Annotated in this window: 60 protein-coding genes (2 of these 60 cut by a window edge); 36 read left to right on the plus strand and 24 right to left on the minus strand. The window is 59.9% G+C overall.

Annotated features, from left to right (window positions below; all coding sequences use genetic code 11):
- From TRM7557_RS14245 to TRM7557_RS14380, 29 genes are all read left to right on the plus strand, one after another.
- Positions 1–612: the 3' end of an AMP-binding protein gene (locus TRM7557_RS14245; RefSeq protein WP_058290895.1), read on the plus strand. Its footprint begins 945 nt before the window's first position; the window shows 612 of its 1,557 coding nt (coding positions 946–1,557); its start codon lies beyond the left edge, outside the window; it ends in the stop codon at positions 610–612.
- 128 nt (positions 613–740) lie between these two features.
- Positions 741–911 (plus strand): hypothetical protein, encoded by a 171-nt coding sequence (locus TRM7557_RS20075; protein WP_165592465.1) that lies wholly within the window; start codon positions 741–743, stop codon positions 909–911.
- Entirely contained in the window at positions 908–2,512 is a 1,605-nt protein-coding gene (locus TRM7557_RS14250) for a carboxyl transferase domain-containing protein (protein WP_058290896.1), read from the plus strand. The genes TRM7557_RS20075 and TRM7557_RS14250 overlap by 4 nt, the downstream gene beginning before the upstream one ends.
- Positions 2,513–2,593: 81 nt before the next feature.
- Positions 2,594–4,528, plus strand: coding sequence for an acetyl/propionyl/methylcrotonyl-CoA carboxylase subunit alpha (locus tag TRM7557_RS14255; RefSeq protein ID WP_058290897.1), 1,935 nt, complete (start codon positions 2,594–2,596; stop codon positions 4,526–4,528).
- 24 nt (positions 4,529–4,552) lie between these two features.
- Positions 4,553–5,404 (plus strand): hydroxymethylglutaryl-CoA lyase, encoded by an 852-nt coding sequence (locus tag TRM7557_RS14260; protein ID WP_058290898.1) that lies wholly within the window; start codon positions 4,553–4,555, stop codon positions 5,402–5,404.
- Between the two features lie 8 nt (positions 5,405–5,412).
- Positions 5,413–5,928 (plus strand): P-loop nucleotide/nucleoside kinase family protein, encoded by a 516-nt coding sequence (locus TRM7557_RS14265; protein ID WP_074941888.1) that lies wholly within the window; start codon positions 5,413–5,415, stop codon positions 5,926–5,928.
- Positions 5,929–5,940: 12 nt separating this feature from the next.
- Positions 5,941–6,726 carry a crotonase/enoyl-CoA hydratase family protein gene (locus tag TRM7557_RS14270; RefSeq protein ID WP_058290899.1) on the plus strand — a complete coding sequence of 262 codons (786 nt, stop codon included), beginning with the start codon at positions 5,941–5,943 and terminating at the stop codon, positions 6,724–6,726.
- Positions 6,727–6,989: 263 nt separating this feature from the next.
- Entirely contained in the window at positions 6,990–7,355 is a 366-nt protein-coding gene (locus TRM7557_RS14275; protein ID WP_058290900.1) for an NADH-quinone oxidoreductase subunit A, read from the plus strand.
- A complete protein-coding gene (locus TRM7557_RS14280; RefSeq protein WP_074941890.1) occupies positions 7,346–7,879 on the plus strand; it encodes a NuoB/complex I 20 kDa subunit family protein in 534 nt (177 codons plus the stop codon). The genes TRM7557_RS14275 and TRM7557_RS14280 overlap by 10 nt, the downstream gene beginning before the upstream one ends.
- A 19-nt stretch (positions 7,880–7,898) precedes the next feature.
- Complete coding sequence (locus tag TRM7557_RS14285) at positions 7,899–8,504, plus strand: NADH-quinone oxidoreductase subunit C (RefSeq protein WP_058290902.1); 606 nt, start codon at positions 7,899–7,901, stop codon at positions 8,502–8,504.
- The gene (locus TRM7557_RS14290) at positions 8,504–9,715 is read left to right on the plus strand and encodes an NADH-quinone oxidoreductase subunit D (RefSeq protein WP_058291058.1); all 1,212 of its coding nucleotides are present in this window, start codon (positions 8,504–8,506) and stop codon (positions 9,713–9,715) included. Before TRM7557_RS14285 ends, TRM7557_RS14290 begins: the two co-directional genes overlap by 1 nt.
- An 85-nt stretch (positions 9,716–9,800) precedes the next feature.
- Positions 9,801–11,021 carry an NADH-quinone oxidoreductase subunit E gene (locus tag TRM7557_RS14295; RefSeq protein WP_058290903.1) on the plus strand — a complete coding sequence of 407 codons (1,221 nt, stop codon included), beginning with the start codon at positions 9,801–9,803 and terminating at the stop codon, positions 11,019–11,021.
- A gap of 45 nt (positions 11,022–11,066) precedes the next feature.
- Positions 11,067–11,285 carry a DUF5337 domain-containing protein gene (locus TRM7557_RS14300; RefSeq protein WP_058290904.1) on the plus strand — a complete coding sequence of 73 codons (219 nt, stop codon included), beginning with the start codon at positions 11,067–11,069 and terminating at the stop codon, positions 11,283–11,285.
- A 12-nt stretch (positions 11,286–11,297) separates the two neighbouring features.
- On the plus strand, positions 11,298–12,596 hold the full coding sequence (gene nuoF, locus TRM7557_RS14305; RefSeq protein WP_058290905.1) for an NADH-quinone oxidoreductase subunit NuoF: 1,299 nt from the start codon (positions 11,298–11,300) through the stop codon (positions 12,594–12,596).
- A 21-nt stretch (positions 12,597–12,617) separates the two neighbouring features.
- Complete coding sequence (locus TRM7557_RS14310) at positions 12,618–12,968, plus strand: hypothetical protein (RefSeq protein ID WP_058290906.1); 351 nt, start codon at positions 12,618–12,620, stop codon at positions 12,966–12,968.
- Positions 12,969–13,063: 95 nt separating this feature from the next.
- Positions 13,064–13,477: a DUF5333 domain-containing protein gene (locus TRM7557_RS14315; protein ID WP_058291059.1), complete on the plus strand. Its 414-nt coding sequence runs from the start codon at positions 13,064–13,066 to the stop codon at positions 13,475–13,477.
- A gap of 3 nt (positions 13,478–13,480) precedes the next feature.
- Positions 13,481–15,463: an NADH-quinone oxidoreductase subunit NuoG gene (nuoG, locus tag TRM7557_RS14320; RefSeq protein WP_058290907.1), complete on the plus strand. Its 1,983-nt coding sequence runs from the start codon at positions 13,481–13,483 to the stop codon at positions 15,461–15,463.
- On the plus strand, positions 15,460–15,852 hold the full coding sequence (locus tag TRM7557_RS14325) for a hypothetical protein (RefSeq protein ID WP_058290908.1): 393 nt from the start codon (positions 15,460–15,462) through the stop codon (positions 15,850–15,852). Before nuoG ends, TRM7557_RS14325 begins: the two co-directional genes overlap by 4 nt.
- Positions 15,853–15,858: 6 nt before the next feature.
- Positions 15,859–16,896: an NADH-quinone oxidoreductase subunit NuoH gene (nuoH, locus tag TRM7557_RS14330; protein ID WP_058290909.1), complete on the plus strand. Its 1,038-nt coding sequence runs from the start codon at positions 15,859–15,861 to the stop codon at positions 16,894–16,896.
- A gap of 2 nt (positions 16,897–16,898) precedes the next feature.
- Positions 16,899–17,393: an NADH-quinone oxidoreductase subunit NuoI gene (gene nuoI, locus TRM7557_RS14335; protein ID WP_058290910.1), complete on the plus strand. Its 495-nt coding sequence runs from the start codon at positions 16,899–16,901 to the stop codon at positions 17,391–17,393.
- Positions 17,394–17,403: 10 nt separating this feature from the next.
- A complete protein-coding gene (locus TRM7557_RS14340) occupies positions 17,404–17,826 on the plus strand; it encodes a carboxymuconolactone decarboxylase family protein (protein WP_058290911.1) in 423 nt (140 codons plus the stop codon).
- On the plus strand, positions 17,823–18,425 hold the full coding sequence (locus tag TRM7557_RS14345; RefSeq protein ID WP_058290912.1) for an NADH-quinone oxidoreductase subunit J: 603 nt from the start codon (positions 17,823–17,825) through the stop codon (positions 18,423–18,425). Before TRM7557_RS14340 ends, TRM7557_RS14345 begins: the two co-directional genes overlap by 4 nt.
- Before the next feature lie 14 nt (positions 18,426–18,439).
- On the plus strand, positions 18,440–18,745 hold the full coding sequence (nuoK, locus tag TRM7557_RS14350; RefSeq protein WP_005624625.1) for an NADH-quinone oxidoreductase subunit NuoK: 306 nt from the start codon (positions 18,440–18,442) through the stop codon (positions 18,743–18,745).
- A gap of 6 nt (positions 18,746–18,751) precedes the next feature.
- Positions 18,752–20,890, plus strand: a complete 2,139-nt coding sequence (nuoL, locus tag TRM7557_RS14355) for an NADH-quinone oxidoreductase subunit L (protein ID WP_058290913.1) — start codon at positions 18,752–18,754, stop codon at positions 20,888–20,890.
- Complete coding sequence (locus tag TRM7557_RS14360) at positions 20,890–22,446, plus strand: NADH-quinone oxidoreductase subunit M (RefSeq protein ID WP_058290914.1); 1,557 nt, start codon at positions 20,890–20,892, stop codon at positions 22,444–22,446. The genes nuoL and TRM7557_RS14360 overlap by 1 nt, the downstream gene beginning before the upstream one ends.
- A gap of 13 nt (positions 22,447–22,459) precedes the next feature.
- Positions 22,460–23,896: an NADH-quinone oxidoreductase subunit NuoN gene (gene nuoN, locus TRM7557_RS14365; protein ID WP_058290915.1), complete on the plus strand. Its 1,437-nt coding sequence runs from the start codon at positions 22,460–22,462 to the stop codon at positions 23,894–23,896.
- Positions 23,897–23,979: 83 nt separating this feature from the next.
- On the plus strand, positions 23,980–24,729 hold the full coding sequence (locus TRM7557_RS14370; protein ID WP_058290916.1) for a biotin--[acetyl-CoA-carboxylase] ligase: 750 nt from the start codon (positions 23,980–23,982) through the stop codon (positions 24,727–24,729).
- Between the two features lie 11 nt (positions 24,730–24,740).
- Positions 24,741–25,523 (plus strand): type III pantothenate kinase, encoded by a 783-nt coding sequence (locus tag TRM7557_RS14375; RefSeq protein ID WP_058290917.1) that lies wholly within the window; start codon positions 24,741–24,743, stop codon positions 25,521–25,523.
- Positions 25,520–27,187: a ribonuclease J gene (locus TRM7557_RS14380; protein WP_058290918.1), complete on the plus strand. Its 1,668-nt coding sequence runs from the start codon at positions 25,520–25,522 to the stop codon at positions 27,185–27,187. Before TRM7557_RS14375 ends, TRM7557_RS14380 begins: the two co-directional genes overlap by 4 nt.
- A gap of 131 nt (positions 27,188–27,318) precedes the next feature.
- Here TRM7557_RS14380 and TRM7557_RS20080 read toward each other — a convergent pair whose 3' ends face one another.
- From TRM7557_RS20080 to TRM7557_RS14405, 6 genes are all read right to left on the minus strand, one after another.
- The gene (locus TRM7557_RS20080; protein WP_165592466.1) at positions 27,319–27,483 is read right to left on the minus strand and encodes an RSP_7527 family protein; all 165 of its coding nucleotides are present in this window, start codon (positions 27,481–27,483) and stop codon (positions 27,319–27,321) included.
- Positions 27,484–27,655: 172 nt separating this feature from the next.
- Positions 27,656–29,089, minus strand: coding sequence for a DEAD/DEAH box helicase (locus TRM7557_RS14385; RefSeq protein ID WP_058290919.1), 1,434 nt, complete (start codon positions 29,087–29,089; stop codon positions 27,656–27,658).
- A 162-nt stretch (positions 29,090–29,251) separates the two neighbouring features.
- Complete coding sequence (locus tag TRM7557_RS14390; protein ID WP_058290920.1) at positions 29,252–30,193, minus strand: glycosyltransferase family 2 protein; 942 nt, start codon at positions 30,191–30,193, stop codon at positions 29,252–29,254.
- 40 nt (positions 30,194–30,233) lie between these two features.
- Positions 30,234–31,841 carry a peptide chain release factor 3 gene (locus TRM7557_RS14395; protein WP_058290921.1) on the minus strand — a complete coding sequence of 536 codons (1,608 nt, stop codon included), beginning with the start codon at positions 31,839–31,841 and terminating at the stop codon, positions 30,234–30,236.
- Between the two features lie 59 nt (positions 31,842–31,900).
- Positions 31,901–32,866, minus strand: a complete 966-nt coding sequence (locus tag TRM7557_RS14400) for a glycosyltransferase family 2 protein (protein ID WP_165592467.1) — start codon at positions 32,864–32,866, stop codon at positions 31,901–31,903.
- Positions 32,867–33,021: 155 nt separating this feature from the next.
- Positions 33,022–33,975 carry a Hint domain-containing protein gene (locus tag TRM7557_RS14405; protein ID WP_082626623.1) on the minus strand — a complete coding sequence of 318 codons (954 nt, stop codon included), beginning with the start codon at positions 33,973–33,975 and terminating at the stop codon, positions 33,022–33,024.
- A 302-nt stretch (positions 33,976–34,277) separates the two neighbouring features.
- Between TRM7557_RS14405 and TRM7557_RS14410 the strand changes: the two genes are divergently transcribed.
- The 3 genes from TRM7557_RS14410 to TRM7557_RS14420 all read left to right on the plus strand — a co-directional run bounded on the left by TRM7557_RS14410 (position 34,278) and on the right by TRM7557_RS14420 (position 37,423).
- Positions 34,278–35,057: an SDR family oxidoreductase gene (locus TRM7557_RS14410; protein ID WP_058290923.1), complete on the plus strand. Its 780-nt coding sequence runs from the start codon at positions 34,278–34,280 to the stop codon at positions 35,055–35,057.
- A gap of 28 nt (positions 35,058–35,085) precedes the next feature.
- A complete protein-coding gene (locus TRM7557_RS14415) occupies positions 35,086–36,210 on the plus strand; it encodes a hypothetical protein (protein WP_058291061.1) in 1,125 nt (374 codons plus the stop codon).
- 106 nt (positions 36,211–36,316) lie between these two features.
- The gene (locus tag TRM7557_RS14420) at positions 36,317–37,423 is read left to right on the plus strand and encodes an ABC transporter ATP-binding protein (protein ID WP_058290924.1); all 1,107 of its coding nucleotides are present in this window, start codon (positions 36,317–36,319) and stop codon (positions 37,421–37,423) included.
- A 180-nt stretch (positions 37,424–37,603) separates the two neighbouring features.
- Here the strand turns inward: TRM7557_RS14420 and TRM7557_RS14425 are convergent, their stop codons facing one another.
- Both TRM7557_RS14425 and TRM7557_RS14430 read right to left on the minus strand, forming a co-directional pair.
- A complete protein-coding gene (locus tag TRM7557_RS14425; protein WP_058290925.1) occupies positions 37,604–38,275 on the minus strand; it encodes a helix-turn-helix transcriptional regulator in 672 nt (223 codons plus the stop codon).
- 53 nt (positions 38,276–38,328) lie between these two features.
- The gene (locus TRM7557_RS14430) at positions 38,329–38,637 is read right to left on the minus strand and encodes an antibiotic biosynthesis monooxygenase family protein (RefSeq protein ID WP_058290926.1); all 309 of its coding nucleotides are present in this window, start codon (positions 38,635–38,637) and stop codon (positions 38,329–38,331) included.
- Between the two features lie 243 nt (positions 38,638–38,880).
- Here TRM7557_RS14430 and tatA point away from each other — a divergent pair, with 243 nt between their 5' ends.
- Genes tatA through tatC form a run of 3 tightly spaced genes read left to right on the plus strand, consistent with a single transcriptional unit; the run spans position 38,881 to position 40,505 of the window.
- Positions 38,881–39,096 (plus strand): twin-arginine translocase TatA/TatE family subunit, encoded by a 216-nt coding sequence (tatA, locus tag TRM7557_RS14435; protein WP_058290927.1) that lies wholly within the window; start codon positions 38,881–38,883, stop codon positions 39,094–39,096.
- 6 nt (positions 39,097–39,102) lie between these two features.
- A complete protein-coding gene (gene tatB, locus TRM7557_RS14440; RefSeq protein WP_058290928.1) occupies positions 39,103–39,621 on the plus strand; it encodes a Sec-independent protein translocase protein TatB in 519 nt (172 codons plus the stop codon).
- A complete protein-coding gene (gene tatC / locus TRM7557_RS14445; protein WP_058290929.1) occupies positions 39,618–40,505 on the plus strand; it encodes a twin-arginine translocase subunit TatC in 888 nt (295 codons plus the stop codon). The genes tatB and tatC overlap by 4 nt, the downstream gene beginning before the upstream one ends.
- Positions 40,506–40,587: 82 nt before the next feature.
- Here the strand turns inward: tatC and TRM7557_RS14450 are convergent, their stop codons facing one another.
- A complete protein-coding gene (locus TRM7557_RS14450; protein WP_058290930.1) occupies positions 40,588–40,785 on the minus strand; it encodes a hypothetical protein in 198 nt (65 codons plus the stop codon).
- 165 nt (positions 40,786–40,950) lie between these two features.
- Between TRM7557_RS14450 and TRM7557_RS14455 the strand changes: the two genes are divergently transcribed.
- On the plus strand, positions 40,951–41,805 hold the full coding sequence (locus TRM7557_RS14455; protein ID WP_058290931.1) for an ATP-binding protein: 855 nt from the start codon (positions 40,951–40,953) through the stop codon (positions 41,803–41,805).
- 131 nt (positions 41,806–41,936) lie between these two features.
- On the opposite strand, the gene TRM7557_RS14460 is transcribed toward TRM7557_RS14455, so the two are convergent.
- The 15 genes from TRM7557_RS14460 to alr all read right to left on the minus strand — a co-directional run.
- Positions 41,937–43,214, minus strand: a complete 1,278-nt coding sequence (locus TRM7557_RS14460) for a peptidoglycan DD-metalloendopeptidase family protein (protein WP_110590812.1) — start codon at positions 43,212–43,214, stop codon at positions 41,937–41,939.
- Positions 43,215–43,377: 163 nt separating this feature from the next.
- Positions 43,378–44,025, minus strand: coding sequence for a protein-L-isoaspartate(D-aspartate) O-methyltransferase (locus TRM7557_RS14465; protein WP_058290932.1), 648 nt, complete (start codon positions 44,023–44,025; stop codon positions 43,378–43,380).
- Positions 44,022–44,804 carry a 5'/3'-nucleotidase SurE gene (gene surE / locus TRM7557_RS14470; protein WP_058290933.1) on the minus strand — a complete coding sequence of 261 codons (783 nt, stop codon included), beginning with the start codon at positions 44,802–44,804 and terminating at the stop codon, positions 44,022–44,024. The genes TRM7557_RS14465 and surE overlap by 4 nt, the downstream gene beginning before the upstream one ends.
- Positions 44,805–45,096: 292 nt before the next feature.
- Positions 45,097–45,744 carry an SDR family NAD(P)-dependent oxidoreductase gene (locus TRM7557_RS14475; RefSeq protein ID WP_058290934.1) on the minus strand — a complete coding sequence of 216 codons (648 nt, stop codon included), beginning with the start codon at positions 45,742–45,744 and terminating at the stop codon, positions 45,097–45,099.
- Positions 45,745–45,818: 74 nt separating this feature from the next.
- On the minus strand, positions 45,819–46,076 hold the full coding sequence (locus TRM7557_RS14480; protein WP_058290935.1) for a hypothetical protein: 258 nt from the start codon (positions 46,074–46,076) through the stop codon (positions 45,819–45,821).
- A gap of 134 nt (positions 46,077–46,210) precedes the next feature.
- Positions 46,211–46,774, minus strand: a complete 564-nt coding sequence (locus tag TRM7557_RS14485) for a DUF2199 domain-containing protein (protein WP_082626619.1) — start codon at positions 46,772–46,774, stop codon at positions 46,211–46,213.
- 219 nt (positions 46,775–46,993) lie between these two features.
- Positions 46,994–48,514: an amidophosphoribosyltransferase gene (purF, locus tag TRM7557_RS14490; protein WP_058290936.1), complete on the minus strand. Its 1,521-nt coding sequence runs from the start codon at positions 48,512–48,514 to the stop codon at positions 46,994–46,996.
- A gap of 358 nt (positions 48,515–48,872) precedes the next feature.
- Entirely contained in the window at positions 48,873–49,649 is a 777-nt protein-coding gene (locus tag TRM7557_RS14495) for a Hint domain-containing protein (RefSeq protein WP_058290937.1), read from the minus strand.
- 390 nt (positions 49,650–50,039) lie between these two features.
- Positions 50,040–50,594, minus strand: coding sequence for a CvpA family protein (locus TRM7557_RS14500; RefSeq protein ID WP_058290938.1), 555 nt, complete (start codon positions 50,592–50,594; stop codon positions 50,040–50,042).
- Positions 50,595–50,641: 47 nt separating this feature from the next.
- Positions 50,642–52,006 carry a DNA repair protein RadA gene (gene radA / locus TRM7557_RS14505; RefSeq protein ID WP_058290939.1) on the minus strand — a complete coding sequence of 455 codons (1,365 nt, stop codon included), beginning with the start codon at positions 52,004–52,006 and terminating at the stop codon, positions 50,642–50,644.
- Positions 52,007–52,061: 55 nt separating this feature from the next.
- A complete protein-coding gene (locus TRM7557_RS14510) occupies positions 52,062–52,499 on the minus strand; it encodes a paraquat-inducible protein A (RefSeq protein ID WP_058290940.1) in 438 nt (145 codons plus the stop codon).
- 25 nt (positions 52,500–52,524) lie between these two features.
- Complete coding sequence (locus TRM7557_RS14515) at positions 52,525–53,247, minus strand: hypothetical protein (protein ID WP_058290941.1); 723 nt, start codon at positions 53,245–53,247, stop codon at positions 52,525–52,527.
- A gap of 209 nt (positions 53,248–53,456) precedes the next feature.
- A complete protein-coding gene (locus TRM7557_RS14520) occupies positions 53,457–54,215 on the minus strand; it encodes an ABC transporter ATP-binding protein (protein ID WP_058291064.1) in 759 nt (252 codons plus the stop codon).
- Between the two features lie 20 nt (positions 54,216–54,235).
- On the minus strand, positions 54,236–55,018 hold the full coding sequence (locus tag TRM7557_RS14525; protein WP_058290942.1) for an MlaE family ABC transporter permease: 783 nt from the start codon (positions 55,016–55,018) through the stop codon (positions 54,236–54,238).
- A protein-coding gene (gene alr / locus TRM7557_RS14530; RefSeq protein WP_058290943.1) for an alanine racemase crosses the window boundary here: on the minus strand, positions 55,015–55,544 show its 3' portion. It continues 508 nt past the right edge of the window; 530 of the gene's 1,038 nt are visible here — the last part of the coding sequence; its start codon lies off the right edge, out of view; it ends in the stop codon at positions 55,015–55,017. The genes TRM7557_RS14525 and alr overlap by 4 nt, the downstream gene beginning before the upstream one ends.

Raw genomic sequence — 55,544 nt, forward strand, 5'->3', positions numbered from 1 at the left:
GGCCAGACCGAGTGCAATATGGTGGTCAGTTCTTGTGGGGCAGTGTTCCCGGTTCGACCGGGTGCAATTGGAAAGCCAGTTCCGGGGCATGACGTTGCGGTGATCGATGCGGCTGGCAATCCCACTGACGGAGAGGGCGATGTTGCGATCCGCCGGGGCTCGGCTGCCATGATGCTGGAATACTGGAACCGCCCGGACGCCACAGCCGAGAAATTTCGGGGTGACTGGCTGGTGACCGGAGATCGGGGTGTTTTGGAAGATGGCTATGTCCGGTTTCTGGGGCGCGAGGACGATGTCATTACATCTGGCGGTTATCGCATCGGCCCGGCTGAAATCGAAGATTGCCTGCTCACACATCCGGCCGTTGCCACGGTCGGCGTGGTGGGAAAACCAGACCCGTTGCGGACGGAAATAGTCAAAGCCTATGTGGTTTTGAAACCCGGCGTGGAAACATCTGGCGCCGAGCTGCAGGCCTATGTCAAAACGCGGCTCGCCAGCTATTCCTATCCGCGCGAGGTGGAGTTTCTGGACGCGCTGCCGATGACGGTCACCGGTAAGGTGATCCGCAAAGACCTCAAACGCCGCGCAGCAGCGGAAAGGGCCGGCGCGTGACACAGCCCCTGATTTCAAAGTTGACTACCCAGCAGCACCCGCAGTTGCGTGGGCGACAGGGCTTCTGGGACTCTCGCCTGTTGAGCCAGCCATGGTCTTGTACACTGCGGAGTAGGACTTGTCTTAGCGTGCAGCGTGAAGACACGCTGATGTGGGTGATCTGGCCTGCAATTGTGTTCAACTGCAGCGAGCTGTTCTTACACCAACCGTTCTGGGGGCTGCCGTTGTTTGGGGTTGCCGGACTCATTGCCCATGGCGCGCTTTGCCGGGCCATATTTTACGTGGAGGAAATTCAGTGAAACTCACATCCAAGGCTATGCCCTCCTCGGAAGCGTTCAAACAGAACCGCACCGCGCATCTCGAGGCTTTGGCAGAGGTCTCGGCCGCTGCTGAAGCCGCGCGTCTGGGCGGTGGAGAGGCGTCGCGTGCCCGTCACGAAAGTCGCGGCAAAATGCTGCCGCGCAGGCGGGTGGCGAACCTGTTGGATCCAGGGTCCCCTTTTCTTGAGGTTGGCGCAACCGCAGCCCATGGCCTCTATGATGGGGCGGCGCCCTGTGCAGGCGTGGTTGCTGGAATTGGTCGGGTCGAAGGCCAGGACGTCATGGTCGTCTGCAATGACGCCACCGTGAAAGGCGGCACCTATTATCCGATGACGGTCAAAAAGCACCTCCGCGCCCAGGAAATCGCCGAGGAAAACAACCTCCCCTGTATCTATCTGGTCGACAGCGGTGGGGCGAACCTGCCCAATCAGGACGAAGTCTTCCCGGATCGCGATCACTTTGGCCGGATCTTCTACAATCAGGCGCGCATGTCGGCCAAGGGCATTGCCCAGATCGCGGTGGTCATGGGGTCCTGCACAGCAGGTGGCGCCTATGTGCCGGCGATGTCGGATGTGACCATCATCGTGAAGGATCAGGGCACCATCTTTCTGGCAGGCCCTCCGTTGGTGAAGGCCGCCACAGGCGAAGTTGTCTCGACCGAGGATCTGGGCGGCGGCGACGTGCACACACGCCTGTCCGGCGTGGCGGATTATCTGGCCGAAGACGACGCCCATGCGCTGGCGCTGGCGCGGCGCGCGGTCCGCCACCTGAACCGCCGCAAACCGCAAACCGTGGATTGGCAGAGTGCGGAAGACCCGGCTTATGACCCCGAAGAGATCCTCGGCGTGGTGCCTGCCGACCTGCGCACGCCTTATGACATTCGCGAGGTGATCGCGCGGCTGGTGGATGGCTCTCGTTTTGACGAGTTCAAAGCCCGTTATGGCGAAACATTGGTCACCGGCTTTGCCCATGTAAAAGGCTGCCCTGTGGGGATCATTGCCAACAATGGCGTATTGTTTTCTGAGGCCGCCCAAAAAGGCGCACATTTCATAGAACTCTGCTCGCAGCGCAAAACCCCGCTGGTGTTCCTGCAGAACATCACCGGTTTCATGGTGGGGCGCAAATACGAAAACGAAGGCATTGCGCGCCATGGGGCCAAGATGGTGACCGCGGTGGCGTCGACGAATGTGCCCAAGATCACCATGCTGGTCGGCGGCTCTTTCGGGGCAGGCAACTACGGCATGGCCGGGCGCGCCTATAGTCCACGGTTCCTGTGGAGCTGGCCGAACTCCCGGATCTCCGTGATGGGCGGCGAACAGGCAGCGGGTGTGCTTGCGACCGTGAAACGGGATGCCATTGAACGCAAAGGTGGCAGCTGGTCGGCGCAGGAAGAAGCCGCTTTCAAACAGCCCACAATCGATATGTTCGAAGCACAAAGCCACCCGCTCTATGCCTCGGCGCGGCTTTGGGATGACGGCATTATCGATCCGCGCAAAAGCCGCGATGTGCTGTCGCTGTCGCTGTCTGCGGCACTCAATGCCCCCATCGAAGAGACACACTTTGGCCTGTTCCGGATGTGATGGTTTTCATCTTTTTCCAAATATCCCGGGGGTCCGGGGGCTGGCCCCCGGTGTGCACCCTTTTCAAGAAGGACAACCCAAATGTTTGAGAAAATCCTGATAGCCAACCGCGGTGAGATTGCCTGCCGTGTCATGGAAACGGCGCGCGCTTTGGGCGTAAGAACCGTCGCGGTCTATTCGGACGCGGATGCGGCCTCAAAACACGTGGCGCTTGCGGATGAGGCTGTGCACATCGGTGGCGCGGCCCCGCAGACCTCTTATCTGCTGGGCGACCGGATCATTGGGGCCGCGCAGGCCGCCGGGGCGCAAGCGATCCACCCGGGCTATGGGTTTCTTTCGGAAAACCCTGATTTTGTTGAGGCCGTGGAAGAGGCAGGTCTTATCTTCATTGGCCCTTCTGCATCCGCCATCCGATCGATGGGGCTGAAAGACGCCGCCAAAGCGCTGATGGAAAAAGCAGGCGTGCCGGTTGTTCCTGGGTATCACGGCGACAACCAAAACCCCGCGTTTCTGGCCGCCAAGGCCAAGGAGATCACCTATCCGGTCCTGATCAAAGCCGTTGCCGGTGGCGGTGGCAAGGGCATGCGGCTGGTCGAACAACCCGAGGATTTCGCGGATGCGCTGGTCAGCGCACAGGGCGAGGCAACCACGGCTTTTGGCAACCCTGATGTTCTGATCGAAAAATACATCCAAAAGCCACGTCATATTGAGGTGCAGGTCTTTGGTGACGGCAAAACCGCCGTGCATCTGTTCGAGCGCGACTGTTCTCTGCAGCGCCGACACCAAAAGGTGATCGAGGAAGCGCCAGCCCCCGGCATGACGGCTGAAATGCGGGCGGCCATGGGGCAGGCCGCCGTGCGCGCGGCCGAAGCGATTGGCTACAAAGGCGCGGGTACGGTTGAATTCATCGTGGATGGCTCGGACGGGCTGCGACCAGATGGGTTCTGGTTCATGGAGATGAACACCCGCCTGCAGGTCGAACATCCGGTGACCGAAGCCATCACGGGCGTCGATCTGGTGGAATGGCAGCTGCGGGTTGCCGCGGGCGAAACCCTGCCAATGCGGCAAGAAGACCTGACCATTTCCGGCCATGCCTTTGAGGCGCGGCTTTATGCCGAAGATGTGCCCAAAGGGTTCTTGCCCGCGACCGGCACACTGACCCATCTGACCTTCCCCGACAATGTGCGGGCTGACAGCGGTGTGCGGGCGGGGGACACCATCAGCCCTTGGTATGATCCGATGATCTCCAAGGTGATCACACACGGTCCGACGCGGGCCGCCGCCCTGTCGCAGCTGGCGCGCGCTTTGGAGCAGACACGGGTTGCCGGCACCACCACCAACCTCGGCTTTCTCGGCGCTTTGGCGCGGCACAAAGGGTTTGCCGCAGGAGAAGTCGACACAGGTCTGATTGCGCGGGATCTCGAAACTCTTGTGCAAACACCAGAGGTCACACCCGCTGCCCGTATTGCAGCAGCGCAGGTCGCATTGGATCTGCAGCAGGCCGCTGACAGTGAGTTTGGCTTCTCCCTCTGGGCGCCGCTGCAGCGGTCCGTGCATCTGGAGTTGGAAGGGAACGCCTTTGAGGCCACCGTCGCCGTAGACGGGGCAGATCGACAGATCTGGACGCTGGACGGGGCAGAGCATCTTGTATCGCGTCAGGCGGGGCATTGGTTGCTGGCGGGGCAACGTCTGCCGGACTGCCTGCGGGCAGGCGAGGTGATAACCGTGTTCAGCCCCTTTGGCGTCAGCTTTACCCTACTTGATCCGCTGGATCGCGCGGTCAGTGCGGGTGGGGATGCAGCCCTTATTGAGGCGCCGATGCCGGGTTTGGTCAAAGCCATTTTCGCCGAACCAGGGGCCGAGGTGCGCGAAGGCGACCGCCTCGCTGTGCTGGAGGCGATGAAAATGGAACATGCGCTTCTGGCTGCGCGTGACGGCATCGTTGCGGAAATCCTTGCGGCAGCCGGCGATCAGGTGGAAGCTGGTGCGGCGCTGGTGCGGCTGGAGGAGGCCTGAGGCGCATCTTCAGGGAGGAAGAACATGAGCGAACGCGTTGAGATTTTCGAAGTGGGCCCGCGCGACGGCCTGCAGAACGAAAAGCGGGACATTCCTGTGGCCGAGAAGGTGGCGCTGGTCGACTGCCTCAGCCGGGCGGGGTTTTCGCGGATCGAGGTTGCGAGTTTTGTCTCTCCCAAATGGGTGCCGCAAATGGCAGGCAGCGGCGGGGTTCTGGCGGGGATTACCAAGGCCAAGGGCGTGCGCTATGCGGCGCTGACTCCAAACATGCAGGGCTATGAGGCCGCGCTGGGCGCGCGGGCAGATGAGATTGCGATTTTTGCGTCGGCCTCGGAAGCGTTTTCCAAAGCCAATGTGAATGCGACCATCGCGGAAAGTCTCGAACGGTTTGCACCTATTCTGGAGGCCGCGCGCCATATTGACCTGCCGGTGCGGGGCTATGTCTCCTGCGTGACCGACTGCCCCTTTGAGGGCGCGGTTGCCCCTGAGCAGGTGGCCAAGGTCGCCGACCAGCTGTTTGCGATGGGGTGCTATGAGATCTCGCTTGGCGACACGATCGGACAGGGGAGGCCGGACAGCATTGCCAAGATGTTGCTCGCGGTGAAGGAGCATGTGCCTGTGACACGGATTGCGGGCCACTACCACGACACCGCTGGACGGGCGATTGACAATATCGATGCCTCGCTGGCGCTGGGCGTGCGGGTGTTTGATGCCTCGGTCGGCGGGCTGGGCGGTTGCCCCTATGCGCCGGGCGCGGCGGGCAATGTCGCCACGGAGGCGGTCGAGGCGCATCTGGCGCGGCTGGGGTATGAAACCGGTCTGGACGCTGCAGTTCTGGCTAAGGCCGCTGCCATGGCCAAGGCCATGCGGTCCTGACGAGAGGGATGGGTGTGGCGGTTCTGATCTGTTTTTCTGGTCTGCCAGCAGTTGGAAAGTCGACCGTAGCGCGGTTGCTGTCGGAGAAGACCGGAGCGATCAGGCTCAGGCTGGATGAGATCGAGGCTGCCATGCGGCTGTCCCATATGAAGTATGAAGACCTGGCTGATGGCGGATACGCGGCTGCACAGGTGATGGCAAAATCTGCGCTCGCGCAGGGCCACAGTGTGATTGCGGATTGCGTCAACCCGATTGCCCTGACGCGGGCCGGGTGGCAGGCCGCCTCCCATGCGGTTGGTGCAGCACATCTGGATGTGGAGTTGACCTGTTCCGATACCCAGTTGCACCGCGTCCGGGCAGAGACCCGCGATACGGATCTGGAAGACGTGGCAATGCCGGGCTGGGATGTGATCCGTCTCCGCCAGTATGAGCCGTTTGAAACGGCGGACCTGCGTCTGGACACCTGCGCTTTGTCGCCCGAGGGGGCTGTGCAGGCCATGCTCGAACTTCTCGAAACACTCTGAAAGGTACAGCTGATGTTTAACACGCTCCTTCTGTCTAAGGATGATCGCGGTGTCGCTACGCTAACCCTGAACCGGCCGGACAAGCACAACGCCATGTCCGGCGAAATGCTTCTAGAGTTGCAGGCGGCCGCGCGGCAGCTGGCAGAGGACAAGAGTATTCGGGTGGTGGTGCTGGCGGCCAACGGTAAGAGCTTTTGTGCCGGTGGCGACCTGGCCTGGATGCAGGCACAGATGGCCGCCGACGGCGAAACCCGCGCCCGAGAGGCTCGGGTACTGGCCGAGATGCTGGGAATGCTGAATACCCTGCCCAAACCGTTGATTGGCGCCCTGCAGGGCAATGCCTTTGGCGGCGGGGTGGGGGTGGCGTCGGTCTGCGATGTGGCCATTGGTGTGGACCATCTGAAAATGGGCCTGACCGAAACGAAACTGGGCCTGATCCCGGCCACTATTGGCCCCTATGTCATTGCCCGCATGGGCGAAGCCCGCGCGCGGCGCGTGTTTATGTCGGCGCGGCTCTTTGACGCGGCGGAAGCGGTCGATCTGGGTCTGCTGGCGCGCGCGGTGCCGTCCGACTCACTTGCGGATGCGGTGGAGGCAGAAGTGGCCCCCTATCTGGCCTGTGCGCCGGGGGCTGTGGCCTCTGCCAAGGCTTTGGCCCGCACATTGGGGCCGAAAATCGACAAAACTGTTGTTGATTTGTCGATTTCCGCGCTTGTCACCCAATGGGAAACGGCGGAAGCAAAAGAAGGTGTTTCAGCGTTTTTTGAAAAACGCCGCCCGGCATGGCGCGCGGAATAGACAGCTGAGGCGGTCAAATTTGCCTCTTTCCTATGCAAAATTGCGCCCCGCTTGCGGAAGAGCTTAATCTGCGTGAAACCTGATGGGAATAATGGGTTATTAAACCCTTGTGGCTTTGATGCAGGGGCTTGCCGGGAAAGACCCGTGCATTAACTTTGCCTTGGTTGACGGGTAGCTAGCAGCGGTTTAAGACCGGCCCAAGTCAACACGCCAATTGACGGCGCCTGAGCAGAATGTGCCGGGTGCGCGGAAAGGAGCCACTCGTGGAAGAGATGTTGCGGGAATACCTCCCGATCCTCGTGTTTTTGGCCGTAGCTATCGGTCTCGGTCTTGTTCTAGTACTTGCAGCGGTCATTATTGCGGTCCGCAACCCCGATCCCGAAAAGGTCAGCGCCTACGAATGTGGCTTCAATGCCTTCGATGATGCGCGGATGAAATTTGATGTCCGGTTTTATCTGGTGTCGATTCTCTTCATCATTTTCGACCTTGAGATCGCTTTTCTGTTTCCCTGGGCCGTCGGCTTTAAGGACATTAGCGACATCGGTTTCTGGTCGATGATGGTTTTCCTGGGCGTGCTTACCATTGGCTTTGCCTATGAATGGAAGAAGGGGGCCCTGGAATGGGAGTGATGACCGGAGCCAACACCGCAGGCGTCGACAAAGAAGTCGTGACCCAAGCGATCAATGCTGAACTGCAGGACAAGGGTTTCCTGCTGACCTCGGCCGAAGACATCATCAATTGGGCCCGCACCGGCTCCCTGCACTGGATGACCTTTGGTCTGGCCTGCTGCGCGGTTGAGATGATGCACACCTCTATGCCGCGTTATGACGCGGAACGTTTCGGCATCGCCCCGCGCGCCTCTCCGCGTCAGTCTGACGTGATGATTGTGGCCGGCACGCTGACCAACAAGATGGCACCCGCGCTGCGCAAGGTCTACGACCAGATGCCCGAGCCGCGCTATGTGATCTCCATGGGCTCCTGTGCCAATGGCGGCGGCTATTACCACTATTCCTACTCGGTTGTGCGTGGCTGTGACCGCATTGTGCCCGTAGACGTCTATGTGCCCGGCTGCCCGCCGACGGCCGAGGCGCTGCTTTACGGTCTGATGCAGCTGCAACGCAAAATCCGCCGCACCGGCACCCTGGTGCGCTGAGCCTTTAGGGGAGAAAGACATGAGCGAAGCCCTCAAAGAACTTGGCGCCCTGATCGAGGCCAAGCGCCCCGATTGCGTGCTGTCCTGGGATGTGACCCACGGCGAACTGAACCTCGATGTGGCAGCTGCCAATATCGCAGGTCTGGTGGAATTTCTGACCAATGACAGCAACTGCCGCTTCTCCACCTTGGTGGATATCACCGCCGTCGACTATCCCGAGCGGGTGAAGCGCTTTGACGTCGTCTACCATTTCCTGTCGATGTACCAGAACCAGCGCATCCGCCTGCGGGTTGCGGTGCGCGACGATGAAATGTTGCCTTCGATTGCAGAGGTGCACCCCTCGGCCAATTGGTTCGAGCGTGAAGTCTTTGACATGTTTGGCATCCTGTTCACCGGCCACCCGGACCTGCGCCGCCTGCTGACGGACTATGGCTTTCGCGGCCACCCGCTGCGCAAGGATTTCCCGACCACCGGTTACACCGAAGTTCGTTATGACGAAGCCGAAAAGCGCGTGGTATACGAGCCGGTGAAGCTGGTTCAGGAATACCGCCAGTTCGATTTCATGAGCCCCTGGGAAGGTGCGGAATACATCCTTCCGGGTGACGAGAAGGAGGCTGCAAAATGATGGACGGCTCCAAATTCGACGACGCCCAGACGGGCGAACAGAAAATCCGTAACTTCAACATCAACTTCGGCCCGCAGCACCCTGCGGCACACGGGGTGCTTCGTCTGGTGCTGGAACTGGATGGCGAGATCGTGGAACGCTGCGACCCGCACATCGGTCTTCTGCACCGTGGCACCGAAAAGCTGATGGAAAGCCGCACTTACCTGCAGAACCTGCCGTATTTCGACCGCCTCGACTACGTGGCGCCGATGAACCAGGAGCATGCATGGTGTCTGGCGATTGAAAAACTGACCGGTGTTGAAGTGCCGCGCCGTGGCCAGCTGATCCGGGTTCTCTACTCGGAAATCGGCCGCATTCTGAACCACCTGCTGAACGTGACCACGCAGGCGATGGACGTCGGCGCGCTGACCCCGCCGCTCTGGGGCTTTGAAGAACGCGAAAAGCTGATGATCTTCTACGAACGGGCTTGCGGTGCGCGTCTTCACGCGGCCTACTTCCGTCCGGGTGGGGTGCATCAGGATCTGCCCGACGCGCTCTTGGATGATATCGAAGAATGGGCGATTGAATTCCCCAATGTTCTTGCGGACATCGATGGTCTGCTGACGGAAAACCGCATCTTCAAACAGCGCAACTGCGACATTGGTGTGATCACCGAAGATGACATTCTGAAGTATGGCTTCTCGGGTGTCATGGTGCGCGGGTCCGGCATGGCCTGGGACCTGCGTCGTGCGCAGCCCTATGAATGCTATGATGAGTTCGACTTCCAGATCCCCGTTGGCAAAAACGGCGACTGCTATGACCGCTACCTCTGCCGTATGGAAGAGATGCGCCAGTCGCTGTCGATCATCCGTCAGGCCATCCACAAGCTGCGCGAAGCCACCGGCGACGTGATGGCCCGGGGCAAGCTGTCCCCGCCGAAACGCGGCGATATGAAAACCTCGATGGAGAGCCTGATCCACCACTTCAAGCTCTATACCGAAGGCTTCCACGTTCCCGAGGGCGAGGTCTATGCCGCGGTCGAGGCCCCAAAGGGCGAGTTTGGCGTTTATCTGGTGGCAGATGGCTCCAATAAACCCTACCGCGCCAAGCTGCGCGCGCCGGGCTTCTTGCACTTGCAGGCCATGGACCATGTGGCCAAAGGCCACCAGCTGGCCGACGTCGCCGCCATTATCGGCACCATGGACATCGTATTCGGGGAGATCGACCGGTAATGCGCCAGACCGCCTGCTTTCATCTTTTTAAAAATATCCCCGCCGGAGGCATCCGCCGGGGCAACCGCCACGGACAGGTGATCTGATGCTGCGTCGTCTCCACTCAGAACAACCCGACAGCTTTGCCTTCACGCCTGCGAACCAGGCCTGGGCCGAAGCGCAAATGACAAAATTCCCCGAAGGTCGTCAGGCCTCGGCTGTGATCCCGCTGTTGTGGCGCGCGCAGGAACAGGAAGGCTGGGTCTCCAAGCCCGCGATTGAATATATCGCGGAAATGCTGGACATGGCCTATATTCGCGTTCTGGAAGTGGCCTCTTTCTACTTCATGTTCCAGCTGCAACCCACCGGTTCTGTGGCGCATGTGCAGATCTGCGGCACCACCTCCTGCATGATCTGCGGCGCGGAAGATCTGGTTGCGATCTGCAAGGAAAAGATCAACCCGAAACCCTTTGAGCTTTCTGCCGATGGCAAGTTCACCTGGGAAGAGGTCGAGTGCCTTGGCTCTTGCACGAACGCGCCGATGGCGCAGATCGGCAAGGATTACTACGAGGATCTGACCGCTGAAGGCTTTTCTAAGATGCTGGATGATATGGCGGCTGGCAAAGCGGTTGTGCCGGGCCCGCAGAATGGTCGCTATGCGGCCGAGCCAAAGTCCGGCCTGACCTCGCTGACCGAATATGAAGCGGGCAAGCCGCAATACAATGCATCCGCCGAACTGGCGACCACCATCGGTGATGGTGTGAAGCGTATTCAAGGTGATGAGGTCCCGCTGCTGACCCCGTGGATTGGCAAGGATGGGACCGTCGCAGGGCGTGTCGCAGCAGATCCGACACCGGCTGCACCGGCGGCACCGAAGCCCGCCGTAAAACAGGCGGCTGAGGCCAAGAAAGACACCAAGAAGGCGGAAAAGCCGGCAAAGGCTGACACGCCTGCAAAGGCCGACGCCGAGACGCCTGCTAAGGCTGCGAAAAAAACAGAGGCCAAAGATGCCATGGCCGAGGCCACCTGGGTGCAGGAAGAAAAGCCTGTAACGCTGGACGGCCCGCGTGACGGCAAGGCGGATGATCTGAAGATGCTCAAGGGCGTTGGCCCCAAGTTGGAGCAGACCCTGCACGAGCTGGGCTTTTTCCACTTTGATCAGGTTGCTGCCTGGACCGAGGCCGAAGTGGCCTGGGTTGACACGCGCCTGAAATTCAAAGGCCGCATCGAACGCGACAACTGGATCGAGCAGGCCAAGAAACTGGCCGCAGGCGAAGAGACGGATTTTGCCAAAAAGGCAAAGAAGTCTGGCCTTTACGACGAATAAACCGCTCCGCCCTCACAAAGGGCGGGCACAACAGAATTGGACCACATGAGCTCAGAACGAGATCAGGCGTTTGCCCGAAAGGGCCGGATCACCGCGCTGGTGATCGCAGCAGGTGGGATCGCCGCCATGCTGGCCCCTTGGATCGTTCAGGTTCTTGGCCTCGAACCCCGCTTTGAGATGCTGATCTATTTCAGCGCGCTGGCGGCTTTTGTTTGGGCCATGGTCAATATTTTTCAACTCTGGCGCATGCGTCAGGACAGCTGAAGGTAGGCAGACATGCTGAAGGACCAGGACCGGATCTTTACCAACCTATACGGCATGCACGAGCGCACGCTGGCGGGCGCTCAGAAGCGTGGTCATTGGGATGGAACCGCAGGCCTTATTGAAAAGGGTCGCGACTGGATCATCCAGACCATGAAAGACAGTGGCCTGCGCGGACGCGGTGGCGCGGGCTTCCCGACCGGTCTGAAGTGGTCCTTCATGCCGAAGGAAAGCGACGGTCGCCCGGCCTATCTGGTCATCAACGCCGATGAATCCGAGCCCGGCACCTGCAAAGACCGCGAGATCATGCGCCATGATCCGCACACGCTGATCGAAGGCGCGCTGATCGCGAGCTTCGCGATGAATGCGCACACTTGCTACATCTACTTGCGCGGCGAATACATCCGCGAGCGCGAGGCGCTGCAGGCCGCGATTGACGAATGTTATGACAAGGGTCTCTTGGGCAAGAACGCTGCGGGGTCGGGTTGGGATTTCGACGTCTTCCTGCACCACGGGGCTGGGGCCTATATCTGCGGGGAAGAAACCGCGCTGATCGAAAGCCTCGAGGGCAAAAAAGGCATGCCGCGCATGAAGCCGCCGTTTCCGGCGGGCGCGGGTCTTTATGGCTGCCCGACCACAGTGAACAATGTGGAATCCATTGCTGTTGTGCCGACGATCCTGCGTCGCGGCGCCGAATGGTTTGCAGGCTTTGGCCGCCCCAACAATGCGGGCACCAAACTGTTTGCGATCTCGGGCCACGTCAACAACCCCTGTGTTGTCGAAGAAGCGATGTCCATCAGCTTTGAAGAACTCATCGAAAAACACTGCGGTGGCATTCGCGGCGGCTGGGACAACCTGCTGGCGGTGATCCCCGGTGGATCGTCTGTGCCTTGTGTGCGCGGCGAGAAAATGAAAGACGCGATCATGGACTTTGATTACCTGCGCGGCGAGCTGGGCTCTGGCCTCGGCACGGCAGCAGTCATTGTCATGGACAAACAGACCGACATTATCAAAGCGATCTGGCGTCTGTCCAAATTCTACAAACATGAAAGCTGTGGCCAATGTACGCCGTGTCGCGAAGGCACAGGCTGGATGATGCGTGTCATGGATCGTCTGGTCAAAGGCGAGGCAGAGCTGGAAGAAATCGACATGCTGTGGGACGTCACCAAACAGGTCGAAGGCCACACCATCTGTGCATTGGGCGATGCGGCGGCTTGGCCGATCCAGGGTCTGATCCGCAACTTCCGCGAAGAAATCGAAGACCGCATTAAAGCGCAGAAATCGGGCCGCATGGGCGCGATGGCTGCGGAATAAAAGACAACGGGACGGGACGTGATGAAACTGGGGACGGTCATATTGCTGGCAGCGACGGCGCTTGGGATAAGCGCCTGTGCAAGCGTGAATGAGACACGTTTTCCGGCCTATGATGGTGTGCATTTCCGTGTGACCGCCAAGGCCGAAAGCCGTCGTGGCAACCGGGCACCGTTTCAGGTGCATGTGGACCGTGCTGCGCGGTCGACCCAAGGGGCGCTGGAAGCGGCGCATCACGCGTCTACACGCTATTGCATCGCAAACTTTGGCAGCTCTCGCTTTGACTGGACCAATGTTCAGACCGACGCAGAGGGCCTTGCGGTTCTGCCCTTGGTGAAGGGCGACGCTGTGATCAAAGGGATCTGCAAAACGTGATCCAATCCGCCGCATATCCCGGGAAAATGGCGCTGCTATTGCATAGCAGCGCCCTGAACGCCTTTGGTTTTCTGTCGAAAACCAAAGGAGGTTCCATGACCCGATTTATTGCGGCTGCGGTGCTCGCAGTGTTCACCCCTCTGTCCGGCTTGACCGCTGAGGAGGCAAAGCCTTCGCTGCGGGATGTGGCGGCGATTGAAAACCCGCTGTTTGCGGTGGCTGTGGCCCAGGAAGTGGCGGAGCAATGCGACACGATCGCCGCGCGCACCTTCAAGGGCCTGCGGCTTTTGTATTCGCTGCGGTCCACGGCCAATGGCCTTGGCTACAGCGACCGGGAAATCCGGGCGTATATCGATAGCGACCAGGAAAAGGCCCGTATGCGCGCCAAGGGCGAACGGCTCTTGCGGCAAAACGGCGTGAACCTGGACGATCCAGAAACTTTCTGTGCGTATGGTCGCGCGGAAATCCAGAAAAACAGCGCGATCGGCGTATTACTGAGGGCGAAATAGACCATGTCTGACCTCCGCAAGATCAATATTGACGGAACCGAGATCGAAGTAGATGGGGCACTGACCCTGATCCAGGCCTGTGAAGAGGCGGGCGTGGAAATTCCGCGATTCTGTTATCACGAACGTCTGTCGATCGCAGGCAACTGCCGCATGTGCCTTGTGGAGGTCGTTGGCGGCCCGCCGAAACCCGCCGCGTCCTGCGCCATGCAGGTCCGCGATCTGCGCCCGGGCCCCGAAGGTCAGGCGCCGCAGGTGAAGACCAATTCTCCGATGGTCAAGAAGGCCCGCGAAGGTGTGATGGAGTTCCTCCTGATCAACCACCCGCTGGATTGCCCGATATGTGACCAGGGCGGCGAGTGCGATCTGCAGGATCAGGCCATGGCCTACGGCGTTGCCGGATCTCGGTTTAAGGAAAACAAGCGCGCGGTGGACGATCTGAACCTCGGCCCGCTTGTGGCCACCACCATGACCCGCTGCATCAGCTGCACACGTTGTGTGCGTTTTACGACCGAAGTTGCAGGCATCACACAGATGGGCCAGACCGGTCGCGGCGAAGATTCCGAGATCACCTCGTACCTGAACCAGACGCTGGATTCGAACCTGCAGGGTAACATAATCGACCTCTGCCCGGTTGGCGCGCTGACCTCCAAGCCCTATGCGTTCACCGCGCGCCCTTGGGAGCTGACCAAGACCGAAACCATCGACGTGATGGACGCGCTTGGGTCGAACATCCGTGTCGACACCAAAGGCCGCGAAGTGATGCGCATCCTGCCGCGCAACCACGATGGCGTGAACGAAGAGTGGATTTCGGATAAAACCCGCTTTGTCTGGGACGGCCTGCGTCGTCAGCGTCTGGACAAGCCTTATGTGCGTGAAAACGGCAAGCTGCGTCCGGCCAGCTGGCCCGAGGCGCTGGCGATGGTTGCTGAAAACGTCAAAGGCAAGAAAATCGCTGGCCTGATCGGGGATCTGGTGTCGGTTGAAGCCGCATTCGCGCTGAAACAGCTGATCGAAGGACTGGGCGGCAAGGTTGAGGCCCGCCTGAACAATGCACGCCTGCCGATCGGCAACCGCGCCGGTTATGTTGGCACCGCGGCCATAGAAGACGTGGACACCGCCAAGGAAATCATCCTGATCGGTTCCAACCCGCGCGTGGAAGCCCCGGTTCTGAACGCCCGTATCCGCAAAGCCTGGAGCAAGGGCGCAAATGTCAAACTGGTCGGCCCGGCTGCGGATCTGACCTATGACTACGACCACGTGGGCACCGACCGCGCGGCGCTGGAAACCCTGAGTGCTGGCGAAGACACGCTGGTGATTGTGGGGCAGGGCGCCATCAATGAAGCTGACGGTCTGGCGGTTATCGCAAAGGCGCAGTCGCTGGGTAAGATGTTGATCCTGCACACCGCCGCGTCGCGCGTTGGAGCCATGGACATTGGTGCGGTGACCGAAGGTGGTCTGGCAGCGGCCGTCGATGGTGTTGAGGTGATCTACAACCTCGGTGCGGATGAGGTCGATATCGATCCGGGTGCCTTTGTGATTTATCAGGGCTCTCACGGGGATCGTGGTGCCATGCGCGCGGATGTGATTCTGCCGGGTGCGGCCTACACCGAAGAAAACGGCCTGTTTGTGAACACTGAAGGTCGCCCCCAGCTGGCCATGCGCGCGGGCTTTGCCCCCGGCGAGGCCAAGGAAAACTGGGCGATCCTGCGGGCGCTTTCGGCAGAACTGGGCGCGAAGCTTGGCTATGACAGCCTCGCGCAGCTGCGCACCGCGCTGATCAAAGAAGTCCCGCATCTGAAAAAGATCGACGCGGTCATTGCAAACGAAGGCGACGCGCTGGAAGCAGCACCGCTGGGCAAGGCAGACTTCCTGCCGGCGATCCGCGACTTCTACCTGACCAACCCGATTGCCCGCGCATCAGAGCTGATGGCGGACCTGTCTGCTCAGGCAAAAGCGCGCGCTGAGACCCCGGTTGCAGCAGAGTGATCCGCGCTGCCGCCATATCCTGTCTGGCTGTACTGGCCTTGGGCGCGTGTCAGACGACAGGCGCTGAGGTCAGCCGTGCCGCGCCCGAGTATCTGGGCGTGGACACGTTTTTGCTGGATGGGGATCTGGTGCAGTTCGAAGTGGCCATGAAGGGCGTACAGAACCCTCAAGAGCTTGATAAATATGCCAATTGCGCGGCGGCCCAATACACGCTGATCCGCGGATACGGTTATGCACGTCATGTGCGCACAAAATTGAAACAAGAGGGTGGCATATGGGCGGCAGATGCTGTCTACACCATCTCGCCCTCCCTCCCGCGCGGTCTGCGCACCATCGACGCCACTGTCGAGGTCGCGGATTGCGAGGCTAACGGAATACCTACGGTGTGAGGACCTATGGCTGATTTCTTTAACACCCCAGGCGGCATTGCCCTGATTATCCTGGCGCAAACTCTGGCCGTTGTGGCCTTTGTGATGATTTCGCTCCTGTTTTTGGTCTATGGCGACCGCAAAATCTGGGCTGCGGTGCAGATGCGCCGGGGCCCAAACGTTGTGGGCGCCTATGGCCTGCTGCAAACCGTGGCGGACGCGCTGAAATATGTCGTCAAAGAGGTGGTGATCCCCGCCGGTTCCGACCGCGCCGTGTTCATCCTTGCGCCGCTGACGTCCTTTGTTCTGGCGATGATCGCCTGGGCGGTGATCCCGTTCAATGACACATGGGTCCTGTCGGACATCAATGTCGCGATCCTCTATGTCTTTGCGGTATCTTCGCTGGAAGTCTACGGCGTGATCATGGGCGGCTGGGCGTCGAACTCCAAATACCCGTTCCTCGGTTCGCTTCGCTCTGCTGCGCAGATGATCTCTTACGAGGTCTCCATCGGCCTGATCATCATTGGTGTGATCCTGTCCACCGGTTCCATGAACTTTGGTGACATTGTTCGCGCCCAAGACGGCAGTGCGGGTCTGTTCAACTGGTACTGGCTGCCGCATTTCCCGATGGTCTTTCTGTTCTTTATCAGCTGCCTGGCGGAAACCAACCGCCCGCCGTTCGACCTCCCGGAAGCGGAATCGGAACTGGTGGCGGGCTATCAGGTGGAATATTCCTCCACCCCGTTCCTGCTGTTTATGGCGGGCGAATACATCGCCATCTTCCTGATGTGCGCGCTGACCACGCTGCTGTTCTTCGGCGGTTGGCTGTCGCCAATCCCGTTCCTGCCGGACAGCCCGCTGTGGATGGTCGCCAAGATGGCGTTCTTCTTCTTCCTCTTCGCAATGGTGAAGGCGATCACCCCGCGCTACCGCTATGACCAGCTGATGCGCCTTGGTTGGAAAGTGTTCCTGCCGTTCTCGCTGGTGTGGGTGGTCTTTGTCGCCTTTGCTGCAAAATTCGACTGGTTCTGGGGGGCGTTTGCCCGCTGGACCACTGGAGGCTGATCATGACGCAGATTGATTACACCCGCGCCGCCAAATACTTCCTGCTGCAGGACGTCTGGCAGGGCTTCAAACTGGGGATGAAGTATTTCTTTGCCCCCAAGGCGACGCTGAACTACCCGCATGAAAAGGGCCCGCTGTCCCCGCGTTTCCGCGGTGAGCACGCGCTGCGCCGCTACCCCAATGGGGAAGAGCGTTGCATTGCCTGTAAACTGTGCGAGGCGGTCTGCCCGGCGCAGGCGATCACCATTGACGCGGAACCCCGCGAAGATGGCTCTCGCCGCACCACACGCTATGACATCGACATGACAAAGTGCATCTACTGCGGCTTCTGCCAAGAAGCCTGCCCGGTGGATGCAATTGTCGAGGGTCCGAATTTCGAGTTCGCCACGGAGACCCGCGAAGAGCTGTTCTATGACAAGGACAAGTTGCTGGCGAACGGCGAACGCTGGGAAGCCGAGATCGCGCGCAACCTCGAACTGGACGCGCCATACAGATAAGGACGGGCCAATGACAGACAAGCCGCAGAACCCTTTCGAAGCGATGATGCAACAGGCGCAGGAGATGGCCAAGGCCCTCAACCCGGCGCTGGAGCAGTTCTCCTCCAAGGATGCCTTCAAAGAGTTCGAGGCGCTCTGGCCCACAATGCCCAAAGAGATGATGGATATGCTCTTTGGGAACGCCATCAACAAAGATGGCCTTGATGCCAAGACCCGCCTGCTTCTGACCTTGGCGGGTCTGACAATGCAGGGTGCACAGGCCGACACGGCCCTGCGCCAGACCGTGCGTCATGCTCTCGAGGCGGGCGCGAAGAAACAAGAGATCGTGGAAACGATCGGATTGATGTCCGGCTTTGCCGGCATCCCGGCCATGAACCGGGCGCTTGAACTGGCGCGCGAGGTCATGGACCACAAAGGGGACGATGAGACATGATGGTTTTTGCCTTTTACCTCTTCGCCATCAGCGCCATAACCGGCGGGCTGTTCACGGTGATCAGCCGTCAGCCGGTTCATTCGGTGCTGTGGCTGATCCTGGCCTTTATTTCCTCGGCCGGGCTGTTTGTGCTGTTGGGGGCTGAATTTGTCGCCATGCTTCTGGTCATCGTCTACGTGGGGGCGGTCGCCGTATTGTTCCTGTTTGTGGTGATGATGCTGGACGTGGACTTTGCCGAGCTGAAAGCAGAGATGGCGCGCTATATGCCGCTGGCGATGCTGATTGGCCTCGTGATCCTGATGCAGTTCGTCATGGCCTTTGGCGCATGGGAAAGCGCGCATAGTGCAGCCGAAAATCTGGCGCAACCGATCCCGGCGGACCGCCACAACACCGAGGCCCTGGGCCTTATTATCTACGACCAATATTTCCTTCTGTTCCAGCTGGCGGGCCTGATCCTGTTGGTCGCCATGATTGGCGCCATCGTTCTGACGCTCCGCCACCGCACCGACGTTAAACGTCAGGACGTGATCGCGCAGATGATGCGTGATCCGGCGGCTGCGATGGAGCTCAAGGACATCAAACCGGGCCAAGGGCTTTGAAGGGGCTTTGAGCAATGATCGGACTTGAACATTATCTGACCGTCGCGGCGACACTGTTCGTCATCGGCATCTTCGGGCTCTTCCTGAACCGTAAGAACGTCATCATCCTGCTGATGAGCATCGAACTGATGCTCTTGGCGGTGAACATCAACCTTGTGGCGTTCTCCAGCTTCCTTGGGGATCTGGTCGGGCAGGTCTTCACGCTGTTCGTGCTGACCGTCGCCGCCGCCGAGGCCGCCATTGGCCTTGCGATCCTTGTCTGCTTCTTCCGCAACCGCGGCACCATTGCCGTGGAAGACATCAACGTGATGAAGGGCTAAGTGTTTATGGAAACCATCCTCCTCTTTGCCCCGCTTGTGGGCGCGATAATTTGTGGCTTTGGCCACAAGTTCATCGGTGAAAAAGCCGCGATGATCACGGCGACAGGGCTGCTGTTTTTCACGGCGCTTCTGTCCTGGATCGTCTTCCTGACCTTTGACCCAAGCGCGCATGAAAACGGCACTTACACGGTCAATATCCTGACCTGGATCCAGTCCGGCGCGCTTGATACGTCGTGGCAGTTCCGCGTGGACCGGCTGACCGCGATCATGCTGATCGTGATCACCACCGTGTCTTCGCTGGTTCACCTCTATTCCTTTGGGTACATGGATCATGACCCGCAGTGGAAAGACGGCGAAAGCTACAAGCCGCGCTTCTTTGCCTATCTGTCCTTCTTTACCTTCGCCATGCTGATGCTGGTGACCGCCGATAACCTCGTTCAGATGTTCTTTGGCTGGGAAGGCGTCGGCGTCGCGTCCTACCTGCTGATTGGTTTCTATTACCGCAAGCCATCCGCCGGTGCGGCGGCGATGAAGGCTTTCATCGTCAACCGTGTGGGTGACTTTGGCTTTGCGCTGGGGATCTTTGGTCTGTTCTTCCTGACCGACAGTATCAACTTCAACGAAATCTTCGCGGCTGCCCCGCAGCTGGCGGAAACAGAGATCTCCTTCCTGTGGCGCGACTGGAACGCGGCCAATGTGCTGGCCTTCCTGCTGTTTGTCGGTGCGATGGGTAAATCGGCGCAGTTGATCCTGCACACCTGGCTGCCGGATGCGATGGAAGGCCCGACGCCTGTATCGGCGCTGATCCACGCGGCAACCATGGTGACCGCGGGCGTGTTCCTCGTTTGCCGCATGTCGCCATTGATGGAGTTCGCACCGGAAGCCACCGCCTTCATCACCGTACTGGGCGCGACCACCGCGTTTTTCGCAGCCACCGTGGGTCTGGTGCAAACCGACATCAAACGCGTGATTGCATATTCGACCTGTTCGCAGCTGGGCTACATGTTTGTGGCCGCTGGCGTTGGTATGTACTCCGCTGCCATGTTCCACCTGTTCACCCACGCCTTCTTTAAGGCGATGCTGTTCCTTGGCGCGGGCTCCGTCATTCACGCGATGCACCACGAGCAGGACATGATGAACTATGGCGGTCTGCGCAAAAAGATCCCCTATACCTTCTGGGCCATGATGATCGGTACGCTGGCCATCACCGGTGTGGGTATTCCGCTCACCACCTTTGGCTTTGCGGGCTTCCTGTCCAAAGACGCCATTATCGAGAGCGCCTATGCGGGCGGATCGATGTATGGCTTCTGGATGCTGGTGATCGCCGCGGCGATGACGTCGTTCTATAGCTGGCGCCTGATCTTCCTGACCTTCTACGGCACGCCGCGCGGCGACAAGCACACGCATGAACACGCGCATGAAAGCCCGATGGTCATGCTGGTGCCGCTGGGTGTTCTGGCACTGGGCGCCGTGTTCTCGGGCATGCTGTGGTACAACTCTTTCTTCGGTCACGAAGACAAGGTCGGCAAATTCTATGGTGTGCCTTACGCTGAGGCTGCGCATGATGACCATGCGAAGGCCGACGGTCACGACGACCATGACCATGATGACCATGCCCATGACGAAGGTCACGGTGAAGAAGGCCATGACAAAGGTCATGACGATCACCACTATGTCTTTGCGGGCAAACCGGGAGAGGGCGCGCTTTATATGGGGCCGGACAACCATGTCCTGACCGATGCGCACAACGCGCCGAAATGGGTCAAGGTTGCCCCATTCATCGCCATGCTTTTGGGCTTTGGTCTGTCCTTCCTGTTCTACATCGTGAAGCCTGACCTGCCCAAGCGTTTGGCCGAACAACAGCGTCCACTGTACCTGTTCCTCAAAAACAAGTGGTACTTTGACGAGCTGTACGATGTGGTCTTTGTGAAGCCTGCGCTCGCGATTGGTCGCTTCTTCTGGAAGAAGGGCGATGGCAAGACCATCGACGGCTTCCTTAATGGTGTTGCTATGGGCATTGTGCCTTTCTTCACCCGTCTCGCTGGCCGGGCGCAGTCCGGTTACATCTTCACTTACGCCTTCTGGATGGTGCTGGGCATTGCCGCCTTGGTCACCTGGATGTCGATCGGCGGAGGATCGCACTGATGGACAATATTCTTTCCATCGTAACCTTCATCCCCGCGCTGGCGGCGGCCGTTATGGCCCTGTTCCTGCGTGGTGAGGACGCGGCGGCACAGCAGAACGCGAAATGGGTCGCACTGCTGGCCACCACAATCACCTTTCTGGTGAGCGTCATTATCTTTGTACAGTTCGACCCGGCCAACACCGGCTTCCAGTTTGTGGAAGAACGCGACTGGATATTTGGCCTGAAATACAAGCTGGGCGTTGACGGCATCTCTGTCCTCTTCGTCATGCTGACCACCTTCGTGATGCCGCTGACCATTCTGGCCAGCTGGGGCGTCAGCACCCGCGTCAAGGAATACATGATTGCCTTCCTGCTCTTGGAAACGCTGATGCTCGGCGTGTTCATGGCGCTGGATCTGGTGCTGTTCTATGTATTCTTTGAGGCCGGCCTGATCCCGATGTTCCTGATCATCGGCATCTGGGGCGGTGCGAACCGCATCTATGCGTCGTTCAAATTCTTCCTCTACACCTTCCTTGGCTCTGTGCTGATGCTGGTGGCGATGGTTGCGATGTTCCTTGATGCGGGCACCACCGACATTCCGACGCTGATGGCGCATCAGTTCTCTTACGAGAGCTTCTCGGTGATGGGCATTCACGTGCTGGGCGGCATGCAGACGCTGCTGTTCATTGCCTTCTTTGCCTCTTTTGCGGTGAAGATGCCGATGTGGCCGGTGCACACCTGGCTGCCGGACGCGCACGTTCAGGCGCCCACCGCAGGGTCTGTGGTGCTGGCGGCGATCCTCTTGAAAATGGGCGGCTACGGCTTCCTGCGCTTCAGCCTGCCGATGTTCCCGGTCGGGTCCGAGGTCATGGCAGATGTCATCCTCTGGATGTCGGCGATCGCGATTGTTTACACCTCGCTTGTGGCGATGGTGCAGGATGATATGAAAAAGCTGATTGCTTATTCGTCCGTTGCGCATATGGGCTTTGTGACCATGGGTATCTTTGCGGGCAACCAGCAGGGCATTGACGGCGCGATCTTCCAGATGCTGAGCCACGGTTTCATTTCTGCTGCACTGTTCCTGTGTGTCGGCGTGATCTATGACCGGATGCACACACGTGACATTGACGCCTATGGCGGTCTGGTCATTCGTATGCCTGCCTACGCGCTGGTTTTCATGTTCTTCACCATGGGCAACGTGGGCCTGCCGGGCACCTCTGGTTTCATTGGTGAATTCCTGACCCTGATGGGCGTGTTCCAGGTGAACACCTGGGTGGCCTTTGTGGCGACCTCTGGTGTGATCTTCTCGGCGGGTTATGCCCTTTGGCTCTACCGCCGCGTGGTGTTTGGTGACCTGATCAAGGAAAGCCTGAAGACCATCCAAGACATGAACGCGCGCGAGAAATGGATCTTTGCGCCGCTGGTGGCCATGACCCTTTTGCTGGGTGTTTACCCGGCGCTCGTCACCGATGTGATCAGCCCGTCGACAACGGCGCTGGTCGAGACCCTCAATACCGCAGTGGCAGCAGCCGACCTTGGGTCGTCTGCCGATGTCACCGTGGCCGCATCGCATTAAGGAGCCGCTCGAGATGCAAGCTGATCTCTCCGTCGTTCTCCCCGAGATCGTCCTGTCCCTTTATGTGATGGCTGCCCTTCTGGGCGCGGTCTACACGGTCAAAGACAAGCTGGGACCGATCCTGATCTGGTCCACCTCGGCCCTGATGGTGGTTCTTGCCATTTGGATCGGCACCTCTGGTGCTGGCACCGAAGAAGCTTTCAATGGCATGATCGTCAATGACGCCTTCTCGCGGTTTGCCAAAGTGGCAATTCTGCTGTCCGCCGCTGCTGTGATGATCATGGGGCAGGAATACATGAGCCGCCGCGATATGCTGCGGTTCGAATATCCGCTGCTGGTTGCGCTGTCTGCCGTGGGCATGATGGTCATGGTTTCGGCCGGTGACCTGATGGCGCTTTACATGGGGCTCGAGCTGCAGTCGCTGGCGCTTTATGTTGTGGCGGCCCTGCGTCGTGACAGTGTGAAATCCACCGAGGCAGGCTTGAAGTACTTTGTCCTTGGGGCGCTGTCCTCTGGCCTGCTGCTGTATGGTGCATCGCTGGTTTATGGCTTTGCAGGCACCACCAAGTTTTCGGGCATTATTCAGGCGGCGGAACACGGTCACCTGACCTTGGGTCTGCTGTTTGGTCTGGTTTTCCTGATGTCTGGCATGGCGTTCAAGGTTTCGGCCGCGCCGTTCCACATGTGGACGCCAGATGTCTACGAAGGCGCGCCGACCCCGGTTACGGCGTTCTTTGCCTCTGCCCCAAAGGTTGCAGCGATGGGCCTGTTTGCCCGCGTGATGCACGATGCCTTTGGTCTGGCGATCGCCGACTGGAGCCAGATTGTCGCGCTTCTGTCTGTGGCGTCCATGTTCCTTGGCGCAGTGGCTGCGATTGGTCAGACGGACATCAAACGCCTGATGGCCTATTCGTCGATTGCCCATATGGGCTATGCGCTGATGGGTCTGGCCGCTGGCACCCAACTGGGTGTTGAGGCGCTGCTGGTCTATATGTCCATCTATGTGGCGATGAACATCGGCACCTTTGCCTTCATCCTGATGCTGGAGCGTGACGGTAAACCCGTGACCGACATCAATGCCCTGAACCAATACGCCAAACGCGAACCGGGCCGGGCGCTGGGGATGCTGATCCTCTTGTTCTCGCTCGCGGGTGTGCCGCCGATGCTGGGCTTCTTTGGCAAGTTCATGGTGCTGCAGGCGGCCTTTGACGCTGGCCTTGCGTGGCTCGCGATCCTTGGTGTGGTCGCATCTGTGATCGGTGCCTTCTACTACCTGCGCATTGTCTACTACATGTACTTTGGCGAAGAGGTCGAAGGGGTAGAGACCAACCGCTCTCCGGTTCTGCTGGCGTTCTTTGTTGTCGGGGCGGGCCTGATGGTTGTTGGCACCTTGACCACATTGGGTGTTGAAGGCGCGGCTGAGGCCGCGGCGGCCACACTTGTCAAATAAGACGCAAGATCATTTCGTAAAAGGCCCGGTCCAAGTGACCGGGCCTTTTGCCTTTTGCTCACACGGCTGATAAAGGGGCGGTTATGATTGATTGGCCAACAGGATACGGACGCCGGGTTCTTGCAGAGGTGGATAGCACCTTGGACGAAGCCGCCCGTATTGCCCCCACACTTTCCGGTCCCGAATGGATCCTTGCGCTGCGCCAGACCAAAGGCCGTGGTCGGCGGGGGCGTGATTGGAAAGATCCCAAAGGCAATTTCGCGGGCACGCTGGTGTACCGTCCCGAAGGCAGTCCGGATCAGATCGCGCTGCGCAGCTTTGTGGCCGCCCTCGCGCTCTATGATGCGGTTGAGGCTGTTACAGGCCGCACTGATGGGCTGGCGCTGAAGTGGCCGAATGACGTTTTGCTCAATGGTGGCAAGCTCGCCGGGATCCTGTTGGAAAGCGCGGGTCAGCTAGGCGGGGTAAGCTACCTGTCCATTGGGATTGGCGTGAACCTTCGCGAAACCCCGATGAAAGAATGGCTGGAGCCCGGCGCGGTCTGGCCGGTGTCGCTGCTGTCCGAGCGCGGTGTGCAGGTCGACCCGGAAACATTCCTTGACGTGCTGGCCGCTGCCTATGCGCGCCATGAACACAGTTTTGTGACTTATGGCTTTGCCCCGATCCGTGCCGCCTGGTTGCAACGGGCAGCCAAGCTGGGCGAGGTGATCACCGCGCGCACGGCACGGGATGAGCACAGCGGCACCTTTGAAACCATAGACGAGACAGGCAATCTTGTCCTCAAAACCGCCAAGGGTGAGATCACAATCCCCGCTGGCGATATCTTCTTCTAAGGGGCGCGCTTATGCTTTTGGCAGTGGACTGCGGCAACACAAACACGGTTTTTGCGATCTATGACGGCAATACGCAGATCGCGCACTGGCGCACGTCTACCGAATGGCAGCGCACGGCGGATCAGTACTATGTCTGGTTGTCGACGCTGATGAACATGCGCGGGATCAAGGCAGATATCACCGATGTGATCATCTCTTCGACGGTGCCGCGGGTTGTGTTCAACCTGCGTGTCCTGGCCGATCGCTATTTCAATACACGTCCCCTTGTGGTGGGCAAACCTGAATGCCTGCTGCCGGTAGACACCCGTGTCGACAGCGGCACCACGGTGGGCCCTGACCGTCTGGTCAACACCGTGGCGGGTCACGCGAAATACGGCGGTAACCTTATCGTTGTGGATTTCGGCACCGCGACCACGTTTGACGTCGTGGCGGATGATGGGGCCTATGTGGGCGGCGTGATTGCCCCCGGCGTGAACCTCAGCCTCGAGGCGCTGCACCACGCGGCGGCGGCGCTGCCGCACGTGGACATCTCAAAACCCCAGAAGGTCATTGGAACCAACACCGTGACCTGCATGCAATCCGGCGTGTTCTGGGGCTATGTCGGTCTGGTGCGCGAGATCTGCGACCGGATCAAAGGCGAGCACGGCGCGCCCATGCAAGTGATTTCAACCGGCGGGCTGGCGCCTCTCTTCCAGCAAACAGCAGAACTTTTTGACGCCTTCGAGGAGGATCTGACCATGCAAGGGCTTCGGATCATCCACGAATACAACAAGGAAAACGGTACCACCTTATGAGCACCGAACGTTTGATCTACCTCCCCCTCGGTGGGGCAGGTGAAATTGGCATGAACGCCTATGTCTATGGCTATGGTGAGCCGGGCAAAGAGCGCCTGATCCTCGTGGATCTGGGCGTGGCCTTCCCGGATATGGACACCACGCCGGGCGTGGATCTGATCATGCCCGACATCAGCTGGTTGGCCGAACGCGCCGACCAGCTAGAGGCCATTTTCATCACGCATGGCCACGAAGACCACATTGGCGCGGTGGCGCATCTCTATGACCGCCTGAATGTGCCGGTCTATGCCCGTGCTTTCACCGCGAACCTCGCCCGTCGGAAGATGGAAGAGCGTGGCCATGATCCGGAAAAGATCATCACCGTCTCTCCGTATCCAGAAAAGCTGGAGCTGGGTCCGTTCACCGTGTCGGCTGTGCCGATCTCGCACTCTATCCCGGAAAGCGGTGGTCTGCTGATCGACTGCCCGGCGGGCCGTGTGATCCACACCGGCGACTTCAAGATCGACCACAACCCGATTGTGGGTGAGCCGTTCGACCCCGAGCTTTGGGCGGAAATCTCCAAACCCGGCGTCAAAGCCCTGGTCTGTGACTCCACCAATGTGTTCTCGCAGCACGAAGGACGTTCCGAATCCGAACTGGCCCCGGCGATCACCAAACTGATCTCGGAAGCACCCGGCATGGTGGCGGCAACCACCTTTGCGTCGAACGTTGCGCGGGTGAAGACATTGGCGGAGGCTGGTGAGCGGGCAGGGCGGTCTATTGTACTGCTGGGTCGCGCCATGCGCCGGATGATCGAGGCCTCCTTGGAGACCGGTGTTCTGACCGATTTCCCCAAGGTGATCCAAGTCGAAGAAGCGCAGGAAATCCCGCGCGAGAACCTGATGTTGATCACCACGGGTTCGCAAGGCGAACGCCGGGCCGCCACCGCACAGCTGGCCCGCGGCAAATACCGCGGTATGGAGCTGAAAGAGGGCGATCTGTTCCTGTTCTCCTCCAAGACCATTCCGGGCAATGAGAAGGGCGTGATTTGGATCATGAACCAGTTCTCCGAGAAGGGCGTGGATGTGGTCGATGACAGCTCGGGCCTCTATCACGTGTCGGGCCATGCCAATGGTCCGGATCTGGAAAAGATGCACGAGATCGTGAAACCGCAGATGGTGATCCCGATGCACGGCGAACACCGCCATCTCCGTCAGCACGCGCGTCTGGCCGAAAAGAAGGGCATGGCGTCCGCGATCGCTGTCAACGGCATGATGATGGATCTGACCGGGGATGCACCTAAAGTGGCTGATTACATTGACACCGGTCGTACCTATCTGGATGGGTCCGTCAAAATTGGTGCCATGGACGGCGTGGTACGTGACCGTATTCGCATGGCGCTCAATGGTCATGTGGTGGTCACCGTCATTATGGACGAAGATGACGAGCCGCTGGGCGAGCCCTGGGTTGATCTGAAGGGTGTTGCTGAAACCGGGGCTTCTGACGCGGCTCTGGTGGAAATCATGGAAGCGGATCTGCACCAGTTCGTTATGCGTGCAGGGGCCAAGACCCTGAAAGATGACGACAAGCTGGAGCAGGAGCTGCGCCGGATTGCACGCAATACCGCCAATCAGGAGATTGGCAAGAAACCGGAAGCCACCATCATCGTCAGCCGTATGCGCTGAGCTGATTCCGGGCTAGGGGGCGCTGCCCCCTTTGACCCCCGGAGTATTTCTGGCCAAAAGAAAAACGCCCTGACCGCGAGGCCGGGGCGTTTTTGTGTTCGGGGACCTTTGAAGGGCAATCCCTTCGGTGTTCAGGCAGTTTGCTGATGCGCAAAAGGGGATTTGATCAGGCGCAGTACAAATGCAAATAGGGAGCGAGCCATATCCCGTGCCGCTTCTCCGCGCAGGCGATGGACTTCGGCTTCGACAGCTTTGAGTTCAGCCAGAGTCGGGTAGTGCATTTCGGTCTGTGTCATGTCTTTTCCCTCTCGGTTCATCTGCGTTTGTATATAGCGCTAACACGGCGCTTTGAGATCCGGTTGATCCCTCATTGCCGTTATGCGGCACGCGCAAATCGAAATTTGAGATAAAAGAAAACCGCCCGCGGCAAGGCCGGGGCGGTTCGCTGTGTTTATGGGGGCGCGGGGCTTAACCTGCGCGGCGCTCCGCGAAGCTGAGCGCGATGAAGCTGGGCAGGTGATCGCCCATGCCGACCACAACCTTGTCGTCGCGGCGGTCATTGCGGCCTTTGCCACCTCGACCACGCTGGGGTTTTTGTTCGGTTTGGGTCGACGTATTTGTGTTTGCCGCTGCCTCGACCTTTTCTTCGGTCTTCTTCTCCGGCTTGTCCGCCGTTTTACGGCTACGGGTTCTCTTTTCTTCTTTCGGCGCGTCGGTGTCGGCTGCGGTTTTGCGCGGTTTGCGCGGTTCAACCTTTACCGGGTTCTCCAGCCGGGTGATTTCCTTCTGAACGAGGCTTTCTACGGCTTCGAGCAGTTTTTCATCACGGGTGGAGCAGATGGTAATTGCCTTACCGTCACGGCCTGCACGGCCTGTGCGACCAATCCGGTGGACGTAGTCTTCGGCGTGGCCGGGGACATCAAAGTTGAACACATGGCTCACGGAGGGCACGTCCAGACCACGGGCGGCCACATCAGAGGCCACAAGGATCTTAAGCGCCCCATCACGGAAGCCATCAAGGGTCTTCGTCCGCTGGCTCTGGTCCAGGTCACCGTGGATCGGAGCGGCGTCATAGCCGTATTTCTTCAGCGATTTTGCGACGATATCCACATCCATCTTGCGGTTGCAGAAGATCACCGCGTTTTGCACGCTTTCGCCTTCCTGGTCGATCAGAGCGCGCAGAACGCGGCGCTTCTCGGTGGCTTCGCGATCTTTGCGCGACGCCTTGAACAGGACCACAGCCTGTTCGATGTTTTCGGATGTGGTCGCCTGGCGGGCGATCTCAACGCGTTCCGGTGCAGACAGGAAGGTGTTGGTGATCCGTTCGATTTCTGGCGCCATAGTGGCCGAGAAGAACAATGTCTGACGGGTGAACGGCGTCAAGGAGAAGATGCGTTCGATGTCCGGGATGAAGCCCATGTCGAGCATCCGGTCGGCCTCATCGACCACCATGATCTCAATACCGGTGAGCAGCAGCTTGCCGCGCTCGAAATGGTCCAGCAGGCGACCGGGGGTGGCAATCAGCACGTCCACGCCACGGTCAATTGCCGCGTCCTGCTCTTTGAAGGACACGCCACCGATCAGCAGCGCTTTTGTCAGCTTCACATGTTTTGCGTAGGTGTCGAAGTTTTCAGCCACCTGAGCGGCCAGTTCACGGGTTGGGCAAAGAACCAGCGAGCGTGGCATGCGCGCCCGGGCCCGACCGCGGGCAAGCCGCGTGATCATCGGAAGGGTGAAAGACGCCGTTTTACCGGTGCCTGTCTGAGCAATACCCAGAACATCGCGGCCTTCGAGTGCCGCGGGAATCGCGCCCTCCTGGATCGGGGTGGGGGATTCGTACCCGGCTTCCTCAATAGCTTTGAGGACCTTGGGGTTAAGGTTCAGATCGGCAAATTTTGTCATATGTGTCCATGATTGCGGACACTGACCTGGCCCGCGCGTGTTTCATCAACGCCGGTTGGCAGTCTCGCCCATTGAAACAGGGCTGCCGGCTTGAGGGGCGACATAACAAAATTGGCATTGATCGTCAAATATTAGCGGCCATTGCAACCGGTTTTGATGACCCTAGGCCTTGTTGGTTGCAGATTGGCCAAATTGGGGGAAATGGCGACTGCGGGTTTCGGCGCGATTGAGCGCGTGCTGACAGATCCCATTCACGGCTGCCAGCCGCTGCCGCAGAGCCGGGCTGTCGGCGCAGACCTCGGCAAAGAAGCGGTGCAGGCCGGCTTCTCCTTCGCTGTGGTACAGCGCCGACAGGACGTGATGGAGCGGTTGCGTATTGGGGCGCGCGGCAGCGAGACCTTCCCGATAGGAGCCGCGATCCAAGCGGTAGTTAAAATTGGCCAACCATCTGTCCCAATCGGGGCTGTGGAAATGGCACAAATCCCAGCCTTCGAGATCCGCAGCAGGGATTTCACCATCCAGAAACCCATTGTGGATTTTCACTTCAACCGCTCCCATCCCGGTGCGCAGCAAAACCTTGCCCTGAAGGTGGCTGAGAAAACCGCCGCGCAGGTAGCGGCCAAATTCTGGGTACACTTGGTCGATCAGATCACGGGTCTTGGGAGCATTGCCGAGAAAGCGCTTGAAATGGGTGTCGGACCCGGCGAGCGCCTCTGCCGGGCGGATCCGAAGCGCCTGCTGTTCCGTGGGCTGCGCCGCGAGCACGGCAGCAAGAGGGGCGGGACCTGCGATGAATTCGTCCACGTCCATATGAATAAGCCAATCCACATCGCGGGCTTGTTTTTGATAGGCGCGGGTGGCGTTGAGCGCCTGTCGGACCTGATGTTTGCCGGGGCGGTAGCCGTGGTTGCGGTCCCAGTAAGCCCGATCGCACAGCGTGACACGTATTTTAGGATGCGCCTCAAGCAGCACCATCGCAGCCGGGCAGGGGGCGTCCAGATACAGGAACAACCGGTGCGCGCCTGCCTCGAGGTGGTGTGCGGCAAAGCCTAGGATCTCGTGCGCCTCTGCCTTTATGGTCGCCACAAGCCCCCAGCGCGTCATAAGGCGCGCCGACTTGAAAGGGGGGCTTGGGGCAGAAGGCTCAGACCATCATCTCCTTGGTCGCCGACAGGGTAATGTCGGGATAATCCCGCACCACGCGGTCGATGTCCCATTGCAGGCGAGTCAAATATACGATGTCGCCGTCGTGGTCATAAGAAATGTGCTGTTTGTTGGCGTTGACGAATTTGTCGACCGCAGTTTTGTCACCGGTGACCCAGCGGGCGGAGGTGAACTGCGATTGGTCAAAGCGCACCGGCAGGCCGTATTCCAGTTCGATCCGGCTCGCCAGAACCTCAAACTGCAGAGCGCCCACAACGCCGACAATAAAGCCAGAGCCGATGGAGGGTTTGAACACCTTGGCGGCGCCCTCTTCGGCAAATTGCATCAGCGCCTTTTCCAGGTGCTTTGCCTTCATTGGATCGCCTGCGCGTACGCCCTGCAACAGTTCTGGGGCAAAGGACGGGATGCCGCTGACGCGCAGCGCTTCGCCTTCGGTCAGCGTGTCGCCAATGCGCAGCTGGCCGTGGTTGGGAATACCAATGATATCGCCGGCCCAGGCCTCTTCCGCCAGTTCGCGGTCAGATGCGAGGAACAGCACCGGGTTAGAGATGGCCATGGGTTTCTTGCTGCGCACATGGGTCAGCTTCATGCCGCGTTTGAAGTGACCAGAGGCCATGCGCACAAAGGCGACGCGGTCGCGGTGCTTGGGGTCCATGTTCGCTTGGACCTTGAACACAAAGCCGGAAACTTTCTTTTCCTCGGGCGCGATTTCGCGTGGCGAGGCGGATTGCACCTGCGGTTCGGGGCCGTATTGGCCAATGCCGTTCATCAGCTCCTGCACCCCGAAAGAGTTGATCGCAGAGCCGAACCAGATCGGGGTCATGTGCCCCTCAAGAACCGCCTGCGGATCTAGCGTGGGCAGGAGTTCCTTGGCCATTTCGATTTCTTCGAGGAACTTTTCCAGCAGGTGCGCGGGCACGTGCTCGGCCAGTTTGGGGTCATCCAGACCTTCGATCTGAATGCTTTCAGCGATTTTGTTGCGGTCGGCGCGGTCCATCAGCTCCAGACGGTCGCGCAGAATGTCATAACAGCCGACAAAGTCGCGGCCCACACCGATGGGCCAGCTGGCGGGCGTTACGTCGATCGCCAGCATTTCCTGAATTTCGTCGATGATTTCAAAGGTGTCGCGGCTTTCGCGGTCCATCTTGTTACAGAAGGTCAGGATCGGCAGGTCGCGCAGGCGGCAGACCTCGAACAGCTTCTGGGTCTGGCTTTCCACACCCTTTGCACCATCGATCACCATCACTGCCGCATCCACCGCGGTCAGCGTGCGATAGGTGTCTTCCGAGAAGTCCGAGTGGCCGGGCGTGTCCACCAGATTGAAGCGGAAGTTCTGGAAATCAAAGGACATCGCCGAGGCCGAGACCGAGATCCCGCGATCCTTTTCCATCTGCATAAAGTCCGAGCGCGTGCGGCGCGCTTCGCCCTTTGCGCGCACCTGACCGGCCATCTGGATGGCACCCCCATAAAGGAGGAATTTTTCAGTCAGGGTCGTCTTGCCGGCATCCGGGTGCGAGATGATCGCAAAGGTGCGACGGCGCGCGATCTCGGGCGGCAGGTCGGGGCGGTTTTGTGCGGTGTCCAACATGGGCCAGCCCTTAGCCAGAAATGCGGCCTGAGGCAAGGGAAAGCAGGGATCCGAAGGGGTCAGGCTGCTCGCTCGCGGTTGGGCTGCGACGCTATGGTTGCCATCAGCGCCTGCTCCAGAGCTTTGCCCTCTTGGGTTGCCAGAATTTGGGACAGCTTCTCTTGCCACAGCTCAAGCGACCGGGCGCGCAGCATAAACAGCCGTCCCTTGCTCAACTTGTCGAGCCGCGCCATTTCTTCGCGCACCGCAGGCAGGTGGCGCTGAATGGTCAGATCTTCTTCGAAATTGTAGTTGAAGCGGTTCCAATAGGCCAGTTCCACCTCCCGATCCGGATGAGAGGAGCTGCCGCGGCGGCTTTTGAGGAGAAAGCTTGAAAGATCCCGCAAAGGGTAGTGGTTGACCTGCGCGACCGCCCGCATCAAAGGATCAGTGCTGCGCCAGGTGGGGTTCGGCAACAGCCCCCAGTTCAGCCCGGAGCCGTTTACAGTCACCGGATCTGTCTTTTGACAGGCACGTGGCCCATGGATGCCAGGGCGGTGGAAACTTTTGGTTTTGAAAAGGGTCTTGAACCCCATACGGCGGTCCATGATCCGACGCGCTTCGTCGGTCAGGGTGAAGCGTTCTGTTATCAGATCCGAGGACAGCGGGACATGGCCGCCACAGCCGAAGTTGCGCCAGTTGAGCCGGATTTCATCCGCATGACCCAACGCGGTGACCAGATCACCAACCTTGCCCTCGCCGAGTTTCACATTCAGGAACTCATCCCCGTCAAGCGCCATGCACCATGTGGCGGCGGAGAAATCCGCATGGAAAGAGGCGCGGCGATAGGCTTTGTTCTGCCATTGCTTTTTAGGGCAGTCATTGCGGAAATAGCGAATGGCGCCCAATCGGTCCAAAGTGCGCAGGGTTTTCTGAGTCTCGTCGTCGCTGTCGTTTTGGTAGATATGGATCTGATCAAAACCAATCACGCGGTGATAGGCCACCCATTCAAGAATATTGGGGCCTTCGTTTTTGACGGTTGTCACAAGCAAAGAATTTGATGTCAAAGAACTGTCTCAAAAAAGTGAATTCTAAAATCTTGGCGCGAAATGGCCTCGCCAAACATAGAATCCCCCTTAGGGAGAGTGCAATTCAACGTTGAATTTTAGAGGGATTGACCTTGGGGTAACTTTGGCGCGGCTTAGCGCAGCGACGCCCGCTTCAGCAGGTCCACCGCGTCGGGGCGGTTCAGGAGGGTCTCTTTCACCTCGAGCCCATGGTTGGCGCGCGGGCCATGAGCTGGGGCGTGCGACGGGCCATGGGCGGCCTGTGCGGTGATCGCGGTCAAAACGTCCTCGGGCAGGGCGGTGCGGGTGACCGGGTCCAGAAGCAGGCTTTCGGCGGCGATGCCTTCGGCATAGATGATGTGATGGCGGTCAAAGAGGATCTGGAAGTAATCCACATAGCCGCCGTCTTGCACCACGACACTGGTGCCATTGACCAGATCCGCCGCGCGCACCAAGAGCTCGGGACTGCCCGCGCCAAGCGCGTCGTGGCGTTGATAGACCATCAACCGGTGATCCGGGCTGACCAAAAGGTCGCGGGTGTTGTTCAGCACATTTGCGCGGATCAGGATCGGCGCCATGGCCCCCACCGCGCGGGTTGTGGTCTGGCCGATCCATGTGACCTCCTGGATGCCTGCATCGCGGGTCAGGATTTTGTCACCGGGGCGCAGGTCTTCGATCGGGCGCTGTTCGCCGGTGCCCATGGTGATATGGGTGCCCCGGCTGAAGGCGACGCAGGCGGCCTGCGCGAGGGTGGTTCGGGCACGGTCACGGCTGGCGCTGACCAGTCGGTAGCCGGTTTCCACCTGTAGCGGGGCAAGCGGCAGCAGGTAGATTTCGGCGATCATGTGGTCGGTGTCCACTTCGACCATCACCAGCGCATCGACGTTTGGGCCGCTGTCAGGCATCAGGGTCAGGGCGCAGTCCAGATGCAACTGTGCGCCGGGTGCGCCCACCTGCGTGTCGCTGTGCACGCGGAAACTGCCGTCCCCTTCGGCAACCAGCCCAAGGCGGGCGGGGTCGCTGCCTGCGGCAAGTTCGTAGATATCATCGAGCATCAGATCCTCGAGCACACCGAGGCTGTCGCCCATATTGGCCCCCAGTTCCACCCGAAAGGACCGCGCGCGATAGGCGGGGATCGATTGGATCGATTGGCTGGTGCCCGGGAACGGGTTGGGCAGGGGGGGGGCGTCAGGCACGGGCGGGCTTTCTGGGTCGAAGGGCAAATCAGGTCTTGTGAGGTCGAGGGTGTTTTATCTTAACCTTTTAGAATTTCTAAGCCGTAAATGTGACCGGAACTCGGCCCCTTGGGGGCGAGAATGCGAAAGCACCTCTGGTCTGGGTGGGGATGCTGTGCCATCAATCGCTCAACAGACAAAATGGGGAGTTCGAAATGGATCTTGGAATTCGTGGCAAACGGGCGCTGGTCTGCGCATCAAGCAAGGGTTTGGGACTGGGCTGTGCTGAGGCCCTGGCTGAGGCAGGCGTGGACCTGGTGATGAACGCGCGCGGTGCAGAGGCACTGGAGGCCGCAGCGGCTGATATTCGCGCCCGCTTTGGCGTGGATGTGGTGACCGTGGCCTGCGATGTGACCACGGCCGAAGGGCAAGAGAAACTGCTTTCCGCAGCGGAAGGAGTTGATATCCTTGTGAATAACGCGGGCGGCCCGCCGCCGGGCTTGTGGTCTGATTGGGAACGCGACGATTTCATTGCGGCGCTGGACGCCAATATGCTGACCCCGATCACCTTGATGAAAGCCATGATGCCGGGGATGATTGAAAAGGGGTGGGGCCGGGTGGTCAACATCACCTCGCAGTCGGTCAAAGCGCCGATCGCGGTGCTGGGGCTGTCAAATTCGGCCCGGGCTGGGCTGACCGGCTATGTGGCCGGTACCGCACGGCAGGTGGCCGAGCATGGCGTTATTATCAACAATATCCTGCCCGGCATTCACGACACGGATCGCGCATTGTCACTCGACACCGGTGTTAGCCAACAGCAAGGCATCGATTTGACGCAGGCGCGCGCCAATCGCGAGGCGACGATTCCCGCGCGCCGCTATGGCACCCGTCAGGAATTCGGTGCGACCTGCGCGTTCCTATGTTCGCAGCATGCGGGCTTTATCGTCGGGCAGAATATTCTGCTGGATGGCGGCGCGACTAACGCGACGCTCTGAGGGCAGACGGATGGCACGCACGGCGCAGGTGGATCAGGGCTATTCTCTCAAGGATGAGCTGTTTAACGCGACCAAAATAGAAGGGCTGGCGGCGCTGTTTGCGCCGCACGCGCCGGGCTTCAGCGCTGCCGGTTTTACGGGCGACGTCATGAGCCGGATGCTTGATCTGGAGCTGAAGGCCAGGATCAGCTGGATCGCAGACTGCCTGCAACGCCATGTGCCGGGGGATCTGCACACCATTGCCCCGGTGCTGCGCGCCGCCCTGCCGCCACCATTGGATCCGACCCTGACAGATGATGACTTTGGCGATTTCATCTATGCGCCTTTGGGGGAATGGGTCACCGATCTGGTCACGGAAGACAGCCGCGATCTGGGGCTGGACCTGCTGGAAGAGATCACCCAGCGGTTTTCGATGGAATGGGCGCTGCGCCCGTTTCTGCTGAACTGGCCCGAGGAAACCCTGGCGCGGGTTGCGGATTGGTGCGCGCACGACAACTACCATATCCGGAGGCTGGCGAGCGAAGGAACGCGACCACGTCTGCCATGGGGGCAGGCGGTAGGCTTGCCGTTTGACGCAACCTTGCCGGTTCTTGCGCGGCTTTACGGGGATCGCACCCGCTATGTGACCCGGTCGGTGGCCAATCACCTGAATGATATTGCAAAAAAAGATGCAGAGCTGGTGGTCGACACCCTGACAGCCTGGCAGGCACAAGGCCAGCAGGCGGAAAAAGAGATGGCCTGGATCACCGCCCATGCGCTGCGCGGGTTGGTCAAAGCCGGTCATCCCGGGGCGCTGGCGCTGCTGGGCTATGACCCCGATATGGACGTCGATGTCAGACTGTCCTGTCCGGCCTCGGCTGTCATTGGTGAGAAACTGGCGTTTTCTTGTGACATCCAGGGGGCAACCGGCGCAGGCGTTTTGGTGGACTACCGGATCACCTTCTGTCGGCCAGGGGGGAAGTCTTCGGTCAAGGTCTACAAGCTGAAACAAGCCAAGATCGGCACATCCGGGCTGACCCTGTCCAAGGCGCATGGTCTGAAGGCCAATGCCTCGACCTTTACACTGGTGCCGGGCGCGCATCTGCTCGAGGTTATGGTCAACGGTCGGGTGCGGGCACAGGCGACTTTTGACTTGGTTGAAGATGCCGACTAAGCGGCGCCTACGATGCGGCTTCCTTGCGCGCGGACTGAGCAGTTGCTATCTGCCTGCCTCAGAGCCCGTTTTTGGGCCGTGTCGCCTTTGAACAGATGTTGATCCTATGACCACGCTCCACGCCTCTTCTGCTGCCGATCTACTGCCCGAACCCCGGCTGGAGATCCGCAATCTGCGCCGCTTTTTTGATGGCCGCCCGGTGGTGGATGATGTGTCGTTGAAGGTCCAGAAAGGGCAGGTGACCTGCCTTCTGGGCCCGTCCGGCTGTGGCAAATCCACGACCCTGCGGATGATCGCAGGCGTCGAAATGCAGGATTCGGGCCAGATTTATGTGGACGGCAAGCTGATCTGTGACACGGTGTTTCGGGTGCCCCCCGAACGGCGCGAGATTGGCCTGATGTTTCAGGATTTTGCGCTGTTTCCGCATTTGAGTGTCGCAGACAATGTGGCTTTTGGACTGAAAGGCAGCCGCGCAGAGAAACGCGCCCGCGTCGAAGAACTGCTGACCCGCGTGTCGTTGGCGCGTCACATTGACAGTTTCCCGCACGAGCTGTCCGGCGGCGAACAGCAGCGTGTGGCCCTGGCGCGCGCGATTGCACCCCGGCCTAAAATCATGCTGATGGACGAGCCATTTTCCGGGCTCGACAATCGTCTGCGGGACGGCATCCGGGACGAAACCCTGAGCCTTCTGAAAGAAGAAGAGGCGGCTGTGGTTCTTGTGACGCATGAACCCGAAGAGGCCATGCGTATGGGCGATGAAATCGCACTGATGCGCGGTGGCAAGATTGTGCAGCAGGGCGCGCCCTATAATGTTTACACCCGACCGATCGACAAGGCTGCGGTGGCGTTCTTTTCAGATGTGAACATTCTGCATGCCACGGTAAACGGTGCGCTGGCGCAGACGCCTTTTGGCGATTTCTTTGCACCGGGGCTGGAAGATGGCACTGAGGTCGAAATCGTGTTCCGGCCGCAGCATATCCGCATCGATTTTGATCGCGCCGGTCGGGGACCAGAGCCGACCGCAAAAGACGGCGTTGCTGCGCGCGGTCGGGTAAAACGAGCCCGGTTCCTTGGCAATGAAAGCTTGGTGGAATTCCAGATGGACTTTGGCACGGTGCTCAAGGCAACGGTGCCAAATGTATTCTTACCTGCGGAAGGCCGGGCCATGTGGCTGACCGTGCCGCGCAACCGGTGTTTCGTCTTTCCGCGCTAACCGCACCGCTGGGCCGAGGCAGGAACTCCCGCCCGTCGGGCCCGCATTAAAATGCGCGCCCTCCCGTTGGGCATAGCGCCGCGCGCGCCCCGCAGGGGCGCGCGCGGCGCCGGTCGCTTCGGGCGCAGCCCGAAGCGAAACATCTCTGCGGCTCGGTTCTGCAACACGTCGGGCCTGTGCTTAGGTCTCGGGGGAATAATCCTGCAGCCGTTTGCCGGGTTCCTCCACGAAGAGCTCGGGCAGGGGATCTGCGGTCTCTATCAGATCGACCCGGAACACCCGGAACCCTTCGCGCAGTTCGCACCAGCCGGTCAGCGTCCAGACCCGTCCCCAATACTCCATATGCAGCGGTCGGATCACCCGATTGGTGAGCGTGCCGTCCAGCCTGCGATAGCTGAGGCGGAGCTTCTGGCGCGCTTTGATCGCCGCGCGCAGAACCGGCATATGGGCAAAGCCGCGTGTCGCATTGGCAAACGGGTAGACCGCGAATTTCCATTGTTCCGCTTCGCTTATGGTCTCGGTCGGCAGAACCGCATCCACTTTTGAGGCCAGCGACTGAGCCGCCTGTTTCAGTTCGAGATCTGCGGCCTCGCCCACGATCGCCATGCCAAGATGCAGGGCCTCCAATTCTTCCACGGTCAGGGTGAGCGGGGGGAGGGTGATCGCCTCGCGGACCATATAGCCAACGCCGCGCTCCCCTTCGACCGGTACGCCGGAGGCCACGAGCGTGTCCATGTCGCGGTAAATCGTGCGGACCGACACCTCGAGCCGGTCTGCGATGTCCTGCGCGCGGTGCAATTTGCCGTCGCGCAGGATCTGGATGATTTCAAAAAGGCGGTCAGTGCGGCGCATGGGGCCTAGCTTTCGCGCGGCACGCCGCCGGGGTCAACCGCCATTGGCAGGGCTTACGCCGCTGCCGACCAAAGCTTGGTTTCGTGCCACATCTGCAATGTGGTCTTGTCGATCATCCCCATAAGCGCCTGTGCGCATTCATGTTCCGGGAAGGCCTTGGCAGCCGCCAGCGCGCTGTCCATATCCGCCCAGGTGACATAGTCCGTCCAAGTGCCGTCCTCAGCCAGCGATAGGGCGCGCGCGCGAAAGCCCGGTTGCGCCTGTACGAAGGCATCGGTCTTGGCACAGGCCGCGACATAGTCCTCGGCCGTCACACCGGCGTTCAGTTTAAAGCGCACCATTTCAATTACAGCGGTTGTCATCGTCTTTTCCTTTGTTTGACGTTTGTAGTGCGGCCGGTTTAACAAGGAGCAACTGACACAAACCTGTCAGTTGCTTTCAGGCAAATGGAAATCTGCCAGATTTCTTGGTGGATTCCCCGCGTCCTTGCCAACCCAAGCTTGGCGTAAGGCGCAACCGGGCCCTATGTCTTGAGGCAGAGAAACGAATTTCCGGGCATGGCCCCGCCAAGAGGCGCCCCTGTCCGCAGCAGAAAGGCAAAGAACATGCTGAACAATATTGGTCTTCCGGGTCTTCTTCTTATCGCCGTTGTGGTGCTTGTCCTGTTTGGTCGCGGCAAAATTTCCTCCTTGATGGGCGAAGTGGGCAAAGGCATCACCGCGTTCAAGAAGGGCGTGAATGACAGCACCAAGGAACTCGAGGAAGAAGCGGCTGACACGGCCAAGGATGTCACACCCGAAGCCGAAAAAGATAAGGCGTAATTCCTTATGTTCGATCTCGGCATGACCGAGCTGATGGTCATTGGCATTGTTGCCCTGATCGTCGTCGGACCCAAGGATCTGCCCAAGCTGTTCCAGAACGTTGGCCGCTTTGTCGGCCGCGCCCGGGGCATGGCGCGCGAATTTTCCCGCGCCATGGAGGACGCCGCCGACCAGTCTGGCGTGAAGGACAGCATGAGCGACATGCAAAAGGCGTTCAAGACGGCCTCCAACCCCATGGGCGCTGCCTTTGATGGGGTAAAGCAAGCCGCGCAGGACGTGAAGAATTCGGTCGATCCGACCAAGTTTGATCCCGAAAGCGAGACCGGCAAGCTGGCGGCGGAACGCGCTGAGAACGCCAAGAAAATCCAGGCAGCCACAGCCCGTGCCGCAGCAGAGCGCAAAGCGCGCGAAGCGCAGGAAGCGATGGAGACGGCGGAGAAATACGAGGCGGAGCTGGCCGCAACCAAAGCGCCCGCGCCAGAGGCCGCAGCCCCGGCGCCGCCCAAGGATGACAGCACGACATGAGCCAAAGCGACGATATTGAAGACTCCACAGCGCCGCTGATTGAACATCTGGCAGAGCTGCGCACCCGGCTGATCCGCTCGGTCCTTGCCTTTATTGTAGGTATTATCCTGGCCTTCACCGTGGCAGAGCCGATCTTGCAGTTCCTGCTGCAACCGATCGAAGCCAGCCTGCGCGCACTTGGTGATCCGTCGCCGACGTTGCAGTATACCTCGCCGCAGGAATATCTGTTTACGCTGTTCCGCATCTCTATGGTGTTTGGCTTTGCGCTGTCCTTCCCGGTGATTGGTCACCAGCTGTGGCGGTTTGTGGCGCCGGGCCTCTACAAAAGCGAGAAGGGCGCGTTTCTGCCGTTCCTGATTGCCTCGCCCTTTATGTTTCTGCTGGGTGCGGCCTTTGCGCAGTTTGTGGTCACCCCGCTGGCGATGCAGTTCTTTCTGGGATTTGCGGATGTGGCTTCTGTCTTTGCCAACCTGATGCAGGGTGCCGTGCAGGAGGTGCCTGGTGATGTGGCGGTGGTGCCTGAAACCGCAGAGGGTGTGAAAATCACCTTCTTTGGCAAGGTGAACGAGAGCCTTGATATTACGCTCAAATTCATCATGGCCTTTGGCCTGTGCTTCCAGCTTCCGGTGCTGCTGACCCTGATGGGCAAGGCTGGACTGGTGACCGCCGAAGGTCTGGGTGGCGTGCGCAAATATGCGATGGTGGGCATTCTGGTGCTGGCCGCGCTGGTCACCCCGCCGGATGTGGTGACCCAGCTGATCCTGTTCACCGTGGTCTATGGCCTCTATGAGGTGTCGATCTTCCTTGTGGCCCGCGTTGAGAAAAAGCGCGAAGCCAAGCTGCGGGCCGAGGGCTTCTACGACGACGAAGTCGAAGGCGAATAAGCCGCCGGTAAAGACACAAAAAGACGCCCCCAATTGGGGGCGTTTTCTTTTGCGGCGCTCAGGCGCAGTCTCAGGGGCAGCTTCAGCTGGGGCGCACGGCCAACAGGACCAGATCCAATTCTTCCTCGAGCTTCTGAAGTTTCTTCAGTTTTTCTTCCGACAGCTCCGCATTGTCGGTGTCGACTTCGGACAGGGCAACAATCGGTGATCCGAGTTCTTTTTCCAGCGCCTGAATGGCGGAAATCTTATCAGCATCGAGCGAAGCAATCGGGTAGAGCATCTGTTTCTCCAGAAGATGTGGAAGGTGGGTCTGCTTTTTAAGGTAGGTCCAAGTTCCAGCATGGCAATTCCGCACCGCCCGACGCAAGAGGGCGGGGCGCGGGAGCAGGCTTGCCCCAATCGGCGGAACATGGTTTGTCAGTGCAAAACACAGGAGACACAGCGGATGAGCCAGCAGGCCGACCAGACCCTTATGACCCGTATTGCCGAGGCCCTGGAACGTATGGCGCCCGCGCCGGGTGGGGCACCAGATTTTGAGGCCGCGTCCGGCTTTGTCTGGCATGTCGTCCCGGACCGGCTAGAGCCGGTGCCTGCGATCAACCGGGTGGATCTGGATCTGCTGGTGGGGATTGACCGCTCTCGCGAGACGCTTTTGGACAACACCCGGCGTTTCGCCAAAGGTTTTGCCGCCAATAATGCGCTGTTGTGGGGCGCGCGGGGGATGGGGAAATCGTCGCTGGTGAAGGCCATCCACGGCACGCTGAGTGCGGATCACCCGGAGCTGAAACTGGTGGAACTGCAGCGCGAGGATCTGCCCTCGGTCAGCCGCTTGATGAACCACCTGCGCGGTGCGCCTTACCGGTTTATCCTGTTCTGCGATGACTTGTCATTCAGCCATGACGATCAGCATTACAAAAGCCTGAAGGCCGTTCTGGATGGCGGGATCGAGGGGCGCCCGGACAATGTGGTGCTTTATGCGACCTCGAACCGACGTCACCTGATGCCCCGCGACATGATCGAAAATGAACGCTCCTGCGCCATTAATCCGGCCGAAGCGGTCGAGGAAAAGGTGTCGCTGTCCGATCGCTTTGGCCTCTGGCTTGGCTTCCACCCCTGTAACCAGGACGCCTATCTGGCGATGATCCGCGGCTACTGTGATGCGCATGGTCTCGAAATCGACGAAGACACCCTGCGGGCCGAGGCGATTGAATGGCAGGCCACGCGCGGCGCACGGTCTGGCCGCGTGGCGTGGCAATTCTTTACCGACCTCGCCGGGCGCCACGGGATTGCACTGCGCTAAGGTGTCAACTGGCGCGCGCGCGCAGCGCGCCCGGCCCAAACGGGAGAGATTGCATCTTTGATGCAAGCGAGACCGGCGGGAGCGCCCCGCCCGCCGCAGGCGAAAACGGGCCTCGCAAGGCCCGTTTGTGATCAGTTCAGATAAGGCAGCGGATCGACGCTTTCGAAACCGTCGCGGATTTCAAAATGCACATAGGCCTCGCCGCTGTCATCCTGACGCAGGCTGGCAATGGTCTGGCCACGATCCACCCGTTCGCCCTTGCGCACGCGGATGCCTTGGACATTGGCATAGACCGACAGCAGGTTGTTGTCGTGGCGCAGCACAAGGATCGGGATCTTATTGCTGTCCTCGGTGATGGCCGCCACGGTGCCTGACTCTGCGGCCTGCACTGGGGCTCCGGGCGCTCCCGAGATATCGATCCCATCGTTTTTGCCTTTGGCATAGGCGCGAATGATTTTGCCCTTCACCGGATAGCCCATTGCGCTTTCGGCTTTGCGGGTGGGCTTGGCAACCTCAACTGTCGGCGCCGGTTTGGCGGCTGTTGTGGCGGCGGGCTCTACCTCTTCCTTGGGCAGCGGTTTTGAGGCACTGGGCGGTTCGGGCGTGGCGCTGCCTTGCCCGGGCGCGGCCACCGCAGGGATCACTTCGGGTTTGGGCTGCGGTTTCGGTGCAGTCTGGTCTTTGACCGGGATCAGCAAAAGCTGGCCTTCGCGCACCGCAAAGTCAGAGCCAAGCCCGTTCCACTCGGACAGCGATTTCACCGGCACCTGGTACAGGCGCGAGATCGTATAGGCGGTTTCGCCGCGGGTGACCTTGTGACGGATCGGCTCCGGCCCGTCTTGTACCTCGGGTTTCACAACCGCAGGTTTCGGGCCTTCCTGCAGCTCGATCGTGGTGACAGAGCCGGGGTTGGGCGAAGACGCCGAGGCACTGTCAATCGCCGGGCCTGCGAGGGCTGCGATATCAACGCCGCCCGGGTTCGCACCCGTGCTGGACGCGCCCGGCGCTGTGTCCGGCGCTCGCCGTGGCAGCACCAGAACCTCGCCCTTGCGCAGCGGGTCGTCAACTTTGATACCGTTCAGGCGCGCGATCTCCGGGGCGGGCAGGCCAATGCGCTCTGCCACAGTGGCCAGCGTGTCGCCCCGGCGGGCCACGGCCACCTGATAAGACGGATATGTGATCAGCCCGCGCGCATCCGGCGTCGGGCGCAGCTCGGTCGCGGTCTGAGCCGCCTGCGTGGTGTTGAATGCGCCGATCTGACCGCGCAGGTCATAGTCCAGCGGTGCGGCACAGGCGGCCAACACCGCCAGCGAAGACACGGCCACGGTGCGACATAGGCTGCGACACAGGCTGCCACACTGGCGCGGGCCAAAAGCAGAAGGCGTTTGGATGGAAATCTGGTGGGTCATCTTTATGCTCTCCTCACAAGTCAACCCGGCGCGGCCACGTGGCGCGGGCGCATCGGGAGGGGCCCGGGCGGGCACGTCTGGGGCGCGTGCTCTGTTCTGTCCGGGGGCCTGTCCGGGGTCCTGTCCGGGCCGGCCTTGTAAACTGTTTACCAAATAAGGCCTGTTAGGTCTCTTTTCCAAGACCTTCCAGCAGCGGAACAAAGCGCACAGGGCGCAATTCGTCATATTCCAGCCCATTTTCGCTCTTGCGGACGCGGATTAGCGTCTGAACTGTATCGGATTGGCCTACGGGGACGACCATAATGCCGCCAACCTTGAGTTGCGAGAGCAGCGGGCCGGGCGGATCTTCGGCCGCGGCGGTGACGATGATTCGGTCAAACGGGGCCTGATCCGGCATGCCAAAGCTGCCATCGCCCACCAAGGAGGTAATATTGGAGAGGTTCAGCTGTTCAAACACCTGACGGGCTTCCTGCACCAGTCGTGCATGCCGGTCGATTGTGTAAACACGCCGCGCAATCCTGGCGAGAACCGCCGCCTGATAGCCGGAGCCTGTGCCCACCTCCAGAACCGTGTCACGGGGGCTGACCTGCAGCGCCTGGGTCATCAGACCAACCACCGAGGGTTGCGAAATCGTCTGCCCGCAGGAGATCGGCAGCGGCACGTCCTCATAGGCGCGTTCGGCAAAGATGCCGCGCAGAAACGCGCCGCGGTCGATGCTTTCCATGGCCTCGAGCACACGGGTTTCTGTTACCCCACGCGATCGCAGGGCAAAGAGAAACTGCATCTTTGTTTCGGCATCGAGCGCGTTCATTCGAGCCCTCTCATCGCCTCGAGTGCCGCTTGATCCGTGAGGTCGGCGCGCATGGGCGTCACCGAGATATCGCCATTAAGGTTCACAGCTGCATCCGTGCCGGGCGCACAGGCCACGTGCTGGTTGCCGCCACGAATCCACATATAGCGCCGCCCGTTGGGCGAGATCTGTTCTTCGGCCGAAAAGGAGGTATTGGGGCGCTTACCCTGTGGGGCTGCCCGCAGGCCTTTCACATCCGCCGCCGCGACGGGCGGGAAATTGATGTTATGAAACAGGCGGTAGCCTTCGGTATGGGCTGGCGTGGCCGCAAGGATTTTGCGGATCACCTCTGCGCCATGAGCCTGTGCGGCCTCGAAGGGGTTTTCCAAGTCTTTATTGGCGGGGCCAAAATACTGGGACAGGGCCATGGCCGGAAGATCTTGTAGGGCGGCCTCCATAGCACCACCGAGCGTGCCGGAATACATGGCGTTCTCCGCCGAGTTGTTGCCCCGGTTCACGCCCGACAGCACCAGATCGGGACGCTTGTTTTTTAAGATCACGTGGATGCCCGCCAGCACACAGTCCGCAGGGGAGCCTTCGGCGGCAAAGCGGCGCGGGCCGAGCTCGGAAATCATTGACGGATGCGCGTAGCTGATGCAATGGCCGACGCCGGATTGTTCAAAGGCGGGCGCCACAGTCCAGACTTCGCCCTCAGGGCCTGCGAGGGTGGCCGCAATATGTTCCAGCACGGCGAGCCCGGATGCGTTTATGCCGTCGTCGTTTGTGACCAGAATGCGCATGGAAAGCCCCTGAGTTTGTCCCTGAAAGCATGCACCATTTACGCGTTTGCGAAGATGGCCTGTGTCGGGAGGTTTCCTTCTGCATAGGCGGCAGGGGGAAAGGGGGCAAGAGGGATGGCTTGTCCAAATGGCAACAGTGTTGCCGACAGAGCGCGTTGTCTGAAAACGAGGCTATCGGCGCGTTGCAAGGACTGGGGCGCTGCCCCAGACCCCGGAGTATTTTGGGCCAAAAGAAGTGTCTGTGCCGCGTGCCCGTTCTGCGTGCCCGGGCCGTGTCTGTGCCCACTGGGGGTCAGGCGGCGAGGATTTGTGGCAGGAGGCGGGTGGCGGCCTCGGTTGGGCTGGTCAATGCGGCGCGATCTTCGCCGGGGAAAAACCGGCCCCGCAGGGAAGTTGGCATGGGCGGCGGGGTCAGGATCTGCACAGAGGGGCCGGTGGCTTCGGTTTCAGCCTGCCAGCTGCGCGCCAATGCCATCTGCGCGCCCTTTGTGGCGCCATAAGCGCCAAAGAATTTTTCGCCTGCGCGGGGGTCCTCAAAGAACACAGCGCGTCCGGATTGCCCCAGAAGCGGCGCCAGATAGGAAATCAGCACTGAGGTCGCGCTGGCGTTAATGTCCACTGATTTCTGCCAGTCCTTTGGCGCCACGAATTGCGCCGGGCTGAGGGGGGCGGCGTGAATGGCAGTGTGGGCCCAGAGATCCAGGCGGCCCCAGCGGTCATAGATGCCCCTGCAGAGGGTGGCCATCGCTTCGGGCACGCAGATGTCCATCGGCGCAAGGGTCGCAGATCCCCCGGCCGCTTTGATACGATCGTCGAGCTCTTCCAGTGCGCCGGTGGTGCGGGCCACGGCGACAATATGGTGGGTGGGGGCGAGGGCTTCGGCAAGCGCCGCGCCCAAGCCGCGCGAGGCACCGGTGATCAGGGCAATTTTCTGTGTCATGGCCCCTATTTGCGCCGCAGGCGGCGCAGCGGTCAAGTGCGCGTTGCGGTCGCAGCCGTGGTCACCGTCTGGGCCTAGTCGGCCAATAGGGGCAAACGCTGTGTCTGGCCATGTCGCAAGATCAGCAGACCTTCGCGGTCAATGGCCACAACCTCGCCATGGGCCAGCCGATTGCCGGGGGCGATCTGTTTGATCCGCCCAGACGGCATCCGCACCATCGCGCGCAGATCTGTTTCGGGCCCATAAAGACCGATCACCGCCAGCTGTCTGCTGTGCAGGATGTCGGGTTCCGTGGCAAAGCGCGCCACGTTTTCAGGAGTGTCAGCAGCCATAGAAGAACACCAATTAAGACTGATTACAGGGACGCGGCGTCCTAGCAGGCAAGGGCGGCGGGAAACAGCGACCGACCGGTAGGGGGGCGGTCGATCGGCCAAGTTTTGCTTAGTTTCGCGGGATGCGTGCAGGATCAGCTGTCGTACACAAGCGAGGGCAGATCATGCCCATAGGCTTGCAGCATGCCCAACAGCTCATCAAGATCGACGCCAATGTTCTGCATCCGGGCGAGATCGTGGTTGACCTCTGCGACCTGCAGTTCCGGGTATTCGCCATCGGGGCGCGGGTGCAGCATACAGGCCACAGGCCCCAATGGGCCAAACGGCAATTGGTTCGAAAGCCATGCGGGGCTCGCGCCCATCGATTCTGTTTCGCGCAGCTCGAACAGATCGAGGTAGGCGTCGAATTCGGCGATGCCGATGCCGGCCCAAGTGCCCAGGATAAATTCGTAATCCCCGCCTTCATTGATCGGGATCGCCAGAACCGCACGAATAAAGCGCAACTCTCCGAGGATGCAGAAGTCTTCGGTCAGCACATCGCCTTCAGCGGCAAAAACGGCCGCATTGTCCTGCACTGGCATGTCTTCGGGGCAGATGTCAGGGCGGTCACAGGTCAGGCTGAGGAGCTGTTCGAAGGTCGCACCGCAACAGCGGCATTGGCGCGAGGAATTCAGCATACGGGCGAAATGCGCGTTCAAGATGGTCTGCTTTCAGTCGGGCGGGCGTCTTCGGTCAGGCGTCGGCGGGTGGGTTCACAAAGAAGACGGCGCCGACCTTTTAAGGCGGCGCCGCAGGCTGGCCCGAAGGCCAAGTGTTGCGCTTACATAAGCGGCTTTAGGACAAATTACAAACCTCTGCGCGCATAGCTGCCATCTGCGGGGCGCGGGAGCCCCTGAGGCGACGGCAAAGGCCGGGGGTCAGCTCGCCATGGTCGCGCTGTTCCAGCTGGAGCCGGGCGTCGGCATGTCCTTGATTTTCTTGCTGACGCGGGTGCTGCCTTCGAGATTGGCAAGATAGTCTTCGGTGATATTGCCGGTAACATAATTGCCATCAAAGCAAGAGCAATCGAACTCTTTGATCTCTGGGTTGCCTTCCTGCGCGGCCCAGACCAGATCTTCAAGACGCTGATAGATCAGCTCGTCCACGCCCAGTTCTTCGCGAATCTCTGCGATGGTGCGATCGTGCGCAACCAGCTCGTGGCGGGTCGGCATGTCGATCCCATAAACGTTGGGGAATTTCACCGGCGGAGAAGCAGAGGCAATATAGACCTTCTTGGCACCTGCTTCGCGGCACATCTCTACGATCTTTTTGATGGTGTTGCCGCGCACGATGGAGTCATCGATCAGCAGGATATTGCGGTCTTTCATCTCGAGCGGGACAGCGTTCAGTTTGCGGCGCACCGATTTCTGACGTTCTTCCTGACCCGGCATAATGAAGGTCCGGCCCACATAGCGGTTCTTCACCAGTGCTTCGCGGTAGCGGATGCCGGTCGCATTCGAGACCTCCAGTGCCACAGGGCGGGCGCTGTCAGGGACCGGGATGATCGCGTCAATGTCCAGATCCAGTTCGGCAATCTGTTTGGCTAGTGTCTGGCCCATGCGCAGCTGGGATTTATAGACCGAAATGCCGTCCAGCATGCTGTCGGGACGCGCCAGATAGACGTATTCAAAGATACAGGGCGTCAGCTTGCCTTCGACGGCCTGGAATTCGTGCAGGTTGCCATCCAGATCCACCAGAAGCGCTTCGCCCGGCTTCACATCACGCAGCTTCTGGAAGCCGTTGATGCCGAAGGCCACGTCTTCCGAGGCAAAGGCGTAGTCATCGCCCTGACCGTCTTCATCCCGTTTGGCAACGGACAGCGGCCGGATGCCATGGGGGTCACGGAAGGCCAGCATGCCAACACCGGCGATCATGCAGATCACGGAATAGGCGCCCTGAACACGCTCCATCGTCATTTTCACGCCTGCAAAGATATTGCGGACGGGGTCCATATTGCCGTTCACCTTGATCGCGTCGGCGACTTTGTCGGCCAGAACGTTCAGGAGGATCTCGGAATCAGAGGTTGTGCGCAAGTGGCGGCTGTACTTGCCGGTGACCTTTTCGCGCTGTTCCTCTGTATTGGTGATATTGCCGTTGTGCACCAGATAGATGCCATAGGGCGCGTTGACAAAGAACGGCTGCGCTTCGGCTGCCGACAGCGACCCCGCGGTGGGGTAGCGCACATGGCCCATGCCCATCATACCGCGCAGCGTGTCGGCATCGCTGGGACCGAAGACGTCTTTGACCAGGCCATTGGCCTTGCGCTCGCGGAAGAAGTCGTTGTCATATGTGACAATGCCCGACGCGTCCTGACCCCGGTGCTGGAGCATCAACAGCCCGTCATATAGTTCCGCAAAGACGTGGTCGTTCCGGTTTGCGATCCCCAAAATCCCGCACATGGCTAGGCTCCAATTCTTATGTGGCGTTGCTGCTGTTGGCAGGGCAGAAAAATAGGTGTCGTGCCAAATTCGGTCCCACAAAACGCGGACACCCCCATGCGGGGGGCACGGGGGCGTGAAGCCGAATAGCAAAATGAGACAACAGCATGGGTCACAGCCTGCGCATCGCGGCGCAAGGGTCTGTTCGGCAGATCCGCTGTCGCGGACCAGATAGGAAAGAGAGGCTTCGACACTGGCGTCGGCTCCGAATCCGCTGTGGCGTGTGACGTCCCTCACATAGGGGGTCTTGGCGCTTATGTCACGAAAGGATCACAAAAGATTGGAGCGGCAGCGCCATCACTGGTGATGGCGCCCGGATTTACGCCGCGCGGCGGCCAAACAGCACATCCAGTGCGCTGGACGCCAGCCAATCCGCGGACCAAGACATGGCAGAGGGCAGGGATGGGGTGAAGCTGCGCTGAAGCGCGTCTTCATGGGCTGTGTCGGCCGCCATATCGGCCTCCAGTGCGATTTCCAGCAGATCCTTTGCGCCAGCATGGGCAAGGGCGCGGTTTTCCTCGGAGGCCAGCAGCTGGCGGGTCTCGGTCAAGGACAGGATCGGGTAGAAGCGGTCGTCGTCGCCGCAGAGGCTGTCGACCAGCATGCCACCTTCAGCCCACAGCAGTTCTTCTTCTTCCAGTTCGATGTGCACGCGCGCCATGCATTGCGGCAGGGTGGTTGTAATGCCTTTGTAGCCCACCAGCGAGATCAGCTTGGCCAGAACCACCGGGGTGCCAAACAGGCGATCTGCGGTATCGAGGTCCAGTGCCACGAGGGTGTCAGAGGGCAGTTCCAGTTCCGCGTCATTGCCCAGTGCCCCAACAGGCACGGTGACCATGGCGGTCAGGCGGGGCACGCAGTGGCGGATGTTCTGCACTTCGCGCAGGCCACCATCAAATGTCTGAACCATGTCGCCGGGGCGCAGGGAGCGGGCCTGGCGGAAGCCAGTGTCGGTCTCGATCAGGGTTGCGGGCAGAACGCCGCCGCTCTGAGGGCGCTGGATGGATTTGCCGGTCGCCGGTTTTGCAGCAGAGAAATCAAACAGCAGGTCAACCGGTTGGTAGTCGCTAAAGGCGGTCTTGTGATCCAGCAGCATGTCCGTGTCCCTTTCTGAGAGCCTGTTCGAGGTCAGGTGGCCGTTCTGGCCTTCGTTGGATGCTAGATGGCCCTCGAATTGGGACGGAAATGGGGCAGGCTTGCGGCCCGGGCTGCCCGATTCATAGAATTTGAACGAATTTTTCGGATTTTTCCGAAGGTTAACGGCCAACTTGGGGGTAAGTAACACTTTCTTAAGATTTGTTAAGACAATTATAGGTTGTACGTGTCCGTAGTTGAGGCGAATCCCAAGTGTTACCAAAAGGTTAACGCAATCTTGCCTAGCGTTAACTATCTGCCGAGGCCTGTGGATAAATCTGTGAATTGTTCAAAGGGCGAAAAAGAAAGGGCGCCCGAAAGCGCCCCTGTTTGTCCGGAATTGTGTCAGCTCTTAGCGAGAGCAGCTGCCGATCAGCTCTTCGTATTTGCCAGTCAGCCAGCCAAGCGCCTGCTCGGGGTTCTGATCCTCGACCTGATTGATCATACGGTTGAACACCACGGCAGAGCGGCTTTCGTCAACGACGGTAAAGCTCTGGCCGGTCATGACCACATTATAGACGAAGAAGGCAATTGCGATCAGCAGAATGCCCCGCAGCACTCCAAACAGGAAACCGCCGCCCTGATCCAATCCACCAAGCGCAGAGCGTTGAACCAGTCCCGACAACAGCGGGGTGAAGAAAGACACCACGATCAGCGCCACTGCAAAGACCGCAAAGAAAGCGACAATCATCGACAGTTCGCAGCTGTCGGAAATGAATTCTCCCACCACCGGCACTTCGGCCATCAGCGGCTCGACCTGCGCGGCAAAGAGGAAGGCCAGAATTGCCGCGGCAACCCAGCCCGCAATGGACATGATTTCGCGCACCAGCCCGCGGGAATAAGCGAGCAGCGCCGAAATGACGATAACCAGCGCTACGGCGCCGTCGATAATGGTGAAACCTTCCATGTCCCTGCCTTCAGTGTTCTGTCGCGACTCGATTTACGGGTATCTGTTTACCCGGCCCCGAAATATTCGCCAACAAATCCTGCGAGATCCGGGGTTTGGCGCAGTGCCAGCCCGTCAACCGAGACAGATTTGCCACCACTCGGGGCAATTGCCGCCGTGAAACCAAGTTTTTGCGCCTCTTTCAACCGGTTTTCGGTCTGCGGACCCGGTCGGAGCGCGCCAGACAGAGAAATCTCGCCAAAAACCACTGTATCGGCGGGCAGAGCGGTGTCTTCCCGCGCGCTCAGCAGGGCGGCGGCCACGGCAAGGTCCGCAGCAGGTTCTGACACGCGCATGCCGCCTGCGACGTTGAGGTAGACATCAAGTCCCGCAAAGGGCACGCCGCAGCGCGCCTCGAGCACAGCCAAGATCATCGCAAGACGCGAGCTGTCCCATCCCACCACGGCGCGGCGCGGCTGCGAATGGGGCGAGGGCGCGACCAGCGCCTGCATTTCGACCAAGACGGGACGCGTGCCTTCTATGCCGGCAAAGACCACGGATCCCGGCGATGGGGTTCCCCGTTCGGACAGAAACAGCGCAGACGGGTTGGTGACCTGTGCAAGGCCGCGACCGGTCATCTCGAACACGCCAATTTCATCTGCAGGGCCAAAGCGGTTCTTCACCGCGCGCAAAACCCGGAACTGATGGCCGCGTTCGCCTTCGAAATACAGAACCGTGTCGACCATATGTTCGACCACACGAGGCCCCGCGATCTGGCCTTCCTTGGTGACATGGCCCACCATGATGATGGAAATGCCCTGGGTTTTGGCGAAGGTGGTCAGCTCATGCGCCGCCGCGCGGACCTGAGAGACCGATCCTGGCGCGCTGTCCACATTGTCGGCCCACATGGTCTGAATCGAATCGATAATGGCCAGATCGGGCTTCTCGGCCTCCAGCGTGGTCAGAATATCGCGCAGGTTGGTCTCAGCCCCCAGCATCACCGGGCTTTCCTGCAGACCCAGCCGCTGACCGCGCATGCGCACCTGCGCGGCAGCTTCCTCTCCCGAGATATAGATGGTCTTGAGCCCATTGCGGGCAAACCGCGCGGCCGCCTGCAGCAAGAGCGTCGACTTCCCGATTCCCGGATCCCCGCCAACAAGGATGGCCGAGGCCGCGACCAATCCCCCTCCCAGCACCCGGTCCAGCTCTCCAACGCCGGACAATGTACGCGGGGGCGGTGCTTCGTGGGTAGCCAGATCACCCAGCTCCAACCGCTTGCCGCGCATGGCGCCTAGGGATTTTTTGGCAGGCCCGCCCGATGACAGGCCTTTGTCCTCGGAAATCGTGTTCCATTCGCCGCAAGACTCGCAGCGACCGGACCATTTGGAGAAAGAGGCCCCGCAGGCGGAGCAAGAAAAGGATGTCTTAGCCATGCGTGATCAGTGGCAGATGTTTCCCTTTTGTTCAAGGGGGGCTCTGCCGAAGGCTTTAAGTGGCTTTTTTTGTCAACAAGGACAGCAGGAGGCTGACCAGAATGCAGGCCGTGAAGAGATAGAGGCCCCAAGCAACCTCGATGGTGCCCAAGCCAATTCCTTTGGTGAGCGTGACATAGAGCGCGATGAGAAAGACATCGGCCATGGCGAGCTTTCCTAAAATGTCCAGCACTGGCAAAGCGCGGCGATCCCGTAGGTTGAACTGAACCAATGCCAGTCCAATGCACTTGAGATAGGGCGCAAAAATAGCAAAGATCGTGACAATAAGCGCGAGAACGACGTCGCTGCGCCACAGGCTTTGTAACCCGGTGATCACAGAGATTTCGCTAAGGCCAAATATTGGCAGAAGGCCTGCGCGCATTAGGGGCGCGAACCATGCCAGCGGATAAGCGATCAGAAGACTGAGATTGGCGTAGCGGAGACAGGTAAGCAAAAGAGGCGCCTTTGGGGGGAAGTTGTTACAGAAGTTGACAATGGGCCGCTTCCCTCTCGGCGCGCGGAGCGTCGCGATTTAGCATTCGTGTGGCCAGAATTTTGGCGGTTTCAGTTGGTGTACAGATCCGCAACGTGGGTTCTGGAGCAGGGCGCGTGAACAATAGCAGAGTGCCACAGCCAAGGAAAATCACCAACACAACGAGGCCCCATTTGCCGAAGGCGGCACGGCCGGTTTGGCGGGGCGATTGGATTGGGCGGCTTACCGCAGCCTCTGCCGTTTGCTGTGACGTTTCTTGTTTGGCTTTGTGCGTGCCCGGTTGTTCGCTGAGGGCCGAGCCAAGCGCAAAACATGCGAGTGTTGCGAAGAGCGCAATGCCAATGCTTTGAACAGAGTAGAAGTGAGCCAGCTGGTCTTGATAGTGGAGCACCAAGAACGAGCCAGCGCCGAGAACCACATAAAACAGGCATAGGGCAGACATGGTATAGAAAAGCTGCGACAAGCCACGGGCGCGATGAGTGAGGCCAAGAAGGCCGATCAATCCCCAGACCAATTGCCCGAACACGAGGGCAATTGTGGCGTAGATCAGGAATAAGAGTTCTAAGACCGGCGCAAAAAGGGCGGCAAATAGGGGGGCAAGAAGCTCGGCCAGGAAGGAAAAGATCCCGAGGAAAAGGGCGGCGATGGCTTCAATAATAGGTGCCAAAATTGCCGCTAGAAGGTCGCCGAAAATGACGTTGAAATACATTGTTAAAGAAGGGCCTCTTTGAAGATGAAACTGGTGACGGGTCGCGCAGATCCGCGTCTTGGCAAGGCGCGGTAATGAAGGTCTTTGTGTGGTTTGTCCTGTCCGGCCACCACGGGGCAAAGGAATGATTTAAAAGCTAAACCGCAGGGCGCTCAAACATAATGTGTTCGACGGAAGCACCCGTTGGTCTTTGACGCATAAGGCGGAGCTTACCGAACAGCCTCAATCGGCCCTTCTGCACTCCCAGAAATAAATTGCTCTACATAGGGATCGCCCGAGGCATCCATATCGCCAACCGGGCCGGTCCAGCGGATTTTGCCGCCGTGCAGCATCGCCACATTGTCGGCAATTGCCCGAACCGAGGACATGTCGTGGGTGATGGTCATCGCGGTTGCGCCCATCTCAACCACGATCTCGCGGATTAGGTCGTTGATGACGCCGGACATGATCGGGTCGAGGCCCGTGGTGGGTTCATCAAAGAAGATGATCTCGGGCTCGGCGGCAATGGCGCGGGCCAGACCGACGCGTTTCTGCATGCCGCCTGAGAGTTCAGCGGGCAGGCGGTCGGCCACATCGGCCTTGAGTCCCACACGGCGCAGTTTCTCAATCGCGATCTCGCGGGCCTCTTCTTTGGGACGCTTCAGCGAGCCGCGCAGCAGGCGGAAGGCGACATTCTGCCAGACCGGCAGGGAGTCAAACAGCGCGGCCCCCTGAAACAGCATGCCAAAGCGGGCCAGAAAGGCGTCGCGGTCGCGGCTGGAGTGGCCTTTGCCTGCATCTTTGCCATCGACCAATATCTGGCCGCTGTCCTGCGTGATCAGGCCCAGAACGGATTTCAGCATCACCGATTTCCCGGTGCCGGAGCCGCCAATGATCACCATCGACGATCCACGCGCAATACTCAGGTCCACGCCACGCAGCACCTGGTTCGCGCCAAAGGCTTTGTGGACCGATTTCATCTCGATCATCGCAGGTTTGGTCATATCGGTCATAGCGAGAAGAACACCCCAGTGAGGACAAAGTTCGCAGCCAGGATCAGCACGGCGGCGGTCTCAACCGACGACTTGGTCGCGCGGCCCACGCCCTGCGCGCCGCGGCCCGAGTTCATGCCGTAGTAGCAGCCCAGAGTGGTCGCGATGACGCCAAAGACCGCGCCTTTCACCAGCGAGGAAATCACATCATGGATCTCGAGAAAGTTCACGGTGTTGACCAGATAGGTCGCCGGGTTAAAGCCAAGGTTCTGTGTGGCCACTGTGTAGCCGCCCATGATACCGATAATGTCGCCAATCCCCACCAGCGCAGGCACGGTCAGCAGACCAGCCAGCACACGGGGTGCCACGAGGTATTTCATCGGGTGCGTGGATAGGGTGACCAGCGCGTCGATCTGTTCGGTCACCTTCATGGTGGCGATCTCGGCGGCAATTGACGACGTCACGCGCGCCGCGATCATTAGTCCTACAAGCACAGGCCCCAATTCGCGCACCATACCAATGGCGACAATCTGCGGCACCACGGCCTCGGCATTAAAGCGCGCGCCGCCCGCATAGATTTGCAAGGCCAGCGCACCACCGGTGAAAATGGCGGTCAGACCGACCACAGGCAGGCTCAGCCAGCCCACCTGCAGTAGCGCGTTCAGCACTTCGCGGCCATAAAACGGCGGGCGCAGCATATGGCTGAAAGTGGACACCACAAAGGTGCTCAGCCGGCCAAGCGCGGCCAGAAGGCCAAGGGTGGCCGCACCGAGGCGGCCCAGCAGGGCAAGAGGGGTCATGCAGAATAGGTCCGTGCGTAGCGGTGGCCAAGGGACGTTAGGATTTCGTAGCCAATGGTGCCCGCAGCATCCGCCATGCGGTCCACGGTCTGGTCTTCGTTGATTAGGGTCAGGACTTCGGGGTCTGCGCCCAGGTCGGTTACATCCACGGTGATCAGATCCATCGAGACGCGTCCGATGACCGGGCAGGGGGTCTTGCCCGCATAGGCCTGAATGCCGCCGTTTTGCAGCGCGCGTTGCAGCCCGTCTGCATAACCCGCGGCAATGGTTGCAATGCGGCTCTCGCGCTGCGCGGTCCAGGCATTGCCATAGCCAACGGTTTCACCTGCGGCGAGAAGCCGCGTTTGAATGACCGGCACCTCCAAGGTGACCACGGGCAGGGCCCCATCGTAGGGCGCACCGCCATAGAGGCCAATGCCCGGACGGCAAAGGTCAAAGTGATAATCCGGCCCCAGCAGCAAGCCACCCGTCGCGGACAGCGACCGTGGCAGATCGCAGCCTTCGGTCATGTCGCGGAAGTTCTTCA

This window comes from Tritonibacter multivorans, from assembly GCF_001458415.1.
GTDB lineage: Bacteria > Pseudomonadota > Alphaproteobacteria > Rhodobacterales > Rhodobacteraceae > Epibacterium > Epibacterium multivorans.

Excerpts from the sequence above, each read along its gene's own strand:
- TRM7557_RS14255 (WP_058290897.1), top strand. The coding sequence starts at position 2,594 with ATGTTTGAGAAAATCCTGATAGCCAACCGCGGTGAGATTGCCTGCCGT.
- TRM7557_RS14260 (WP_058290898.1), top strand. The coding sequence starts at position 4,553 with ATGAGCGAACGCGTTGAGATTTTCGAAGTGGGCCCGCGCGACGGCCTG.
- TRM7557_RS14265 (WP_074941888.1), top strand. The coding sequence starts at position 5,413 with ATGGGTGTGGCGGTTCTGATCTGTTTTTCTGGTCTGCCAGCAGTTGGA.
- TRM7557_RS14270 (WP_058290899.1), top strand. The coding sequence starts at position 5,941 with ATGTTTAACACGCTCCTTCTGTCTAAGGATGATCGCGGTGTCGCTACG.
- TRM7557_RS14280 (WP_074941890.1), top strand. The coding sequence starts at position 7,346 with ATGGGAGTGATGACCGGAGCCAACACCGCAGGCGTCGACAAAGAAGTC.
- TRM7557_RS14285 (WP_058290902.1), top strand. The coding sequence starts at position 7,899 with ATGAGCGAAGCCCTCAAAGAACTTGGCGCCCTGATCGAGGCCAAGCGC.
- TRM7557_RS14290 (WP_058291058.1), top strand. The coding sequence starts at position 8,504 with ATGGACGGCTCCAAATTCGACGACGCCCAGACGGGCGAACAGAAAATC.
- TRM7557_RS14295 (WP_058290903.1), top strand. The coding sequence starts at position 9,801 with ATGCTGCGTCGTCTCCACTCAGAACAACCCGACAGCTTTGCCTTCACG.
- TRM7557_RS14300 (WP_058290904.1), top strand. The coding sequence starts at position 11,067 with ATGAGCTCAGAACGAGATCAGGCGTTTGCCCGAAAGGGCCGGATCACC.
- nuoF (WP_058290905.1), top strand. The coding sequence starts at position 11,298 with ATGCTGAAGGACCAGGACCGGATCTTTACCAACCTATACGGCATGCAC.
- TRM7557_RS14310 (WP_058290906.1), top strand. The coding sequence starts at position 12,618 with ATGAAACTGGGGACGGTCATATTGCTGGCAGCGACGGCGCTTGGGATA.
- TRM7557_RS14315 (WP_058291059.1), top strand. The coding sequence starts at position 13,064 with ATGACCCGATTTATTGCGGCTGCGGTGCTCGCAGTGTTCACCCCTCTG.
- nuoG (WP_058290907.1), top strand. The coding sequence starts at position 13,481 with ATGTCTGACCTCCGCAAGATCAATATTGACGGAACCGAGATCGAAGTA.
- nuoH (WP_058290909.1), top strand. The coding sequence starts at position 15,859 with ATGGCTGATTTCTTTAACACCCCAGGCGGCATTGCCCTGATTATCCTG.
- nuoI (WP_058290910.1), top strand. The coding sequence starts at position 16,899 with ATGACGCAGATTGATTACACCCGCGCCGCCAAATACTTCCTGCTGCAG.
- TRM7557_RS14340 (WP_058290911.1), top strand. The coding sequence starts at position 17,404 with ATGACAGACAAGCCGCAGAACCCTTTCGAAGCGATGATGCAACAGGCG.
- TRM7557_RS14345 (WP_058290912.1), top strand. The coding sequence starts at position 17,823 with ATGATGGTTTTTGCCTTTTACCTCTTCGCCATCAGCGCCATAACCGGC.
- nuoK (WP_005624625.1), top strand. The coding sequence starts at position 18,440 with ATGATCGGACTTGAACATTATCTGACCGTCGCGGCGACACTGTTCGTC.
- nuoL (WP_058290913.1), top strand. The coding sequence starts at position 18,752 with ATGGAAACCATCCTCCTCTTTGCCCCGCTTGTGGGCGCGATAATTTGT.
- TRM7557_RS14360 (WP_058290914.1), top strand. The coding sequence starts at position 20,890 with ATGGACAATATTCTTTCCATCGTAACCTTCATCCCCGCGCTGGCGGCG.
- nuoN (WP_058290915.1), top strand. The coding sequence starts at position 22,460 with ATGCAAGCTGATCTCTCCGTCGTTCTCCCCGAGATCGTCCTGTCCCTT.
- TRM7557_RS14370 (WP_058290916.1), top strand. The coding sequence starts at position 23,980 with ATGATTGATTGGCCAACAGGATACGGACGCCGGGTTCTTGCAGAGGTG.
- TRM7557_RS14375 (WP_058290917.1), top strand. The coding sequence starts at position 24,741 with ATGCTTTTGGCAGTGGACTGCGGCAACACAAACACGGTTTTTGCGATC.
- TRM7557_RS14380 (WP_058290918.1), top strand. The coding sequence starts at position 25,520 with ATGAGCACCGAACGTTTGATCTACCTCCCCCTCGGTGGGGCAGGTGAA.
- TRM7557_RS20080 (WP_165592466.1), bottom strand. The coding sequence starts at position 27,483 with ATGACACAGACCGAAATGCACTACCCGACTCTGGCTGAACTCAAAGCT.
- TRM7557_RS14385 (WP_058290919.1), bottom strand. The coding sequence starts at position 29,089 with ATGACAAAATTTGCCGATCTGAACCTTAACCCCAAGGTCCTCAAAGCT.
- TRM7557_RS14390 (WP_058290920.1), bottom strand. The coding sequence starts at position 30,193 with ATGACGCGCTGGGGGCTTGTGGCGACCATAAAGGCAGAGGCGCACGAG.
- TRM7557_RS14395 (WP_058290921.1), bottom strand. The coding sequence starts at position 31,841 with ATGTTGGACACCGCACAAAACCGCCCCGACCTGCCGCCCGAGATCGCG.
- TRM7557_RS14405 (WP_082626623.1), bottom strand. The coding sequence starts at position 33,975 with ATGGGCGACAGCCTCGGTGTGCTCGAGGATCTGATGCTCGATGATATC.
- TRM7557_RS14410 (WP_058290923.1), top strand. The coding sequence starts at position 34,278 with ATGGATCTTGGAATTCGTGGCAAACGGGCGCTGGTCTGCGCATCAAGC.
- TRM7557_RS14420 (WP_058290924.1), top strand. The coding sequence starts at position 36,317 with ATGACCACGCTCCACGCCTCTTCTGCTGCCGATCTACTGCCCGAACCC.
- TRM7557_RS14425 (WP_058290925.1), bottom strand. The coding sequence starts at position 38,275 with ATGCGCCGCACTGACCGCCTTTTTGAAATCATCCAGATCCTGCGCGAC.
- TRM7557_RS14430 (WP_058290926.1), bottom strand. The coding sequence starts at position 38,637 with ATGACAACCGCTGTAATTGAAATGGTGCGCTTTAAACTGAACGCCGGT.
- tatA (WP_058290927.1), top strand. The coding sequence starts at position 38,881 with ATGCTGAACAATATTGGTCTTCCGGGTCTTCTTCTTATCGCCGTTGTG.
- tatB (WP_058290928.1), top strand. The coding sequence starts at position 39,103 with ATGTTCGATCTCGGCATGACCGAGCTGATGGTCATTGGCATTGTTGCC.
- tatC (WP_058290929.1), top strand. The coding sequence starts at position 39,618 with ATGAGCCAAAGCGACGATATTGAAGACTCCACAGCGCCGCTGATTGAA.
- TRM7557_RS14450 (WP_058290930.1), bottom strand. The coding sequence starts at position 40,785 with ATGCTCTACCCGATTGCTTCGCTCGATGCTGATAAGATTTCCGCCATT.
- TRM7557_RS14455 (WP_058290931.1), top strand. The coding sequence starts at position 40,951 with ATGAGCCAGCAGGCCGACCAGACCCTTATGACCCGTATTGCCGAGGCC.
- TRM7557_RS14460 (WP_110590812.1), bottom strand. The coding sequence starts at position 43,214 with ATGACCCACCAGATTTCCATCCAAACGCCTTCTGCTTTTGGCCCGCGC.
- TRM7557_RS14465 (WP_058290932.1), bottom strand. The coding sequence starts at position 44,025 with ATGAACGCGCTCGATGCCGAAACAAAGATGCAGTTTCTCTTTGCCCTG.
- surE (WP_058290933.1), bottom strand. The coding sequence starts at position 44,804 with ATGCGCATTCTGGTCACAAACGACGACGGCATAAACGCATCCGGGCTC.
- TRM7557_RS14475 (WP_058290934.1), bottom strand. The coding sequence starts at position 45,744 with ATGACACAGAAAATTGCCCTGATCACCGGTGCCTCGCGCGGCTTGGGC.
- TRM7557_RS14480 (WP_058290935.1), bottom strand. The coding sequence starts at position 46,076 with ATGGCTGCTGACACTCCTGAAAACGTGGCGCGCTTTGCCACGGAACCC.
- purF (WP_058290936.1), bottom strand. The coding sequence starts at position 48,514 with ATGTGCGGGATTTTGGGGATCGCAAACCGGAACGACCACGTCTTTGCG.
- TRM7557_RS14495 (WP_058290937.1), bottom strand. The coding sequence starts at position 49,649 with ATGCTGCTGGATCACAAGACCGCCTTTAGCGACTACCAACCGGTTGAC.
- TRM7557_RS14500 (WP_058290938.1), bottom strand. The coding sequence starts at position 50,594 with ATGGAAGGTTTCACCATTATCGACGGCGCCGTAGCGCTGGTTATCGTC.
- radA (WP_058290939.1), bottom strand. The coding sequence starts at position 52,006 with ATGGCTAAGACATCCTTTTCTTGCTCCGCCTGCGGGGCCTCTTTCTCC.
- TRM7557_RS14515 (WP_058290941.1), bottom strand. The coding sequence starts at position 53,247 with ATGTATTTCAACGTCATTTTCGGCGACCTTCTAGCGGCAATTTTGGCA.
- TRM7557_RS14520 (WP_058291064.1), bottom strand. The coding sequence starts at position 54,215 with ATGATCGAGATGAAATCGGTCCACAAAGCCTTTGGCGCGAACCAGGTG.
- TRM7557_RS14525 (WP_058290942.1), bottom strand. The coding sequence starts at position 55,018 with ATGACCCCTCTTGCCCTGCTGGGCCGCCTCGGTGCGGCCACCCTTGGC.